The organism is Citrobacter braakii (genome assembly GCF_002075345.1).
Classification (GTDB): domain Bacteria; phylum Pseudomonadota; class Gammaproteobacteria; order Enterobacterales; family Enterobacteriaceae; genus Citrobacter; species Citrobacter braakii.
Map to the genome: position 1 here is coordinate 1 of NZ_NAEW01000002.1, position 56954 is coordinate 56954.

Sequence of the window (56954 nt, forward strand, 5' to 3'; positions counted from 1 at the left end):
GGCCACCACCGGAAGATCGAACAACAGCACCCATTAAAACCTCCAATTCAATAGGTAAAAACTTCCGGAAAAAAGTTTCTTATTTTGGGCGCGTAAAAATTTGACGAGGCGGGCGGTCCCGGACAGCCAGGGCTACAGAGATTTGACCCGCCCCTCCCCTTTGTTAGTGATAATAATTATCATCTTGTACGGTCGCGCGCCGTCTTCGCTTTATGGCAAGGCCAGCACAGACTTTGCAGGTTGTTATCTGCATCAGTGCCACCGTGAGCTTTAGGAATGATGTGGTCGACGGTTTTGGCCTCACGCACCACACCACCACGCAGGCACAGCTGGCACAATCCTTTATCGCGTTTCAGGATACGGGCGCGGATAACAGTCCACTTCGAGCCATAGCCACGCTGGTGGCGGCTCAGTCCGCGTTGATGCTGTGCCCATCCTTCACCACGATGTTTTTTGCAGTAACCCGAGGTGTCTGTCGTTGAGCCTGCACAACCATGCTTACGGCATGCGCGGGGAATTCGTGATGGCATAGAACTTCACTCTCCTGATGCTAAAATAGCTACCCCATGAAAAACCAATACGGAGAAAACATGAAAAACACTATTTCGAAAGGATTTCACCGGACAGGTATTCTGTTTGCTACCCCAATATTCATCTTTGGCCTTTTATTTTTATCAGCAGATACACCGGAGATGGGAATGTTAATTTCTCTGATATGCGCACTGTTTGTATACGGCGCGCTAAGACTTGTCGGATGGACTATCAACGGTTTCATTAAAGGCTACTGAAAATATTGTTGCAGCCCATCATGAAGGGCTGCTGTAATACCAATGTTCGATATCTGAATCGTGAAAACTGAAATCAGCATTACTTATTCGAAAACACCGCATGCAGCAGAATTTTTTGTTTTCCGGACACGCTGGTCCATGTCATTTTTCAGCAAAATATTCTGCCTGTGCGGGTGATCAGTTCTGCGTACATTGCCGCACGCTATTAATAAGCTGGCAGATCTGAGAAGCTGCATCGAAAAGATGACGCGCTTTTTCCAGGCTGACACAGCCCACCAACAAAAAGGGCACCAGTATCGCTACCAGTGCCCATCTTGCCGCCACGCGTGGCGTTCGGTGTGTCCAGTGTCTTCGTTTCATATCACCACCAACACACTAACGCTTTAACTGAAAGTGAGGCCCGTCCTTCAGCGTGCGCCAGTCTCCACCCCATTCAATGGGTGTTTCAAGCTCTGATGCAGCCTGCTTAAATGCCCTGGCAATTTTCTCGTACAAAGGCCACTCCCATGACACCTGGCTGCCAACGTAGGCCACAACATCAACCGCATCGCCGGTCAGATGGCGACTGTTCATCGTCTGGCTTTTGCCTGCGGCGACCAGTTGTTTCTGACGGTATTTACTGCGCAGACCTTCGGTGATACCAAAATCAACTTCCGTCAGTTCCAGAGCGCGACGCACTACCGCCACCAGTTGCGGCTTAACGCCTTCCAGATTCTTTTCACTGCGACGACTGAATCTGAATTTTCCCGACATACTTACCTCAGTAATGAAAGGATTTTTGACACATTCCCGCGCGCCCATATCACCAGCACGCAGAACAACAGATTAGCCAGCACCACCACCCAGTTACCGGGAAGAGGACGACCGCACAGATAACTGAGCGGCGCAACCGCATAGACAAGCATCAGCAGCCAGGCCAGCCACGACACCAGCGGTTTATGTGTGGCACCTTTTCGACGGTAGAAAAAAAGCGCCAGCACGATAACCGTACATAGCGCCACATTCAGCAAACCGGGAAGATTACCCACCATTACCACCTCCTCCGCCCCGCAGACGAGAGAACAGCCCAGATATCAGCAATGAAATCTCCTGCTGGTGGATGAACGACAGAATCTTCACTGACACCACAGACACCAGCACCGCACACAATGCATCTATCGAGGCGCTGTCATATCCGGCCTTATCAGCCAGGAATGAAGCCAGCACTTCTGCCCCCAGCACGCCGATGATGAAAGACACCACAAAGTGGCCCACAATCCTCCAGGCTGAAAGCGCCTGTGGCATCGTGGCCACAAACAGCGCCCCGGCAAATGCGCCAAACACAATCCCAAAATCCGTACCGGTGAACACGCCATATGCAGTCGCCCCACCAAGCGCTGCAGCAGTGCCCGTCCCGGAGACGGGTTCTGTAGCCATAATTTCTCCTGTAAATAAAAAAGGGCCACCAGCGGCCCGTAAAAAACAACACCCAGTCAAAGGCACCCGCAGATGCCTTTTGTATGGTGCTATTCAACCTTACGGATTAACGGCCAGAGCAGTGCAACCACTCCGACCACCAGCACACCATCCGCCAGCATCGACATCAGGTGCCCGGTAAAATCCACCGCCACTACCAGAAACAGCAGGACGGCAGCCAGCACAAGGCGCGCACTTTTCACAGGTACTGGTCCAGCGGCAGTTGCAACGCCTGTGCAATTTTCTTGAGCTGGGCTTCTTCCTGTTCACCGATGCCGTCCTGGTCAGCGATATCCAGACACAGACACAACACATCAACCGCTTCAGCTGTTCCAGCCACATCAGCCAGTTCACGCAATGCCTGAGCATTCGCGCTACGCGGTGATGCTTCGTAACGGGCACGAATATTCGCGCTCATCTGGGCAATCTCACCAGAGAACGGCGCAAAAGCCGGAAGTGCCGCAATGGTTTTCTCCAGCACCGCGATTTCTTTTGCATCACAGGTACCGTCAGCGTATGCAATGGAATATGCGCCCCAGACGGTCGCCTCCACCGCGTCGCGGTTCTCCATCTTCTTCACTTCAACAATTGCCTTGCGGGTTTTCTTTTTGAAAATACCAAACATCGTGACTTTTCCTTTAAGTGGGTGAGCCTGCGCCCAGGAGTGACCAGCCCACAGAGAAAGTCACACTGACCATCCCGTAAGCTCACCCCTGAAAGGCTCTGTGGTTTTTGATGTGCGCCGGGCGTGGCGCGGATATGAAAAAGGCCCGCCGTAGCGAGCCTGTCAACACAAGTTGTTACAACTGATAAAAAGTGTGATTTTCATCCCTGAACATGCACCTGAATGTTATTTCTGTTGGCCTCAGGAGCAAGTTCATTATAAGCCTTCACCAATTTCACTAATTTTTCGTTGGCATACATAAAGGCTTCAAAAGTGGCTTTCATTTTTTCGGAATTAACAATTTTAACATCGTCATCACAATAGCGGTCCGGAGTGCAATATAAAACTGAGAGCAGACTAAATGCCTGAGCGCGCTCAGCATAAACATTGTCGATTTGTTTTTTTAGATACTCACAGCGTTCTGATGCTTCTGGAACTGGATTAATCATATTATCCCTTCAAAGCACGAAGTAATATGCTAACAACCCCTGTAAAACAAAAAAAACCACCTCACGGGAGATGGCGGTCAAAAAATTGCATGAGATATATTTTATTATAATTCATACACCTGTTGCAGGTTATATGCGTGACAGAATCAGGATTTCTGTGTCTCAGAATATTAATGCAGTGCCGGGTTCTTCCTCCCGGAGGGTCTTGCGCCAGCATCAAGACCCGTAACGCATTGAATAAACGCAGACCTGTGCTGACTTACCTCAGTTAATCTGAGTTTCACTGCATTCAGATAGAACTTTATTGTTTTCCCGGTCCCAACAACTATAAAAAGTACTATTTGAATACATTAAAAATGTGTGACACGAGGTCTGCAACTGGTTTATACCACAGACCGAGGAGTGTGACAGAGTGGCGATGCAACGCCAAATTTTAAACCATCCCCATAAACTCTCGCCTACTCGCGCCACAAATAAGCCACCAACGATAGATAGGAAACCTTAATAATAAATGCGCCTTCGTAAGCTTATATAGTACAGTTAAAATTATTTTTTTTCAACCCAAAGCAATGCCACTTTCTATAGATCAGTTCTAATTATCCATTAAATCCAAAAAAACAAATCAGTAAAATTTATTTAATTAGCTCGCATTTCCATTAAAAATGCCCACACAATGGCGGCATAAAAAAAGATGCTGCATTGGCATTTTTACATAACAAATTCGGATGGGCCATCCCCGAACGATTTCCCCATGTCTACCTCAGCCACTCTCTCGGAAATGACCCATTCGAATTCTATGTGATTAAATTGAGTTGTAAGGTATGGCTTAAACTCCATGTAATTGAAATACCCAACCCTCAGAATAAGGCCGCCAGCGCTATCAGCGATATTCCTGTATAAATAGCAGCTTCGGCTACTCGGGTTTTTATATGCTTATCGGCCAGATGAGCGATAAAGAAGCAAAGCATTCCACCTAAAACAAACCATACTCCCATCGATATCCCCTTTCTCCACAAACGCCCTTTTACTGGCTTATAGTCGCAACCAGCACAACATCTGAACAAACTCTTATTTGTTCAGAATCCCTTGTCTGTTGTCACAATTCAAAAGTGAATGCCCTAAAATCCTGAGATCCAAGCTTATAGGAGCCTAATTGCACGTGATAACCATCGCCACGTACCTGTAGTTCTTTTCTTGCCATATATTCAGTTGCAAAAACACCCACAAGATGCCACGGAGCAGGACGAATTACAGCCCAGCCAATCACTCTTTCATGGTCTGTCGGATCGTGCGGTAATCCATGAACTACAAACATATATCATCTACCTACTCGGTTGCCCTTCTTCCTCCGCAATTTTCTTGAATTTTGCCAGGAAGTTATACATTGGCCTTATACATGGATAGGGATAACCATCACGCATAAAAACAACACGCCTCTCCTCAACACTGATTATTGTTACCAATGTGCCTCGATCATCTTTATAACTTTGACGGGGGCACGGATAATCATTCATGTCAAACATACAACACAATATACATTTGATAAAAAAAACCACCTCACAGGAAGTGGATGGCAATAGGCACGTGATAAATCATGTAGTTATTATTGGTACTATCGTTTATTGCATGCCGGACGTAGCATTTCCCATGAGGCATCGAGTGGTTCCCTACTCCCAAAACAAACCCACGACCTTTGACGTGATATTACCCGGTCGTTCCACAGCTGGGAGCTCCTCAATATTAAATGCAGCGCCGGTTATACCCGGAGAATCCTCAGTCAGCCACTGGGATTCGCAACGATTTGATCAAACGCAGACGAGGATGCTGTTTTGCCCCACATTGCGTGGGTATCACTGCATTAAAATGGTGTCTCACCACCATGTCAGTCCCGTTCATCACAACAACAAATAACGGCAAGACACCATTTGAATGCAAAAAACATGGCACACAGCCCCCTATGCAGCTGAGAAGCGAAATTACCCACTATTTCTGCCCCGCTTCGACTAACTTTCGTTAATCTGTGCCATTGACTCATAAGCCAAATTTGTCAGTCTAAGTTTGAGAGCCATTCCTGTTCTGCACGGGGATGTAGGCAGTACTGAACTCTCATTTTCCCTTTCAGACACTCTACTCACCTGAAAGGAAATCGGAGCGGGTAGCGGGAGTTGAACCCACATCATCAGCTAGGAAGGCTAAAGTAGCCGAGGTAATAATCATTATACGATACCCGCAAATGGTGCCGACTACCGGAATCGAACTGGTGACCTACTGATTACAAGTCAGTTGCTCTACCTACTGAGCTAAGTCGGCATTAAGTTGGTTCTTCAGGGACATCCATGACCGAGCAATATAAAGTCACCCATCAGAACCGCTGCAAATAATACGGATAGAGCATTTGTATTCAACAAAATCAATGTCAAAAAATGTAAAGTTTTATTATCCATTCATTAAATAGAACTATTAGATAAAAAAATAAAAGAATACCAATGCTGTTTTATTTTTGAATATGCATTTATTTTCGTTTTGAAATAAAAACCGCGAGATTCGGGTTTCATAAAAAGTTCATGCCCTTCAATTCACCTCACAATACAGTTTTGCGAAGCGTATTTGTTACCGGTTACTCGCATTGCAGCCCCACGAATAGCATCGACACCGATCAGCCCAACGCCATCACCGCCATCACCGCCAAAATAGGCAATGCGCAAACCAGCTGTAACGATCAACATAATAACTGCACCCAGCGGGGTATCTCCACACAACCTGCTCTGGAACAACTCCAGCCAGTCCGGCCAAGTATTTGAGTTATGAGGCATTTGTAGTTATCTCTCACCTCGCTGATACAGCAAGTACAAATTGAGGGAATACCACGTACCGCACATCAGAAGCGGAAACGTCAAAGAAGCCGAGCCAGAGGATAACTGCGGGATAGACCAAGCCAACGCACACCCAGGCCCAGAAACAACAAAACCCGCTCAATGGCGGGTTTAAGCTGTGTGGCGAAGTAACCACTCTTAACAGATTACGATAAAATTTGCGGACCGCGGTAATTTTTTTTGCTAAATTAAAGCCATATAAAAAATAAGACTTACAAGAAATTATTAGGATGCTAAGATTTAGCATGACTACTATTGCGCAATCATAGAAACAAAAAAAACTTAAAATTGGTTTTTACACCAGTAGTTCTGGGACTATCCGCAGCCATTCAGTTGCTAAGCAGGCAATTGAAAATCTGTATAATACTTGCGTAACCGTTACGAATAATCATTTTGATACCATTTATAGAAATAAAAAGTTAAAAATAGCTTTTATAAATAAAGATACAAAAGCTAAATATTTCTTCGGCTACATGTCATGCTCACGAGAAGAATATCTCCTTCCTTATATTGGTGATGAACACTGGAATGAGCACAACATACCACTAGATGATAAAAAATACATAGTCGAAAGAACCTATTTTTTATATTATTACGATAGTGATATTTTAATATTAACTCAAAATCATCTTGGGCCGAAAGAATCAGATTTAGCTTATCTGCTTTACAGCCAGAGTGGTAACCCTGGAAATAACTTTTCATTCCAAGCCATCTGGAAAAAAGAGAGCGTCAAAGAGCTACTTGAAACAGGTAGTACTTTGAGAAGTTGTGATATTGTCCTGGCTGCTCCCAGGAACTTTGATGCAACAAATTACCAGCTAAATAGTTCATTTTCTAAGGAACTGGTAAATATGATGGTAGGTCTGGGTGGAACACGTCTCAAGTTAAATCTAAGGGGGCGTGCATCAGGGAGATTAAAAGTTAAAGGTTATTTATCAGATCTCGTGAAGGATGGTATTAAAGAACTCCTTGAAAAAATGCCGGGAATTGTAAAAAAAGCGGCAGTAACACAGCCCAAAAATACCGTTGAACAAAGTCTTCTTGATCAGGTACTCATTTCAGAAAAAAACATATATACCGTTAATGGTTATGGCACTGATAGTGATGTTCTGCAAGCCATGATTTCTGCTAAAATTGATAACAATGAATACCTTAAGCAATACGATATCAGCAAAAAGAAGGTATAGGATATGTTATTGAAATACTTAAGAAACCTGATTGCAAGTGTTTTTTGCACATTGTTCCTACTGAGGTATATCCCTCAGATGGGGCATACTGACATACTTACAGCCTCCGGGGTTATTTCAACTGTATCCGGTATTTTATTTGGTTTTATTTTAGCCACGATCTCAATTTTTAGTGCAGCTAGCGAAAACTCAAACGGAATAATAAAAGCTTCAAAAAACAATAAAATACTTCAAGTTATTATTGTAAACCTATTAACCGCAGGTGCAACTTTAATTACGGCATGCGTTATTGCTTTGATAGCAATGTTTGCCAATGAAAAGACATTGTTACATGGAGAAAAAATAGAATTCATTTTAATTATCGAATCTTTATATCTTCTTATCATTTCAGTAATAACTTTTGCCTTTACATGGAGAAAAGTAAACTGGATACTCCCCCACATTTAAAAAGGGCAGAAATGCCTTTTTTTCTACTCCATTTCAAGTTTAACACCCAGCATAGAAAGACAGCCATCTATAAAGCCCTCTGCCATCTGGATCTCTATTCGTATCAATTTTTCATCTTTTTTGCGAACCTTTGCGATCTTCCGTTTCGGGATGCCATACAGGTAATGAGCCACAATCAGAGAGTGCTCATACGGTTTTCTCTTCTTAAGAAGAGCAAGGCAACCTTCAATGATTAATGCATCACTATCTGAACAAGCCATACGCGTCTTGCCGGTATATGGCAGAAGCCCCTTAAAACCAGCAGCTATCGGTGAATAGTCAACACCTGAACTATCACTCGCAGCCCAGGCTCCCCATAAATCTAAAACCTTCTGTATATCACGCATTATTCTTCCCCACTTACGCAAGAACGCCAATTGCCAGCGCGCGATCGATAAAACGAAATATCAACTCCAACTGGGAGCCATACTTTTCTTCAAATGCCACGGTGTCCACATGTAGCTCGTCGTGATGCCTTCTGCACAAAGGCAACACAAAGAGGTCATGAGCTTTTGTCCCCATTCCACCCTGACCGTGGCCAATCAGGTGATGCGGATCATCAGCGGGCTTTCCACAACATGCACACGGCTGCGTCTTAACCCAGCGCGTATACCTTTCGTTAACCCAGCGGCGACGTTTGGGACGTAACATAAAAGATTCCGGCGACTCCGGATCCACTTTTAGCGCCAGCACCTTTTTGGCTTTATCCTGGATGATGCTGGTGGCCGGAACCGAAGGTACAAGGTCACTCTCACGGGTTACCGATTGAACTACTGGCTCCGGCAATCTCAGGACCTTACAGGCTGCGCTTTCCGGCAGAACATCAGCCAGTTCATAGCGAACCAGCCACCAGCACAGTTCCGGTACCCACACGAATTTTCATCGCTTTGACCATCAGCTCCATGCTCATGCTGCACCTCCGATGCGCCTCATGTTTTTACCGGAACGGAATGCAATAAGCGGCATGTTGACACGGTAATTACGGCCCAGCGGCTCACACACGACTTTCTGGCATTCGAGATCAACCAGGCTTACACGTAGAACATGTCCTTTGGGTGTCGTGTACCACTGCCCTGGACGAGGGCAGCAGGAAGTCTGGTTGATAAGACGTTTGAAGATATTCCGGATCATTTGCGCCCCCTTACCTCTGAAGGGTTCAGTGTCATATTGATGAGACTGGCAAGCGCCGCAGCGTCATTGATGCGGTCATAAAGGCTTACAGCCAGCGGAGATTCCATTTTGGCCAGCATGGGATAGAGTTGTTGCAGCCAGACTTTGTGAATTACCGACAGATGGGAGTAAAGAACGCTGGCGTTCTGCGCTACGTCGTTCAGTGAAGAAGGCTTTGAAAGCTGTTTCTCCATCTGGTTAAAGGCATTGATGTATGCCTCTTTAAACCGGGCTGCACGTTTGCCAGTGAAGCCCATAGCAAGGAATGCGAAGCCATCGCGGGTGATTTGATAGCAAGGAAGTTTGCGGCCTGTGCAATCGGTGTATTCGCTTGGCTGAAAATTCAGCTCAGCAAATTCAACCGAGCACTCAAGCGTCTGGATTTTTTGAATAACGTTTTTATGTTGCTTGCAGAAATATTCGGCGACTGCCAAAGAAGAGGTAACGACCTTACCGTGGATAACATCGATTTTTGGGTGAGTTTGGGTAGGGGTGGTTGCCATAGTGACATCCTCATGTGCGAATTTTGAAAACTCACCACATAAGACGCCAATCATAGAGGTGGTGAGACGTACAGGGTTGGCGTAACCGGTCGCACATGACCCCGGCGCATCTTTCGATGCCCCTGCACGCCCCACCATAATTTGGATGTGAGGAAACGTGCGCAAAAAAACCGCTGAAGCGCGGTTATGCGCATGTGCGAATTTCAGGACGCCAATCCCGGCACCCGCTTTATAAGGTGCCTGAACAGTGTAACGTCCAGAAATTGCAGAATCAATATCAACGCCCTGTTGGTGCTTCACACTCAACAAAGTCACGCCTGAATTTCCACAAAGGACTAAAACACTCATGCGGGTATCCTTCGCGCAGGTAGATAACTCGCTTGGTTTCTGGCTCCCACCTAATGACATGAACATAAAACCCTCTCCTGTCACGAAACCAGCGGTTAAGTTCCTGCACGACTCATCCCCCACAGTCAGGTAATGTTCTCTGTGGTTACTTACGACCAGGCCATTTGATAATCTGCACTCATGTCGTAACGGCTGGCGCTCATAAGCCTCTGGCGCCACCTGTTGCGACAAACGGTTATTTGCCGTTAAACTGTTCATGCGTTAGTTTCTCCACAGACACAAAACGCCACGGCGCCCGGAGCTGCACACTCGCGGGCGTCACTCTTTTCTGGGGCGCAAAAAATTTTGTAGACCAGTGCTGCATGTTCCTGGAGCTTCGAAATTGACAGATACAACTCGTCGTTAATGGCTGTTCGCTCGTGAGGTTCCACCACCCCATCTTCAATTGCTGAACGAATCTGTTTTGAATAACTGCCGATCTGCTCAATAACCTCCAGCAGACGCTGGTTAATATCAGCGTTCTCCACGTCCTCAACTTCCGGAAGCGATACAAACACCCCATTAGCAGACTGTGCGACAGCATCAGCGATGTAGTGAGTACCACTTGCTCGCTGTAACACCATTGCCCAGCCAAGCGGGAAAATCTGATCGCCATCTGCACGAAGGCGGTTGAATAATGCGTTCTCAGTTACATCCAGCCACTCAGTTGCTTCGGCATAACCCCCCGGCAACGCCGCAATAGTTTTCCTGACAGCCTTCACATACCACTCAGGCTGTTTTTCTACCTTCCAGTGACACTTACCCACGGCTCACCTCCTGTTCCTGTGGTTTCAGCTCGCTCTGGTTTTGGCTAGATTGAAAACGAGCCGGGTAGAGAATCTGCATTTCGCTAATTTCACCCTTGAAAAATTTGGCGAGACGTTCCGCGAGATCGATGGATGGAACCTGCTCCAGTCTCTCAATACGGCTTAACGTCGCCTGATTGACCTGAACACACTCAGCTACATGCTGTAATGTAAAACCATGCGCCTTACGCACATTTCGTAATGGTGATTGCATACACCCTCCAATTATTGCGTCATGTGCATGTTATTTGACGCAAGTAAATTGCGCAAGTTGATTTGCTTAACTCGCAATAAAGAAATGTAATAAACGCATGAGCATAGGAAACCGAGTTAGACAGCTTCGCCAAGCGAAGAACATGAAAATTGCCGACCTAGCTGAAGCCATTGGTGTGGATTCGGCGAATATCTCACGCCTTGAAACAGGTAAGCAGAAGCAATTTACCGAGCAAGCCCTGGGCAATATAGCCAAGAGCTTAGACGTTGAAATTGCTGATCTCTTTACCTCTGAACTCAAAAATAATACTGTATATAAAAACAGTATTAGTGAGGGTGATGTGCAGGTGAAGGATGTATTCCGTATTGAATTGCTGGATGTCAGTGCCAGTGCGGGAAATGGCCTTATCCAGGGTGGTGATGTCATTGATGTGATTCATGCTATCGAATACAGAACTGATAATGCTTTATCGATGTTTGGCGGCCGACCTGCCAATCACATAAAAGTCATCAACGTTCGTGGGGACAGTATGTGTCCAACCATTGAGCCTGGAGATCTAATCTTCGTTGATATCAGCATCAATCAGTTCGATGGTGATGGTATCTATGTCTTTGGTTTTGACGACAAAATATACGTTAAACGACTGCAAATGATCCCAGACAAACTGTTGGTAATTTCTGATAACCAGATTTACCGTGAATGGGGAATCACCAGCGAAAACGAACACCGATTCATGGTCTTTGGAAAGGTCTTAATCAGTCAGTCGCAAACCCTTAAGCGACACAATTAAGCCAGCATACTCTTCATCGGCCACCACTAGGTGGCTTTTTTTTACTCTATGGGTTGCATATCTCGCAATAAAAATACTTGCACACTACGCAATTTCATTTTATCTTTCCCCACAGACAAACGAACAGGCGAAACACCAAAGAAACTTTGGTTGTAACACGGCGTATGGCACATGCGTCGTTAGCGGTCTGGCAACGTTAAAGGGGCAAACCTCCCCTAGCTCGGCGAACAAGTCAGGTAGCCGGAATGTGCAAGCCAATGAGGGTACGTATAGGGCGCCTAACCAGCGTGGCGATTCGGTTTGACGCCTGGGAAGAGACCAGGATGCAACGATGAGAGCATTTATGGATCCGCAACAAATGTGGTGTCTTAACTGGCTAAGTGCTCTCAGCGTTGTGGTAATCCGCGAAATGGCGCGGCGGTAAGTATGGCCGGGTTACGCTTTCCCGAGTTGAGGACACCGGATTGTCAGGTTGACCATACGCCTGAGTGGCAATCCCGCCACAACTCCCATTGCTTTGGCGGTACCAGTTTTTTCCTTAGTCCTTTCTGGTACCGACCTTTTTACAAAACAGAGAAAAGTATCCCCGGATGACGGGGTCATAACCCGATCCATCCTGATAGTTGTGGCCACTGATGCTCTTATCTGTTTTGTGGAGAAACTAACCGACCTTACAGGGTCGATATGCAGAGACTGAACAGTTAGTGAAGTAACAAGGTGATCGCATATGCTTCAAATGTTAACTCTTGAAGAATGGGCCTCTGAAAAATACAGAAGTAATCCTCCAAGTGTGTCCACATTGCGTCGTTATGCTAAGCAGAATTTATTTTGCCCACCGGCCATGAAACAAGGTCGGTTATGGCGAGTGCGTGAGGACGCCGAATTAGTTGGGGAGTTGGTAACACCAGTAATCAAGAAAAATGACTCATTACTTTTGCAACGGATTTTGAGTGATGGCAGCCAGACCGCGTAAGAATAATGTTTCAGTCCCTAACTTATATCCGCTTTATAGTCGGAAGGTAAATAAAGTCTATTGGCGGTATAAGCATCCAATAACAGGGAAATTCCATGCTTTGGGAACAAACGAAGCTGAAGCCATCGCTATTGCCACTGAAGCCAATACACGCCTGGCTGAGCAAAGAACTCGGCAGATTCTGGCTATCAGTGACAGGATCGCAACCAGCAAAGGGAAAGCAATCACAACGTCAACCTGGTTAGATCGCTACCAAGCGATCCAGGATGACAGACTGAAAAGTGGTGATATAAGACTCAACACCTATAAGCAGAAAGCTAAACCAGTATCCTTGCTTAGGGAACGAGCAGGAATGAAGTTGATCTCAGCCGTTGATGTCAGAGATATAGCACAATTGCTTGAAGAGTATATCTCTGCTGGACAACCTAGAATGGCCCAAGTCGTAAGGTCTGTATTGATCGATGTGTTTAAGGAAGCACAGCATTATGGCGAAGTTCCACCAGGGTATAACCCTGCTCTTGCGACGAAGCAACCCAGAAGGAAAATTACCCGTCAACGCCTCAGCCTGGAAGAATGGCAAAAAATATTCGATATCGCAGACGCCAGTCATCGTTACATGGGAAATGCAATGTTGTTAGCGCTGGTTACCGGTCAACGTTTGGGGGATATATCTAAAATGAAATTCAGCGATATTTGGGATGACCATCTTCATGTCATTCAGGAAAAAACCGGGAGCAAAATCGCTATCCCCCTTTCTCTTCGCCTCAATGCGATTAACTGGAGTTTACGCGATGTAATAGCCCGCTGCCGTGATTATGCAGTCAGTCCATACTTAGTTCATTTTTTCCGCTCAACATCACAGGCAGAACGTGGGGCGCAGGTTAAATCCAATACATTAACGATGAATTTTAGTAAAGCGAGAGATTTAGCAGGAATTGACTGGGGAGAAGGTTCACCTGCCACATTCCATGAGCAAAGGTCTTTATCTGAACGTCTGTACAAAGAACAGGGGTTAGATACACAAAAACTACTTGGTCATAAAACGCAGCGACAGACAGATCGATATCATGACGACCGAGGCAAAGGATGGATCAAAGTAGCGTTGTGAAAATTTGAACTTCTCAGCGTCACCTTTAAATTTTTATCCATAAATGAATAAAGAGAAACATTCTGTATTAACTAGAGTTAGGAAACTACAATATAAATTAATTATGAATAATAGATATTAAGACTGAAAAATGCCAGATTGAATTTTCACCCTGGCACAACAAAATTATAAAAATAACTCAATGATAAGTTTCTTATTTAAACTTACAATGAGTAGTTAAGAATGAATATATAGGGCTAACCGTCTGGTATTTAGAAATTCTATTGTCGTATCCATTATTTACTCTGTGCTCTCTATGCTTTGCTGTTGTAATTATAATTTTCTCCTTCGCTCTGGATAATGCAACATAGATGGCGCAATCATTTTCAAACTTAGATTTATTATAGTTCCAAAATGCCTGATCCTCTAAGCCGATAAAAATAACTACTTTATATTCTAAACCCTTACATTTATGCACATTCATGACATGCACTGAGTTCTCAGCCTGAAACATTAAGGCTGCCTCAGAGAAAGTTTTCGTTACATCTATTGTGTAGCGTAAATGAAGTTCAAGACTGCGCCAAATCTGTCCCCAATATTCAGTAGACTTATACTGACTCCAGCGCCCAATCATTCTACTTTTGCCAAAAAAACTAATAATATCTTTAATACAAAAAATCAATAAACCAGGATTAAATTCGTCCTCTAAAATTCTTTTTTTTGACGCAATATTATCCGACAGTGATTTAATAAGAGCATCTTCTTTCTCATTACCGCGCTCAACCCTGTGTACACTAAGATATAAATCACAAAGCTTAGTATAGCTTGATAACGAACGTGATGTAAAAACCTTAAACAGTGCAGAAAATATTTGCCCTAATGGTTCTTTTAAAACATCCTGCAACTCCGACATTTCAAGATTGTTAATCCCTTTTGTCGTAAGCTTATCGCGTAGTTTTTTCGAATATTGTTCTGACTGCTGTTTAGACAATACGCAAATCTCACTTTCTTTAATGCCAGATGCGATAAAGAATTCTATTTTATCAGCAATATCGTTTGCCTCATAAATCTCATTATCATAGTGATGAATGGTACAATTATTGACAGGTCTTGTTATCGGTAAAAAATTAGTACTACCTTGTACAAAGTTAACAAAACACCTCAATACTTCCTGAATTTCATCACTGGCTCTAAAATTTTGAACTAACAATTTCCTGATAGTATCAAATTCTTTTTCATAGTCTTCAAATACTGTTTTCCTAGCACCAGCCCAAAGCATGATGCTCTGGTTAATATCGCCAACAGCTAGCAATTGTACTCCTTTATCTTTAAAAAGAAGTTTAATCAACTCATACTGATCGGAGCGCGTATCTTGAAACTCGTCAATGAAAACATGTGAGTACGTTAAAGAAAACAGATCAACAATATCTGCTCTAGCTCTTAAAATATCTAAAGCCAGACGTCTTATGAGATCAAATGACAACTTATCCTTACCGTTGCATTGCTTAGCGTTAAAAACTAAATCATAGCTATTATAAGGCCTTTGAGCCACAGGCAAGATATCTTTAAATCGGTCAACAATGCTCTTACAAAAAGCGTCAAAAGTATATGAATCAAAGCGATCGCTTTTTTGCCCACACCTTTTTATAACTCGCTCTTTTATATTCTCTTGCGCCTCTTTTTTATAAGAAAGACATAGTATGTGTTTAGGCCACATGCACTTACCCGTCTGTAATAAATAATTAGATTTCTGAGCCAAAAGTTCTGTTTTCCCCGCCCCGGCACCAGCGAGAACAGAAACAGATTGGTCACATAAGATAATATCCATCAATTCATTTGTCGGTGTAATACCTTCAGAAGGACTCCATTGATTTATCATTCAATAATCTCCGCTAGCATTTTTACTGTTTTTTCGGAAACCCTAATTAGCACAGGAGGTAATTTTTCTTTAATTTCATCCGAAGTGTATTTTTTTTCAATTTTTGTGAACATTCTGACATGAGATGCCGGTTTGCTTTTATTCGATAAAAAACGATAGCGATACCACAGAAAATATTTGAGATAATCAGCGGAAAATCCGTAACGAACCCCGGAGTTACCTTTTTTCAACACTGCTTTTATTAATTCTTTTTGTGCTCTGAGATTATCTTGCTCTCCTTGTTCACCCTCCTCAACGTCTCCTTTCTCGATACTTCTAGGGCCAATTTCACCATACATTATATCTTTTTCACAGAAGATATCTGGAAATGCTTCAATCATTGCATAGTCAATATCTAAAGGAGAAGAAAAATATACATTGCATTTCTCTAGTTCATCAACAATATTTATTGTCGCACCATCTTCATAATGAATAGTGAATTTTGTAGGATCTTGTTTATTATCCCATGATGGTATCGATTCAACTATATTTTTATTGATGTAAATGCTTCCACGCTCCTCAAACTCAGCTAATTGTTCAACAGCATATTTAATTCTTCCAAATCCACCACCATTTCTATCGATATCAAAATCTAGCAAAGTAATAAACGGTATCTGTAGTGATCTTAAAAGACGCCAAAAATGATTCACATGACGTCCACCAAGTGGAACAACTGATATAGAATGGCTGTCAATTTCTGTTGAATGCAGTTTAAGCACTTTAGGTATTATAACTTCCTCACTATCTCCCTCACCAAATATAACTAGTTTTGAAAAATAAATTTCTGGATAAGCTTTAACCGCCTCTTTGATAAACTTGGAAAGTTCATCATCTTTTTTAGGTAGGGATAATTCACTCACCACGGTACTTTTCAAATAATGATCTAGCCTGAAATGACGTATTTGTTCAGGCTCTACTCGACTTAATATAGAGGATGAGTGGGATGAAATTATAACTTGGCACAACTCATTACGACCATAGTCTTTAACTAATTTAATTATTCTACCTAAGTAATGAGGTGAAAGATGATTTTCTGGTTCCTCTAAAGAAATCATGCTGAATATAGGCAATCTCATTTTTTCAGGATTAAAATTAGAAGTCTCTCCTGATGAAATAAATTTCCTTGTGTTTTTATCAATATCAAACATCGCTTTAATGAGAGAGAAATAAACCAGTGATTTTTGCCCATCGCTTAATCGGTCTACATTAACTGTATTTCCCACCTCATCTGGATTAAACTGAAGTTGAATCAACTTAAGAATTTCATCAATATTAGCAACTGGAAAGTTAAGCGACGCTTGTGACAAATATCGTCCTTTGTAGATACTTCCCCAACTTTCGTTGATTGCTACTGCAATCTCCGTAAGTGCAGAATTTTGCCTCGTTAATGCATTTAATTTGGATGCTTGCTCTTCTATTATTTTCTGACTTCCTCCTGCCCATTCTATAGCCTTTAGCAGGCGACCAAGAACAGCTTTAGATGAATATTTTAATTGTAACGAAGGATCCCTATTAGCTGGAACATAATTAACTTGGATTGCATTTCTTACTGCAGCAGATAATCTTTGCTTACTGCTCTCCTCAACCACATCATCACTAGTACTAACTACCCAAGTATCTTCGTCAATATCTCCAATTGGATTTACTTCAAATGAAAGTTTGCCCTCGAGCCTTACTCTAAAAAGAATGCCCCCATCAGACTTATCAATAGTGAGATGTTCAATTAAAGGAGGAATTGAAATTTTTCCTTCCTTTGGCTTTGGGAAGCTAAACCAAGCTTCTATAATTAAGTTTCTATCCTTTTCCTCTTTTACTACATCCGCATTGTGAAAATCATTTATTGACAAACTACGTAATGAATGATCCACTGAGAACAATTTATTAAGTGCTTCCATCGCTGAACTTTTACCAGTTCCGTTATGACCGATGAACGTTGTTAATTCATGTTCAAAATGAATCGTTTGAGGATTTTCGTTGGAAATACTTTTAAAACCGGAGATAAAAATTTTCTTAAGTTGCATACATCATTCCTTTTTATACAAACACTCAATCCTGAAACACATTATTTCATCATATTGTTTTTATTTTTAGTTGCAATAATTGAATACAACTAGTGAACAAAAAAGGAAAAATTCTAAACGCTCATCACATAAAATTTCAACGAAGTGTTGCCTACAATCTCTCTATGCAACCCATTCATCCCACATAGTGGACTGAGCGACGATATAAATAATTTTTAAAGTATAGGGGTAATGTAAGATTAACTAGAATAAGTGACCGATTTAGCATTGATCAGACATAAATATTAGTAAACGTTCAGCAATAATAACCATAAACAGCTGAGGTATGCCTGATTGTAACCTGGTAATAGAACTGCCATTTGACCGACCAGCCTCCCCCAAACTACCAGGGGGTTTTGATAACTTGTTTTGATAAAATTTTGATAACCGTTAGCAGACTAACAAAAAACAACGGGCGTGTTATACGCCCGTTACAGTTTTTAACACATGTGGAAATTACATGTTTTCGATGATCGCGTCACCAAACTCTGAACATTTCAGCAGCTTAGCGCCGTCCATCAGACGTTCGAAATCATAGGTTACGGTCTTGGCGTTGATTGCGCCTTCCATACCTTTAACAATCAGGTCAGCCGCTTCAACCCAACCCATGTGGCGCAGCATCATTTCAGCGGACAGAATAATGGAACCTGGGTTCACTTTATCCTGACCTGCATACTTCGGTGCAGTACCGTGGGTTGCTTCGAACAGCGCACATTCGTCACCGATGTTCGCGCCCGGTGCGATACCAATACCACCAACCTGTGCGGCCAGCGCATCGGAGATGTAGTCGCCGTTCAGGTTCATACAGGCAATCACATCATATTCAGCCGGACGCAGCAGGATCTGTTGCAGGAACGCATCGGCGATAACATCCTTAACCACGATCTCTTTACCGGTTTTCGGGTTCTTGATTTTCACCCATGGACCGCCGTCGATCAGTTCACCACCGAATTCTTCACGCGCTAACTGGTAGCCCCAGTCTTTGAACGCGCCTTCGGTGAATTTCATGATGTTACCTTTGTGTACCAGGGTAACAGAATCACGATCGTTAGCGATGGCGTATTCGATCGCCGCACGAACCAGACGTTTAGTCCCTTCTTCAGAACACGGTTTGATACCAATACCGCAATGCTCCGGGAAGCGGATTTTCTTCACGCCCATCTCTTCGCGCAGGAATTTAATCACTTTCTCGGCATCTGCAGAGTCCGCTTTCCATTCGATACCTGCGTAGATATCTTCGGAGTTTTCACGGAAGATGACCATGTCGGTCAGTTCAGGGTGCTTAACCGGGCTAGGCGTGCCCTGGTAATAACGCACCGGGCGCAGGCAGACATACAGGTCAAGTTCCTGACGCAGGGCAACGTTCAGAGAGCGAATACCGCCGCCAACTGGGGTGGTCAGTGGGCCTTTGATGGCAACACGATATTCACGAATCAGATCAAGGGTTTCAGCAGGCAGCCAGACGTCCTGGCCATAAACCTGAGTGGATTTCTCGCCGGTGTAGATTTCCATCCAGGAGATTTTACGCTCGCCTTTATAGGCTTTCTCGACAGCAGCATCGACAACTTTGATCATCGGTGGGGTTACATCAACGCCGATACCGTCGCCTTCAATGAACGGGATAATCGGATTTTCAGGAACGTTGAGTTTGCCGTTTTGCAGGGTGATCTTCTTACCTTCCGCCGGAACAACTACTTTGCTTTCCATTCACCTCTCCTTCGAGCGCTTCTGGTTCTGCTCGTCTGTCATCGCGCTGCATGTGCGTTTGCGTCCTGCTGCACGAATGCGTTAGAGCAATTTTTTGTTAATGTTTTGTAATGAGCATGTCAATACTACCCTAATGTTCGTCGCCATGAAAGACACTCGTTCTTAGGCTATAATGCGGCAATTGATATAATCTGAAAATACCATGCAAAAAACTTCTTTTAGAAATCACCGGGTTGAGCGATTCAGCTCACGACAAGTCACCAGGCAGCGTAAAGAAAACCAGCCAAAACGCGTGGTTTTGTTCAATAAACCCTACGATGTTTTGCCACAATTTACTGACGAGGCGGGCAGAAGCACGTTAAAAGATTTTATTCCCGTGCCGGGAATCTATGCTGCGGGCCGACTCGACCGGGACAGCGAAGGACTTTTGGTGCTGACCAATGACGGCGCGCTGCAGGCGCGGTTAACGCAACCCGGCAAGCGCACGGGGAAAATCTATTACGTCCAGGTCGAAGGCGAGCCGACAGCAGAAGCGCTGGATGCGCTGCGTACCGGGGTGACGCTCAATGATGGTCCCACGCTACCCGCAGGTATTGAAATAGTAGAGGAACCCACCTGGCTGTGGCAGAGAAACCCGCCTATTCGGGAACGGAAAAATATCCCCACCCGTTGGCTGAAAGTAACTTTATATGAAGGCCGTAACCGCCAGGTTCGTCGTATGACAGCGCATGTTGGCTTCCCGACGCTGCGCCTCATCCGCTATGCCATGGGAGATTACACGCTGGAAAATCTCGCCAACGGTCAATGGCGGGATGCAACTAACTGAATAAGGAACAGGTATGTTCAAACCGCACGTCACGGTCGCCTGCATTGTGCATGCAGAAGATAAGTTCTTAGTCGTTGAGGAAACAATCAATGGCAAAGCCCTGTGGAATCAACCTGCAGGACATCTGGAAGCGGATGAAACCCTGGTGCAAGCCGCCGCTCGCGAACTGTGGGAAGAGACGGGCATCAAAGCGCAGCCGCAGCACTTCATCCGGATGCATCAATGGATTGCGCCGGACAAAACGCCCTTTTTACGTTTTCTGTTTTCTATCGAGCTTGCCAATATGTGCGCTACTGAACCTCATGACAGCGATATAGATTGCTGTCGCTGGGTCAGCGCAGAAGAGGTTCTCTCAGCGCCAAATCTGCGTTCACCGTTGGTTGCGGAGAGTATTCGTTGCTATCAGAGCGGACATCGCTACCCGCTGGCGATGATCGGCGAATTTAACTGGCCGTTTACAGAGGGTGTCAAGTAAGGGGCTGCGTGCTAGAATATGCCGCCTTGAAGTTCAATGTCGTGAGTATTCCTATGTCTGAAAGCCCAAAAAAAGTGATCGTCGGCATGTCCGGCGGTGTCGATTCCTCCGTTTCTGCCTGGCTGTTGCAACAACAGGGTTATCAGGTAGAAGGCCTGTTCATGAAGAACTGGGAAGAGGACGATGGCGAGGAATATTGCACAGCGGCCGCCGATCTTGCAGATGCGCAGGCTGTCTGTGACAAACTCGGCATTGAACTGCATACCGTCAACTTTGCTGCAGAATACTGGGACAACGTCTTTGAACTGTTCCTTGAAGAGTACAAAGCGGGCCGTACGCCAAACCCCGATATTCTGTGCAATAAAGAAATCAAGTTTAAAGCCTTCCTCGAGTTTGCCGCCGAAGATTTAGGTGCCGATTATATCGCCACCGGTCACTACGTGCGCCGCGCCGACGTCGACGGCAAAAGCCGCCTGCTGCGTGGACTTGATGGCAATAAAGACCAGAGCTATTTCCTCTACACGCTCGGTCACGAACAAATCGCGCAAAGCCTGTTCCCGGTCGGCGAACTGGAAAAACCGCAGGTGCGTAAAATTGCCGAAGATCTCGGTCTGATTACGGCCAAGAAAAAAGATTCAACCGGTATCTGCTTCATCGGCGAACGTAAGTTCCGCGAGTTTCTCGGTCGTTACCTGCCCGCTCAGCCTGGCAAAATCATCACCGTTGATGGCGAAGAGATTGGCCAGCATCAGGGGCTGATGTACCACACGCTGGGTCAGCGTAAAGGTCTGGGCATTGGCGGGACGAAAGAAGGCACGGAAGATCCGTGGTACGTGGTGGATAAAGATGTCGAGAACAACATTCTGGTTGTTGCTCAGGGTCATGAACACCCGCGTCTGATGTCCGTTGGCCTGGTGGCGCAACAGCTGCACTGGGTCGATCGCGAACCGTTCACCGGCACAATGCGCTGCACGGTGAAAACCCGCTATCGTCAGACCGACATTCCGTGCACCGTTAAGGCGCTGGATGCTGAACGTATTGAAGTCATTTTCGACGAGCCAGTCGCGGCGGTAACGCCGGGTCAGTCGGCTGTCTTTTACAATGGCGAAGTGTGCCTCGGCGGCGGCATTATCGAACAACGATTGCCTCTGCCGGTATAATTACTTACACATCTAATACAAGGAAGCAGTGAACGTGGCAAAGAATTATTATGACATCACCCTCGCTCTGGCAGGCATTTGTCAGTCGGCACGCCTGGTGCAGGAACTGGCGCACCAGGGGCATTGTGATGCCGATGCATTGCACGTTTCACTGAACAGTGTCATCGACATGAATCCCAGCTCTACGCTGGGCGTGTTTGGCGGTAGCGAGGCCAACCTGCGTTTAGGTCTGGAAACGATGCTCGGCGTGCTCAACGCCAGCAGTCGTCAGGGGCTGAACGCGGAACTCACCCGCTACACGTTAAGCCTGATGGTGCTGGAGCGTAAGCTGTCAGCCGCTAAAGGCGCTATGGACACGCTGGGAGACCGCATCAACGGCTTGCAGCGCCAACTGGACCATTTTGATTTGCAGTCAGAAACGTTGATGAGTGCGATGGCAGGCATTTATGTTGACGTCATCAGCCCACTCGGCCCACGTATTCAGGTTACGGGCTCCCCGGCCATCCTTCAGAGCCCACAGGTTCAGGCTAAAGTACGCGCTTCCCTGCTGGCTGGCATTCGCGCTGCCGTGCTCTGGCATCAGGTTGGTGGAGGCCGTCTGCAACTCATGTTTTCTCGTAATCGCCTGACGACTCAGGCTAAACAAATTCTTGCTCATTTAACCCCGGAGTTGTGATCTATGGAATTATCCTCACTGACCGCCGTTTCCCCTGTCGATGGACGCTACGGCGATAAAGTCAGCGCGCTGCGCGGGATTTTCAGCGAATACGGTTTGCTGAAATTCCGTGTACAAGTTGAAGTACGCTGGCTGCAAAAACTGGCCGCGCACGCAGCGATCAAGGAAGTTCCTGCTTTTGCTGCCGACGCAATCGGTTTCCTTGATGCGATTGTCGCTAACTTCAATGAAGAAGATGCTGCGCGTATTAAAACCATTGAGCGTACGACCAACCATGACGTGAAGGCAGTTGAGTATTTCCTGAAAGAGAAAGTGGCGGATATCCCGGAACTGCACGCTGTTTCCGAGTTCATCCACTTCGCGTGTACCTCAGAAGACATCAACAACCTGTCTCACGCGCTGATGCTGAAAACCGCCCGTGACGAAGTTGTTCTGCCGTACTGGCGCAAGCTTATCGACGCGGTGAAAGATTTGTCCGTACAGTATCGCGATATTCCTCTGCTCTCCCGTACCCACGGTCAGCCAGCAACCCCGTCTACGCTGGGCAAAGAAATGGCTAACGTGGCTTACCGTATGGAGCGTCAGTACCGCCAGCTCAATCAGGTCGAAATTCTCGGCAAAATCAACGGTGCAGTCGGTAACTATAACGCCCACATCGCCGCTTATCCGGAAGTGGACTGGCATCAGTTCAGCGAAGAATTTGTCACCTCGCTGGGCATCCAGTGGAATCCGTACACCACGCAGATTGAGCCGCACGACTACATTGCCGAGCTGTTTGATTGCATCGCCCGTTTCAACACTATCCTGATCGACTTCGACCGCGATGTCTGGGGTTACGTGGCGCTGAACCATTTCAAACAGAAAACCATCGCGGGTGAAATTGGCTCCTCCACCATGCCGCACAAGGTGAACCCAATCGATTTCGAAAACTCCGAGGGTAACCTGGGCCTGTCTAACGCGGTTCTGCAGCATCTGGCGAGCAAACTGCCGGTCTCCCGCTGGCAGCGCGATCTGACGGACTCTACCGTTCTGCGTAACCTGGGCGTGGGGATTGGCTATGCACTGATCGCTTATCAGTCCACGCTGAAAGGTGTGAGCAAACTGGAAGTGAACCGCGATCATCTTCTGGATGAACTGGATCATAACTGGGAAGTGCTGGCAGAGCCGATCCAGACCGTGATGCGTCGCTATGGCATTGAAAAACCATACGAGAAGCTGAAGGAACTGACCCGCGGCAAACGCGTTGACGCCGAAGGTATGAAGCAGTTTATCGACGGTCTGGCGCTGCCTGAAGACGAGAAAACACGCCTGAAAGCAATGACGCCGGCCAATTACATTGGTCGCGCCGTCACCATGGTTGATGAACTGAAGTAATCTGTTTTACGCCTGTCAGGCCTGCATCATATCGTAGGCCTGCCAGGCGTAGCGCCATTAGGGATTATTGGATCTTATGGCATTTCCGGCGGTGTAATGCCAAAGTGGTTCCACGCCCGCACCGTTGCCATACGTCCGCGCGGAGTTCGCTGCAGAAAACCTTGCTGAATCAGATACGGCTCCAGCACGTCCTCAATGGTTTCACGCTCTTCCCCAATCGCCGCCGCCAGGTTATCCAGTCCTACCGGTCCGCCGAAGAATTTATCGATAACCGCCAGCAGCAGCTTACGGTCCATATAATCGAATCCTTCCGCATCCACATTGAGCATATCCAGTGCCTGAGCGGCGATATCTGCTGAAATTGTGCCGTCATGCTTCACTTCGGAGAAGTCGCGTACCCGGCGTAATAAACGGTTGGCGATACGCGGCGTACCACGGGCGCGGCGTGCCACTTCCAATGCGCCTTCATCGCTCATTTCCAGTCCCATAAAGCGGGCGCTGCGTCCAACAATGTGCTGCAGGTCTGCCACCTGATAGAATTCCAGGCGCTGTACAATACCGAAGCGGTCACGCAGCGGAGACGTTAACGAACCGGCGCGCGTCGTCGCCCCGATCAGGGTAAACGGCGGCAGATCGATCTTAATCGAACGTGCGGCTGGTCCTTCGCCAATCATGATATCCAGCTGATAATCTTCCATCGCCGGATACAGCACCTCTTCCACCACCGGTGACAGGCGATGGATTTCATCGATAAACAGCACATCGTGCGGTTCAAGGTTGGTGAGCATTGCCGCCAGATCGCCCGCTTTTTCCAGTACCGGACCGGAAGTGGTGCGCAGATTAACGCCCATTTCATTGGCAACAATATTGGCAAGCGTGGTTTTACCGAGACCTGGAGGACCGAAAATCAGCAGGTGATCGAGGGCTTCACCGCGCAGCTTCGCCGCCTGGATAAAAATCTCCATTTGCGAACGCACCTGAGGCTGGCCAATATACTCTTCCAGCAATTTGGGGCGGATCGCGCGATCCACCAGATCTTCAGGGGTCGTGCTGACAGCCGAAATCAGGCGATCTGCTTCAATCATCCTTTACCTCACAATGCCGCGCGAAGCGCTTCACGAATCAGGGTTTCACTGCTGGCATCAGGGCGAGCAATTTTGCTCACCATGCGGCTGGCTTCCTGTGGTTTATAGCCTAACGCCACCAGCGCAGCAACCGCTTCCTGCTCGGCGTCATCCGTTGCAGGACTGGCTGGAGAGGTCAGGACCAGGTCCGCCGCCGGCGTGAAGAGATCGCCATGCAGGCCTTTAAAGCGGTCTTTCATTTCCACAATCAAACGCTCTGCGGTTTTCTTACCTATGCCCGGTAATTTCACCAGCGCGCCAAGCTCTTCGCGCTCAACGGCATTAACGAACTGCTGTGCAGACATACCGGAGAGGATCGCCAGCGCCAGCTTCGGCCCCACGCCATTGGTTTTGATTAACTCTTTAAACAGCGTGCGTTCTTGTTTGTTGTTAAAACCATATAGCAGTTGAGCGTCTTCACGCACCACAAAATGGGTGAAGATAATCGCTTCCTGCCCGGCTTCCGGCAACTCGTAGAAACAGGTCATCGGCATATGGACTTCATAGCCTACTCCGCCGGTTTCCAGAAGGACCAGCGGGGGTTGTTTTTCAAGAATGATGCCTCTGAGTCTGCCTATCACGTGACGCTCCTGCGTTAAGGGCTAAAAGGTAATGCGCTATCATAAAAAAAGGCTGGATAGATATCCAGCCTCATTTATCACTAACGTAACCGACCTCGCGCCAGATTCAGCCGCGACTCGCTCATTTGCATGGCGTTCTGGCTGACGTGGCAATGGGTAATAGCAATCGCCAGCGCATCCGCGGCATCCGCCTGCGGATTTGCCGGGAGTTTTAGCAGCGTGCGCACCATATGCTGAACCTGGCTTTTTTCCGCGCTGCCGATACCTACCACGGTCTGTTTTACCTGGCGGGCCGCGTATTCAAAAACCGGAAGATCCTGATTGGTAGCCGCAACGATCGCCACGCCGCGCGCCTGCCCCAGCTTTAGCGCCGAGTCGGCATTCTTCGCCATAAAGACCTGCTCAATGGCAAAATAGTCGGGCTGGAACTGGGTGATGATTTCCGTCACGCCCGCATAAATCAACTTCAGACGTGATGGAAGATCGTCGACTTTGGTGCGAATGCAGCCGCTACCGAGGTAGGTCAGCTGTCTGCCGACCTGACGGATTACGCCATAACCGGTGATGCGCGACCCCGGGTCAATGCCGAGAATGATAGACATCACGCATCTCCTGTTAGTTTATGGCTTAACCACATCATTCGAGCGTTGCAGCAACCTCATCGGAGATTTCGCCGTTGTGGTAAACTTCCTGCACGTCGTCGCAGTCTTCCAGCATATCGATCAGACGCATCAGCTTCGGTGCCGTTTCTGCATCCATATCCGCTTTGGTGGAGGGGATCATAGACACTTCAGCCGCGTCCGCTTTCAGACCAGCCGCTTCCAGCGCATCACGCACTTTGCCCATCTCTTCCCACGCGGTGTAAACGTCAATCGCGCCATCGTCGAAGGTCACAACGTCTTCAGCGCCCGCTTCCAGTGCCGCTTCCATAATGGCGTCTTCGTCGCCTTGTTCAAAAGAGATCACGCCTTTTTTGCTGAACAGGTAAGCTACGGAACCGTCGGTACCGAGGTTGCCGCCCGTTTTAGTGAATGCGTGACGCACTTCCGCAACGGTACGGTTACGGTTGTCAGACAGACACTCAATCATAACGGCTGTTCCGCCAGGACCGTAACCTTCATAGATGATGGTTTCCATGTTCGCATCATCGTCGCCACCAACACCACGCGCGATTGCACGGTTCAGGGTGTCACGGGTCATGTTATTTGCCAGCGCTTTATCAACCGCGGCGCGCAGACGTGGGTTAGCATCCGGATCGCCGCCGCCCAGTTTGGCTGCCGTCACCAGCTCACGAATGATTTTGGTGAAAATTTTACCGCGTTTAGCATCCTGCGCTGCTTTACGATGTCTGGTGTTGGCCCATTTACTATGACCTGCCATAAATAATCTCTCCAAAAAGCGCGCCTTTTCAGGCGACGTTAATTACAAACTCTTCAATCGCCTGCCGGTTACTCCACGACTTGGTTAACTGCGCGGCTTCGTGCGCATTAACCCAACGGTAGGTCAGATGTTCGGTGAACACGATCTCTCGTTCAGAGGGAAGTGCCAGGCAAAACCAGGATTCAGTATTACGCTCAATTCCCGGCGCATAGCGATGACGTAAATGGCTAAAAATCTCAAACTCCACCGTGCGCTGACAGTCAATTAAGGTCAGTTGCTCAGTCGCAACATCAATGGCGACCTCTTCCTTTACTTCGCGCATCGCGGCTTGCGACGCGGTTTCACCCTCTTCAAGGCTGCCGGTGACCGACTGCCAGAAATCAGGATCGTCGCGTCGCTGTAACATCAGCACTCTCCCGGTGTCCTTTGCATAAATCACGACTAACACCGAGACAGGCTGTTTGTATCTCATATCAGTTATTCTCAGCCTTCTTAACAACCTGAATGCTCAGTTCCGCCAGCGCGGCTTCGTTGGCAAAGCTTGGCGCTTCAGTCATCAGACACGCTGCAGCGGTGGTTTTCGGGAAGGCAATAACGTCACGAATGTTGTCAGTACCGGTCAGCAGCATCGTCAAGCGATCCAGACCAAACGCCAGGCCCGCATGCGGCGGTGTACCGTATTTTAGCGCATCCAGCAGGAAGCCGAATTTCTCGCGCTGTTCTTGCTCGTTAATGCCCAGAATACCGAATACGGTCTGCTGCATATCACCGTTGTGAATACGCACGGAACCACCGCCCACTTCATAGCCGTTGATGACCATATCGTACGCGTTGGCAACCGCGTCTTCCGGCGCAGCTTTCAGCTCAGCGGCAGTCATGTCTTTTGGCGCGGTGAACGGGTGGTGCATCGCGGTCAGCCCGCCTTCACCATCGTCTTCAAACATCGGGAAGTCGATAACCCACAGCGGCGCCCATTTGGCTTCGTCGGTAATGTTCAGGTCTTTGCCCAGTTTCAGACGCAGCGCGCCCATCGCGTCGGCCACCACTTTCTTGTTGTCGGCACCGAAGAAAATCATGTCGCCGTCTTGCGCACCGGTACGCTCCAGAATCGCGTCTACGATTTCTGCGTTCAGGAACTTAGCAACCGGGCTGGTGATGCCTTCCAGGCCTTTCGCACGCTCGGTGACTTTGATGTAAGCCAGACCTTTCGCGCCGTAAATCTTAATAAAGTTACCGTAATCGTCGATCTGCTTACGGCTTAAGCTCGCACCGCCCGGTACACGCAGGGCAGCCACGCGGCCTTTCGCATCGTTCGCCGGACCAGAGAACACGGCGAACTCAACGCCTTTCACCAGATCGGCAACGTCAACCAGTTCCATCGGGTTACGCAGGTCTGGTTTATCAGAACCGTAACGACGCTCGGCTTCGGCAAAGGTCATGATCGGGAAATCACCCAGATCCACACCTTTAACTTCCAGCCACAGGTTACGCACCAGCGCTTCCATCACTTCACGCACCTGCGGCGCGGTCATGAAGGAAGTCTCAACGTCGATCTGAGTAAATTCAGGCTGACGGTCAGCACGTAAGTCTTCATCACGGAAGCATTTTACGATCTGATAGTAGCGGTCAAAACCGGACATCATCAGCAGCTGTTTAAACAGCTGAGGAGACTGCGGCAGCGCGTAGAACTTACCTTTATGAACACGAGAAGGAACCAGGTAATCGCGCGCGCCTTCCGGCGTAGCTTTGGTCAGCATCGGAGTTTCGATGTCGAGGAAGCCGTGATCGTCCATAAAACGACGCACCAGGCTGGTAATTTTGGCACGCGTTTTCAGGCGCTGCGCCATTTCAGGGCGACGCAGATCCAGGTAGCGATACTTCAGTCGCGCTTCTTCGGTGTTTACATGGTTAGAGTCCAGCGGCAGCGAGTCTGAACGGTTGATGATGGTCAGATCGGAGGCCAGCACTTCAATTTCGCCAGTCGCCATATCGGCGTTGACGTTTTTCGCGTCACGCGCACGCACGGTGCCCGTAACCTGGATACAGAACTCATTACGCAGTTCGGAGGCCAGCTTTAACGCATCCGCACGGTCCGGATCGAAAAATACCTGCACGATACCTTCGCGGTCGCGCATATCGATAAAGATCAGGCTACCAAGATCACGACGACGGTTGACCCAACCACACAGAGTCACCTGCTGCCCCTCGTGGGACAGACGTAGCTGTCCGCAATATTCTGTACGCATGAGATATCCCTTAACTTTGCCGCAGGCGGATTGTCACCTGTCTCGCAGGTGACGAAGTCGCAGCTTTAGCTGAATGTCACAACTGAATGAAAAAAGGCGGCTATTATACTGGAAATTCTGCCGCACGATAAGTCCGGTACTGACTGTACGCCTGTTTCCTGGACGGGCATTGCGTAATCTCACAAAAAATAACAAAAATTGTCGTCCCTTTCACACTGATTCGCGATTAAGGTGTAACGGAATTCTTTTTTTACTGGAGTGATCATGCTGGAACTGAACGCAAAAACAACCGCTCTTGTTGTTATTGATCTACAGGAAGGTATCCTGCCTTTCGCTGGCGGCCCATACTCGGCAAACGACGTGGTTGCCCGCGCCGCGCAGTTGGCGGAAAAATTCCGTGCCCACGGTTCCCCGGTGGTAATGGTGCGCGTCGGCTGGTCTGACGATTATGCCGAAGCGCTGAAACAGCCAGTTGATGCTCACGCTCCGGCCAAAGCGTTACCCGAAAACTGGTGGAATTACCCGGGCGCTCTGGGTAAATGCGCCAGCGACCTCGAAGTGACCAAACGCCAGTGGGGAGCTTTCTACGGCACCGATCTGGAATTACAACTGCGTCGTCGGGGCATCGAGACCATCGTCCTGTGCGGCATTTCCACAAATATTGGCGTGGAGTCAACGGCGCGAAATGCGTGGGAGCTGGGTTTTAATCTGATCGTTGCAGAAAACGCCTGTAGTGCCGCCAGCGCTGAGCAACATCAGGGCAGCATGACGCATATTTTCCCGCGTATCGCACGCGTACGCAGCGTGGACGAGATCCTGCAAGCGCTATGATTTATATCGGTTTACCCCAGTGGGCGCATCCCAAATGGGTGCGTCTGGGGATCACCAGCCTTGAAGAGTATGCCCGCCACTTTAACTGTGTGGAGGGCAATACCACGCTGTACGCGCTGCCAAAAGCCGACATTGTGGCCCGCTGGCATGCGCAGACTACCGATGCGTTTCGATTTTGTTTTAAGTTTCCGGCCACCATTTCGCATCAGGCCGCGCTGCGTAATTGCGATGACCTGGTACACGAGTTTTTCACGCGCATGTCGCCACTTGAATCACGCATTGGGCAATACTGGCTGCAATTACCCGCAACTTTTGGCCCGCACGACCTGCCAGCCTTGTGGCAGTTTCTCGATGCGCTCCCCAAATCCTTTACCTACGGTGTGGAAGTTCGCCATCCGGACTTCTTTGCCAAAGGCGAAACAGAGCAACGATTCAATCGAGGCCTACATGAGCGCAGGGTAAATCGGGTGATTCTGGACAGTCGACCGGTACATGCCGCAATACCACATACTGAAGCGATACGTGACGCCCAGCGCAAGAAGCCAAAGGTTCCGGTGCATGCAGTGGTGACGGCAAACCATCCGATGGTACGCTTTATCGGCAGCGATAATATGGCACAAAACAGCGCGCTTTTTGCCGTCTGGCTGACCAAGCTGTCGCAATGGCAACAAACCACAACGCCGTATCTGTTTTTACATACCCCGGATATTGCGCAGGCCCCGGAGCTTGTCGATACGCTATGGGCAAATTTACGCAGCGCCCTGCCAGAGATCGGATCAGCGCCGTCTATTCCACAGCAATCTTCTCTTTTCTGAAAATGCCACCTATCATAGTCAATGCCATCAGCCATTTTAAAAGGGAGTTTGTATGGTAAGCGCGCTTTATGCCGTATTGGGTGCGTTATTGTTAATTAAGTTCTCCTTTGACGTCGTTCGCCTGCGCATGCAATACCGCGTTGCATATGGTGACGGAGGTTTTAGCGAACTACAAAGCGCTATCCGCATTCACGGTAATGCGGTGGAATATATTCCCGTCGCATTGGTGCTGCTGTTATTTATGGAAATGAACGGCGCAGAAACGTGGATGGTGCATATTTGCGGGCTGATTTTGATTGCCGGACGATTGATGCATTATTACGGATTCCATCACCGGCTTTTCCGCTGGCGCCGTTCAGGCATGAGCGCGACCTGGTGTTCGCTGTTGCTAATGGTGCTGGCGAATCTTTGGTATATGCCCTGGGAGTTGGTTTTCTCCCTGCATTAGCGCACAATACGCCACTTTATTTTTCCCGGATTTTTACGTTATGTCTCACCGCGACACGCTTTTTTCTGCGCCTATCGCCAGTCTGGGTGACTGGACCTTTGATGAACGGGTAGCTGAAGTCTTCCCGGATATGATCCAACGATCCGTTCCTGGCTATTCCAATATCATTTCTATGATTGGGATGTTGGCCGAACGTTTCGTACAGCCCAACACACAGGTCTACGATCTGGGCTGTTCTCTGGGCGCGGCGACGCTCTCGGTGCGTCGCAATATTCATCACGAGAATTGCAAAATTATTGCCGTTGATAACTCCCCGGCCATGGTTGAGCGCTGCCGCCGTCATATTGACGCCTATAAAGCGCCGACACCGGTTGACGTTGTCGAAGGCGATATTCGCAACATTACTATCGAAAACGCCTCGATGGTGGTGCTGAATTTTACCCTGCAATTCCTTGAGCCACCTGAGCGCCAGGCATTGTTGGATAAGATTTATCAGGGGCTGAACCCCGGCGGCGCGCTGGTACTGTCTGAAAAATTCAGTTTCGAAGACGCTAACGTTGGCGAGCTGCTGTTCAACATGCACCACGATTTCAAACGGGCAAATGGCTATAGCGAGCTGGAAATCAGCCAAAAGCGCAGCATGCTGGAGAACGTGATGCTGACCGATTCGGTCGAAACGCACAAAGCGAGACTGCATCAGGCGGGCTTTGAACACAGCGAATTGTGGTTCCAGTGCTTTAACTTTGGTTCTCTGGTGGCACTGAAAGCTGAGGTTAGCGCATGATCGACTTTGGTAACTTTTATCAACTGATTGCCAAAAATCACCTTTCCCATTGGCTGGAAACGCTCCCGGCGCAAATCGCGACCTGGCAGCGCGATCAGCACGGCTTGTTTAAGCAGTGGTCAAATGCGGTCGAGTTTCTGCCCGAGCTGACGCCGCATCGCCTGGACTTACTGCATAGCGTTACCGCCGAAAGCGATGAGCCGCTCAGCGACGGTCAGCTCAAACGTATCGACACCCTGATGCGTAACCTGATGCCATGGCGTAAAGGGCCGTACTCGTTGTACGGCGTCAATATAGATACCGAGTGGCGCTCGGACTGGAAATGGGATCGCGTTCTGCCGCACTTGTCTGACCTCACCGGGCGCACCATTCTTGATGTCGGCTGCGGGAGTGGATATCACATGTGGCGCATGATTGGCGCGGGGGCGCATCTGGCGGTTGGCATCGATCCTACCCAGCTGTTTCTGTGCCAGTTCGAGGCAGTGCGTAAACTGCTGGGCAATGACCAACGCGCTCACCTGCTGCCGCTGGGTATTGAGCAGCTTCCGGCGCTCAACGCCTTTGATACCGTATTCTCCATGGGAGTGCTTTATCACCGCCGTTCACCGCTGGAACACCTGTGGCAGTTGAAGGATCAGTTGGTGAAAGATGGCGAACTGGTACTGGAAACGCTGGTCGTCGAAGGTGATGAAAATACCGTACTGGTGCCGGGCGATCGCTACGCGCAGATGCGTAACGTTTACTTTATTCCTTCTGCGCTGGCGTTAAAAAACTGGCTGGAAAAAAGTGGGTTTGTTGATGTGCGCATTGCTGATGTCTGCGTCACCACCACCGAAGAGCAGCGCCGCACCGAGTGGATGATAACCGAATCACTGGCCGACTTCCTCGACCCGAACGATCACAGCAAAACGGTGGAAGGCTACCCGGCCCCATTACGCGCGGTATTGATTGCACGTAAGCCGTAATCATTTTTGCCTGATAGCACTCTTTCTGCAAAATAGTTCAACTTGCAGCAAGGCAGACAGCTCCGTTGCGGCTTGAAATATGCAGGATAAAAAAAGGCCCCTGTTGAAATTGCAGGGGCCTGGTACGAGCAAGCATCATATTGGGCGACATGATGCAACGGTAAAAATCAGCTGGCCTGGTGGTGTGCAATGATTGCTTTCATTTCCGCAACCGCCGCCCCGTCTACTGCATAGCGTGAATACTCATCCGCCTGTGCATCCGAAGACATCGACAACCCCGAATTGCGATAACGCATGGGGGAAGCCAGCCATACTCCGGCAGAACTGTGGACTTCCTGCACTCCAGCATCAAGGAACAGGGACAAATTCGAGGCGCGAACCCCCGCTCCGGCCATAATGATTGGAGCATCCCCCTGCGCAATAAGTTCCATAATTTTTGTTAAACCTTGCGCCGCATCTGATTTTTGCCCGGAAGTCAGCACTCTGGCGATGCCCAAATCAGCTAATTTTTTTAGCGCATTGAGTGGGTTAGCGCACATGTCAAAGGCCCGATGAAAAGTGACGTGCAGCGGTCCCGCCGCGATCATTATTTTCTCCATGCGCGGCATATCGACATCACCCTCTGCATCTAAAATGCCGGTTACCAACCCTGAGAACCCCAGATCTCTTACCATTGCAATATCATCCAGCATTGCAGCGAATTCACCGTCGGTGTAACAAAAGTCGCCCCCGCGTGGGCGAATAATGGGATTGACCGGAATCGAGATATGCTGGCGAACCGAACGCAAGACGCCCAGGGACGGCGTTAAGCCCCCCTCTTTGGGCGCCGAGCAAAGCTCAATGCGATCCGCGCCGTTTTGCTGCGCCGTGCGCGCGCACTCCATGCTGTAACAGCAGATTTCCAGTAATGCCATACTCACTCCTGACGTTCGCTTGCCACAATGGCTTCAATCGACCACGGATGGAATTTTATCGTCACACTGCCATCGCTGACCGCCAGCGTTGGATTCGGTAAACGCTCACGCTCGCCTTTTGGCGAACTGGTTTTTACAAATATGCCCGGCTGGCTCAGCCCGTGATCTGAAAGCAGCGCCAGCGCTCGTGCATTCAGCGTCTCCACCTCACCCGGCAGAACAATTTCAACATGCTCCCAGCCTTCATGCGGATAACGCTTTTCGCCCGGCCACGGCAGTTCTACGATAGTAAATTGCCAGTGTTGCACACAAACTGGCTCATCGAGTTTGAACAAGCAAATCGGTCGGCCATTGATGATATTTTCTGACATCAATTCGCCGCACTGTTCAAACCCACGACGCCAGCGCTCTGCGGTGGTATTTTGATGACAACGCAGAGAAATGTGATCGGCTTCAAGCGATGAGACATCCAGCCCAAGGCGAGTGGAAAGATCCATTAACGCCTGAATGAAATGCGGTAAATCTGCGGAAATATCATGCAGTTCTGCAACTGTTTGCCAGTTCGCCATAATGAAAGCTCATATCCATATTCAAAGCCGCTAATTTACCCTGTTGCGCAGCCCCAACCAACTGCTGATTTTCTTAAGCGCAATATGAATAATTATACGTAATGACAATGTTTATATTTCAGGCTGCTGGCGATACTCGCAATGCTGACGGCAACGGGCATTTGCAGTATACTCCCGCCCTTAATTCTTAAACTGGTGCGGTGCATTTTAAGCCGCTTCATAAATGTAAGGTATTCCGGTGAATATTCAGGCTCTTCTCTCAGAAAAAGTCAGTCAGGCCATGATTGCTGCAGGCGCGCCTGCAGATTGCGAACCGCAGGTTCGTCAGTCAGCAAAAGTACAGTTCGGCGACTATCAGGCTAACGGTATGATGGCTGTCGCTAAAAAACTGGGTATGGCGCCGCGACAACTGGCTGAGCAGGTGCTGACTCATTTGGATCTCAACGGGATCGCCAGCAAAGTTGAAATTGCAGGCCCGGGCTTTATCAATATTTTTCTCGATCCGGCATTTCTGGCGCAGCACGTTCAGCAGGCGCTGGCTTCCGATCGTCTGGGCGTCACCCAACCGGCTAAACAAACCGTTGTGGTTGATTACTCCGCACCTAACGTAGCGAAAGAGATGCACGTTGGTCACCTGCGTTCCACCATCATCGGTGACGCTGCGGTGCGTACGCTGGAGTTCCTCGGTCACAATGTTATCCGCGCCAACCACGTCGGCGACTGGGGTACTCAGTTCGGTATGCTCATCGCATGGCTGGAAAAACAGCAGCAGGAAAATGCTGGCGAGATGGCGCTGGCTGACCTTGAAGGTTTCTACCGTGATGCGAAAAAACATTACGACGAAGATGAAGCCTTCGCGGAACGTGCCCGGAGTTATGTCGTGAAGCTGCAAGGCGGCGACGAGTACTTCCGTGAGATGTGGCGCAAACTGGTCGACATCACCATGTCGCAAAACCAGTTAACCTACGATCGCCTGAACGTCACCCTGACCCGTGACGACGTCATGGGTGAAAGCCTGTACAACCCGATGCTGCCTGGCATCGTGGCCGATCTCAAAGCTAAAGGCCTGGCTGTTGAAAGCGAAGGCGCTACCGTCGTATTCCTTGATGAGTATAAGAACAAGGAAGGTGAACCGATGGGCGTAATCATTCAGAAGAAAGATGGCGGCTATCTCTACACCACGACCGACATCGCCTGCGCCAAGTACCGTTATGAAACGCTGCATGCCGACCGCGTACTTTATTACATCGACTCCCGTCAGCATCAGCACTTAATGCAGGCCTGGACCATCGTGCGTAAAGCCGGTTATGTGCCGGACTCTGTGCCGCTGGAACACCACATGTTCGGTATGATGCTGGGTAAAGACGGCAAGCCGTTCAAAACCCGCGCGGGCGGCACGGTTAAACTGGCCGATCTGCTGGATGAAGCGCTGGAACGCGCACGCCGTCTGGTAGCGGAGAAGAACCCGGACATGCCTGCCGACGAGCTGGAAAAACTGGCTAATGCGGTCGGTATCGGCGCGGTGAAATATGCCGATCTGTCCAAAAACCGTACCACCGACTACATCTTCGACTGGGACAATATGCTGGCGTTCGAAGGGAATACTGCGCCGTATATGCAGTACGCTTACACCCGCGTACTGTCCGTGTTCCGTAAAGCGGATATCGACGAAAGCGCGCTGGCAAATGCGCAGGTGATTATCAGTGAAGATCGCGAGGCTCAGCTGGCAGCGCGTCTGCTGCAGTTTGAAGAAACGCTGACCGTTGTTGCACGTGAAGGTACGCCGCACGTGATGTGTGCTTACCTGTACGACGTTGCCGGTCTGTTCTCCGGCTTCTACGAGCACTGCCCTATCCTCAGCGCTGAAAACGAAGAGATTCGTAACAGCCGCCTGAAACTGGCACAGTTGACGGCGAAAACCCTGAAGCTGGGTCTGGATACGCTGGGTATCGAAACCGTAGAACGTATGTAAATCAGCTCATCTATCAGGCCTGACTCCGAAATTCGGACTCAGGCCTTTTTTATTTCTGTAACAGGCCATCTGTAACAACTCACAAGGAATGACACATTTCCGTAGAGATATGGAACATTTTTTGCCTGTCATCCCGTTTAAGCCTCCGTATCATGAGGCGGCGAATTAATCGGGTACGGGTCAATGACATTCAGAGATTTTGAGGCGGAGGAAAAACTCTTCCAGCGGCGTGTATTGGTGGCCTTTGGCCTGGTGGTCATCTGCTTTGGCATCCTGATTTACAATCTCTACAACTTACAAATCTGTCAGCACCAGTATTACACCACCCGCTCGAATGCAAACGACATCAAAATGCTGCCCGTGGCCCCGACGCGTGGCATGATTTACGATCGCAACGGCATCCCGCTGGTGCGCAACGTAACCTGGTACGACATTTCCGTTACGCCTTATAAAATCAGTGATATGAATGCCCTGATCAGGCAGCTCACGCCTATCATTGACCTCACTCCTGATGACATTGACCAGTTTCGCCATGCGCTGAAAGCCAGCAGCCGCTATCGCCCGGTCGTGCTAAAAAATGCGCTGACCGATGTGGAAATCGCCCGCTTCTCGGTTAACCAGTTTCATTTCAGCGGCGTCAATATCAATAGCTATGAAGACCGCCAGTACCCTTATGGCGCAGCGCTGGCGCATGTCCTTGGCTATGTGTCAAAAATCAATGACAACGACCTGAAAGCGCTGGATCAAAAAGGCCTGACAGAGAACTACGCCGCCGATCACAACATCGGTAAGCAGGGTATTGAGCACTACTATGAAAATGAACTGCATGGGAAAACCGGTTATCAGGAGGTCGAAGTTGATAACCACGGACGCATCGTACGCCTGATCAAAGATGTGCCGCCCGTTGCCGGAAAAGATATCCACCTGACGCTGGACCTCCATTTACAGCAATATATTGAGAGTCTGTTAGTGGGCCAGCGGGCCGCCGTTTTGGTTGAGGATCCGCATGACGGTTCCGTGCTGGCAATGGTTTCGAACCCCAGCTATGACCCCAATCCATTTGTCAAAGGTATCAGCTATCAGGACTATAACAAGCTGCTTCAGGATAAGGACCTGCCGTTAATCAACCGCGTCACGCAGGGGTTGTATCCTCCTGCCTCCACGGTCAAACCGTATATGGCGATGTCAGCATTACTGGACGGCGTGATCACGCCGCAGACCCGTTTCTTCGGCGCCCCCACCTGGACGCTCCCCGGCACTGAGCGACATTACCGTGACTGGAAAAAAACGGGCCACGGTATGCTGGATGTCACCAAAGCAATTGAAGAATCTGCCGACACGTTCTTTTATCAGGTGGCATATATGATGGGGATTGACCGTATTAACAGCATGCTCAGCCAGTTTGGCTATGGCAAGCCGACCGGCATCGATCTTGGTGAGGAGTATAACGGCCTGCTCCCGAGCCGCGAATGGAAGCAGAAAGTGCATAAAAAAGCCTGGTATCAGGGAGATACCATTTCGGTTGGCATCGGCCAGGGCTACTGGATTGCCACGCCGATCCAGATGGTTAAAGCCATGGTCGCGCTGATTAACAACGGCAAGGTTATCGCCCCTCACCTGCTACGTGATGAAGAGAGCGGAAAAGTCATCACGCCGTACCAGGCTCCCGAAGCACCGTCACAAATTGCCTCTGCTTCGTCCCCCTACTGGGGGCTGGTGCGTCAAGCGATGTTCGGCATGGCGAATGAGCCAAACGGTACCGGTTATAAGTTCTTTCACACCGCGCCTTACGGCATTGCAGCGAAAAGTGGCACATCACAGGTCTTTAGCCTGAAAGAAAATCAGACCTACGATGCGAAAATGATCCCCGTGCGTCTGCGCGACCACGTGTTCTATACCGCATTTGCGCCATATAAGAACCCGAAAGTCGCCATAGCGTTAATTCTGGAAAACGGCGGCAGCGATGGCGTCACCGCCGCACCAGTCATGCGTCAAATCATGGATCATCTGTTTGCTGCGCAGGGCGACGATGCTCAAGCGGGTCCGATAGCCGCAACGCCATCGGACACCGATATCAAAAATACTTACGCAAGTATTCGGTAAGGCACAGCATCGCCATCGCCTGACCGTAAGGCATGGAGGTCCGTGGGATGTTGCGGTAGAAATCGAGATTGTGGCCCATCCCGGTACCAAACGAGGTATGCAGCAATTCACCTTCCGGCGAAATATGTTGCACAATGCCTCTGATCGCTTTTTCGGCTACAGCCGCATAGTCTTGTCCGACATAGCGTTTACGTACCGCTTTGAGGATCCCATAGGCAAATCCGGCGGTTGCCGAGGCTTCCAGATACGACTGCGGGTCGTCCAGCAAGGTGTGCCACAGTCCGCTTTCATCCTGGCACTTCGCCAACGCCGCGATTTGCGCGTTCAAAACCTGCACCAGATAGCGGTGCACTGCATTGTTTTCCGGCAAATCAAGTAATTCGAGGAAATCCGGGATGACTATAGTTAACCAGCTGTTGCCACGCGCCCAGCGAGCGTTGGCGAAGTTATGCTGTCCTTCATAGCTCCAGCCGTGGAACCACAGCCCCGTTTCTTTATCCATCAGGTTTTGCACGTGCAGCAGGAACTGATAGGTTGCCTCTTCAATATACTCGGGACGGTTGAGCAACTTGCCAATCTTCGCCAGCGGTAAGACCGTCATCATCAACGTGTCATCCCACATCTGCTGGTGATTTTCTTCCGCCAGCGTAATGTGCTGCATACCGCCGAATTGGGTACGCGGCATATCATGCATTGCCCACTCAGCCCAGCTGTCGAGCCACGGCAGATACGCGGGATTACGCGTCTCTTCATAGCGATATGCCAGCGTTAAAAACGGCGCCATGGTGTTAACGTTTTTGGTCGTTGCACCTTCCGCAAAGCGATCGGCAAACCAGTTGTCGATAATATCGCGCATCGTGGCATCGCCGGTTTGCTGATAATACTGATACATCCCGTACAAGCCGATGCCGTGCGTCCACTCCCATCCCGCCCAGCCTTTGGTATCAATAACGCGTCCGTCATCCAGACGTAGCAAGAACTCGCCGGTCTCGTCATGAATATTGACCAGGTTATGCGTCACCTTTTTGATCAACGCTTTTAATTCATCCCTGGCAATAAAATGTTCTGGCTGGCGCAACAATGGGCTATGTTTAACCGGATAAACAATCATTTACTTAACCTCTGTCAATGTCGAATTCAATACAGCACCCTTTTCCAGTTTCGGTGCCGCTGGTTTATTACGATTCAGGTAACCAATATTGTTGTTACCCCAAAGTGATTCATAAGGCATGCCCGATAGCATCTCTACGGTCGCGCGTCCTTTAGCGGAAAGTCCTTCCAGCACGGGTTGCCCGGACTCACGCATTTTTGCTGTCTCTTCACGCAGGGTGCTGTGCGTTTGCAGGTTCAGTTTGAAGCGCAAGGAAACCAGGAAACCCATCGCCAGAACAATCAGCGTTCCGCAGCTCAGAATTAACAGGATGGTATGACTGACCGCCGCGGGTTGTGCGCTCTGACCGGAGACAAAACCAGACAACTGCATCACAATCCCCACCAGCATCACCGCTCCCGCCTGCGACGCTTTACGCGTTAACGTCATAATGCCGGCGAAGATCCCTTCCCGACGCTGACCGGTGATCACTTCGTCAACGTCGGCAATATAGGTGTAGATATTCCAGGGAACGTAGTTGATACCACCGCGTCCCAAACCCGCAACGGCGGAAACCAATAGCAACAGAGAATAAACATCGCTTAATCCGGCGTAATACAGCCCCGCATAGGAGAGTGAACTGAGGCCAAACAGGACGACCACCATGCGATAAGACGGCGCAGGTCCGAAACGGATGCACAATGGGATCATGGCGATAACGGCAATAAACTGGAAGATAGCCATCGTACCCAGCAGGTTTGACGCCATCGATGCTTCCTGCATCAGCACAAACACCACATAGTAAGTAAAGACGGCGTTAAAGACGTCCTGGGCAATATAGCCGCCAAGATACATTCCTAAATGCTGGCGAAAGATACGGATGCGCAGTGTTGAACTCAGTTCCACAAATAAACGGTTCATACTCTGGCTCAAGGTCAGACTTTTCTTCTCTTCTTCGGCTCGCAGCGCCGCCTCAGTCCACTCTTCCCGTGGGCGTTCCCAGGTAAAGAACCAGACGAAGGTCAGCATCAGTGCACACAGCACAGAAAACACCAGGCTGGCGTAGAAAAAAGAGACGGGGTTGTCCTTGCCAAACAGCGTCAGCAGAACGCCGGGTAAGAATGAGGCCAGAATGGCAGACATTTGCGCCATCGAAATGCGCGCGCCGGAGAATTTAGTTTTCTGTTTAAAGTCATCGGTCATTTCGGGTACCAGCGTTTCGTATGGCACCAGAATCATGGTGTAGACCACGTCAAAAATCAGATAGGTGAGCAGGTAGTACCAGAACCCCATATCACCCACCCACATTAGTGAGTAGCTAAAGACACAGGGTATCCCCAACAGAATAAAAAACTTGCGTCGCCCAAAGCGTTTGCCGAGCCAGGTGGAGCCAAAGTTATCGGTTAAAAAACCCATTAATGGGCTAACAACAGCATCCAACACCCTGGCGGTAGCGAAGATAAAGGTTGCTTCGATTGGCGTCAGGCCACAGAACGTCGTGTAAAAATAGAGTAGCCAGGCCGCGGTTAACGCCGTGGTGCCTGCGCCTAAAAAATCCCCCGAACCGTAGGCAAAATAGTTAACCAACCCAATTTTACGTGTATTCATTGCCGTTACCCCTGCACATTATTGGGAGGCCCCGCAATCCTCGCTTTGACATTGGGCCTCCTTACAGGGCCACAGTAAAAGCTAACAGCAAGTGAAACCTTTCTATTTTTGCCAGGGGTATTCGTGAAATGGCAACAGCACAAAGAGTCCGGCAACGTATGTCACCTATTTTATAAAACAGTGTTTCTATTTAATCAAAGAGGCGGACTAGAATTGCGAAGCAGCCAGCAGTTTCTGCTGCTGGCCGGTATGAAGGGAGGCGTTAACGATAGTTCACAATCACCTGATTGCTCTGAACTTGCAAGGCGGGGATCAGGCGACCGCCACCGGGTACTTCCCAGACAAAATGCATCGGTTCGATGGCGGGAACATTATTGAATCCGTTGGTGGTCCCGCTTTGCCCGTCCAGCTCAACACAGCGGGACTGGGAACATAAACGTACCCGTAAACCCGCAGGCGTTGGGCCATTGAGCTCATAGCGCCAGGCCACCAGCGTCATCAACCCCGAGACCGGCTGGCTGGGCGTCAGAGGTGAAGACGAGGCTGACTGGCCGCGGTGATTTAAAGTAATCCCCATACCGCTGGCCTGCCAGGCGCCTTCTCCGGCAGCCTGCGCTACCAGAGGAAAAAACAACAACCACAGTAATTTACGCATTACTTACCTCCAATAGTCGCCGTCATACGGATATGGCGGTTGTCAGACAGCTCCATGTTCGATAACACCACCAGTTGCGGAATGCTGCGACGTAAAAAGCGTGCCAGTAATGGACGCAACGCGTGGTTAACCAACAAGACCGGCGGCGCACCCAACATTTCCTGACGGGACAGCGCTTCCTGAGTCTGGGCCAGCAGTCGGTCTGCAAGACCCGGCTCCAGACCGCCGCCGCCCTGCAGCGCCTGCAGAAGCAAACGTTCGAGCGGGGTATCAAGGCCGATAACCTGAACCTCTTCATTACCCGGGAACCACTGCTGAGTGATGGCGCGTCCCAACGCAACACGTACCACCGCGGTAAGCTCATGCGGATCGTTTTGCAGCGGTGCATGTTCAGCCAGCGTTTCGAGAATGGTGCGCATATCGCGAATCGGTACTTTCTCATCCAGTAAGTTCTGCAGCACTTTATGCAGCGTAGTGAGCGTCACGACGCCCGGAACCAGGTCTTCTGTCAGTTTTGGCATCTCCTGCGAAACGCGGTCCAGTAGCTGTTGCGCCTCCTGACGGCCAAACAGCTCAGCAGCGAACTGCCCAATCAGGTGATTAAGGTGCGTGGCGACAACGGTACTGGCTTCAACAACCGTAAAGCCCTGAATCTGCGCCTGTTCCTTCAATGCGCTTTCAATCCAGATAGCGTCCAGACCAAAAGCCGGATCGACCGTTTTCTCGCCCGGCAGTGACCCGGCGGCAGTACCAGGGTTAATGGCCAGCCAGCGTCCCGGGTAGGCGTCACCGCTGCCAATTTCCACCCCTTTCATCAAAATACGATAGCGGGCCGGCTGCAGATCCATATTGTCGCGAATATGTACCACCGGCGGCAGAAAGCCCATATCCTGGGCAAATTTCTTACGAATACTGCGAATTCGCCCCAGCAACTCGCCATCTTGCTGAAAGTCCACCATTGGGATCAGGCGGTAGCCTACCTCCATCCCCAGGGAATCCTCCAGCTGTACGTCATTCCATGTTGCTTCCACCACGGAGTTGTTTTCCGGCATTTTCACCGGCTGCGGCTCATCCGGGGCTTTTTGCTCACGACCACGCATCCACCAGGCCAGACCCAGTAACGCGGCGGTAAACATCAAAAACACCAGGTTCGGCATGCCCGGAACCAGACCCAAAAGACCAAGCACCGCCGCACTAAGCAGCATGACACTAGGATTACTGAACAGTTGGGTCACCATCTGTTCGCCTACATCCTGGTCGGTACTCACGCGGGTCACGATAACCCCCGCCGCGGTGGAGATTACCAGCGCAGGAATTTGCGCCACCAGCCCGTCACCGATGGTCAGCAGGGTATAACTTTCCGCTGCGCTACCCATGCTCATACCATGCTGCAACACCCCGACTAACAGACCGCCGACCACGTTGATCACCATGATCAAAATACCGGCGATGGCATCTCCACGAACGAATTTACTCGCACCGTCCATAGAGCCGTAGAAATCCGCTTCCTGCGTCACCTCCGAGCGTCGTTTTTTGGCTTCATCTTCGCCAATCAGACCCGCATTCAAATCCGCATCAATCGCCATCTGCTTGCCGGGCATACCATCCAGCACGAAGCGCGCGCCAACCTCGGCGATACGTCCGGCACCTTTGGTGATAACCATAAAGTTGATAATGACGAGAATAACGAAGACCACGATACCGATCGCAAAGTTACCGCCCACCAGGAAGTGACCAAAAGCTTCAACCACCTTTCCCGCCGCCGCCGCGCCGGTATGCCCTTCCATTAAAATGATACGCGTCGACGCAACGTTCAGGGCGAGGCGTAATAATGTGGTAAACAACAAAATCGTCGGGAATGCGGCAAACTCCAGCGTACGCTGGGTGAACATCGCCACCAGCAGCACCATGATCGACAGCGCAATGTTAAACGTGAACAGCAAATCGAGGACGAAAGCCGGCAACGGCAACACCATCATCGACAGGATCAGCAGGATAAGGATCGGTCCGGCAAGGATTTGCAGTTGCGTGGATTTCAGGTTGCTGGGCAAACGCAACATCGCGACCAGATTAGCCATCAGTATTCTTCTCGTTCATGAAATCCAGTGCTTCAGGCACCGGAAGGTTTTCAGGTTGTGGTGGACGCTTGCCGCCGGCGAGACGCCAGCGTTTTAGCTGCCATACCCATGCAAGCACTTCGGCAACGGCGGCATATAATTGACCCGGTATTTGTTGACCAATTTCAGCATGACGGTATAGCGCACGCGCCAGCGGCGGCGCTTCTAACGTAGGGACTCGATGTTCAGCGCCAATCTCACGAATGCGCAGCGCCACCAGCCCCGCGCCTTTGGCAACAACTTTCGGCGCGCTCATTTTGTTCTCGTCATACTTCAACGCCACCGAATAGTGCGTGGGGTTGGTAACAATCACGTCCGCTTTCGGCACATCCGCCATCATGCGACGCTGCGCGGCCGCGCGCTGCATTTGGCGTATTTTGCCCTTAACGTGCGGGTCGCCTTCGCTTTGCTTAAATTCGTCACGGATATCCTGACGCGACATGCGCAGCTTTTTCAGATGGCTGTAAATCTGGAAAAAAACGTCGAACCCCACCATCGGAATAACGCCAAGCACCACCAACAGCGCGCACATACCAACTAAATCCAGGGCGTTGCCCATCGCCGTAATCGGCGATTCCGCCATCAGACGCATCATCGCCGGCCAGTTATGCCAGAGATAAAATCCGGCCACGCTCCCCACCAGCGTGGATTTCAGTATCGCTTTGAGCAGTTCCGCCCCGGTTTGCGCTGAAAACATGCGTTTAATGCCCGGCAACGGATTCAGCTTAGAGAACTTGGGCTGCAGAGATTTACCGCTGAAAATCAAGCCGCCAAGCATCACCGGGGAGATTAATGCCACCAGAACGACGCCGGTAATCAACGGTAACAGCGCAATCATCGCGTCTTTAATCAGCAGGATGATTTGGCTGAGGATCAGGTTAGGGTCATTGACCATACTGTGGTCAAAACGTAATCCGGCCGACAGCATACCGGCCAGTCTGCGGGCAAGCGACTCCCCGCCAATCCAGATAATGCACACGCCCACCAGCAAAATAAGCAGTGAGGTCAGTTCTTTGGATCGGGGGACCTGCCCTTCTTCCCGTGCTTTTTCAAGTCGGTGGGGTGTGGGGGCTTCTGTTTTGTCGTCGTCGCTTTCTTCTGCCACGGCATTACTCTCGTCGTCACGGTCACGAGTATTATCGCGACCGCAACCATTGCCAATGCGTCGAATAGCGAAACGAAAACAGAGGAATTCGAGCGTTCGTTTGCCACGACAGCGCGAACGCTGCCGTGACAACCACGCGGTTAGCGCTGCCAGATAACGCGATAATGGCCCGATCCCACCTGCGCGCTATAGCCGCCGTCTACTGGCGCGAAGTCGAGGCCATCGGTATCGAGCAGCGTTTGTGCGCCATCGAGGATCACCATTGAGTGGGTATTCGGCGGAATATCTACCTCAAGGGTGATGGACTGTAAGCCATCGCGCGCCGGTTCCTGCGTCCAGTGGACGGCAATATCACCATATACCGAGCCGTATCGCGCTTTCAGCCATGTCAGGCCACCGCCCGGAATAGGCCGCAGTACCGAAGATTTAAATCCCGGCGCGTGTTCTTCGGTATTTATTCCCGCCGCCACGCGATACAGCCATTCACCGATCGCCCCGTAGGCATAATGGTTGAAGGAGTTCATGTCCGGGCTCCACATTGTGCCATCAGGTTTCACGCCATCCCAGTGTTCCCAAATCGTCGTCGCCCCAGCTTTTACCTGATACAACCAGCTTGGGAAGTCCTCTTTCATCAGTAATTGCCACGCCGCGTCGGCCTGCCCGTTTTCGCTCAATGCGTGACAGAAATAGGGGGTGCCGACAAACCCCGTCACCAGATGACCGTCATTTTCCGCCAGCAGTTCCAGCAGCGTTTGCACGGTGCGCTCGCGGTGCGCGTCCGGCACTAACTGGAAGTAAAGCGCCAGAATATGCGCCGTTTGCGTGCGCGCCGCCAGCCGCCCGGTGGCGGTAAAAAACTCATTGCGGAAGCTTTCGACAATCGCGGTATGCAGCGCCTGATAATGAGTGTGGTCAACGTCATTTCCCAGTGCTTTGGCTGATTTCGCCAGCAGCAGCGTGGACAACGCATAGTAGGCCATGCAGGTCAGTTCATTCGGCGTTGCGCCAAAATAGCTGCCCTCTTTGGCATCCAGCGCAACCCAATCGCCAAACTGCAGTTTCCACGACCACTGGTTCTCAACAGCGTTGTCATGCATAAACTCCACCCAGGCTTTCATGCTGTCGTACTGGCGGGCCAGCGTCTGTTTATCGCCGTACATCAGGTACAGCGTCCACGGGTTAATCACCGCCGCATCGGCCCAGGCTGCGGCGGAATGGGTGCGCCCGTGGGATAAAAAGCGGTCGTTGTCGCATTTGCCGGTGAGGATATCGGGGATGACGTGCGGCACACCGCCCTCCGGCGTTTGGTCATGCTGAAGATCGGTCAGCCATTTGGCAAAAAAAGTGCGCGTCTGCATCAGATAACTGGCGGTGCGGCAGAAAATTTGCGCATCGCCCGTCCATCCCAGACGTTCATCGCGCTGCGGGCAGTCGGTTGGGATATCGACGAAATTGCCCTTAAGCCCCCACATGATGTTGTGATGCAGTTGGTTGAGATCCGCGTTTGAGGTTTCAATGTGACCCGTCGGCGTCATCGCGGAATGCAGCACGACCGCGACAAAATCATCCCGCGTCGGCGTGCCAGGCCAACGTTCAATCAGCACATAACGGAAACCCTGAAAGGTAAAATGCGGGTGATAACATTCTTCACCCTCGCCACGTAAGGTGTAATCAATGCACTGTTTGGCGGTGCGCAGGTTCGCCAGATAAACATTGCCTTCGGCATCCAGCACTTCAAAATGGCGCAGCACCACGCGCTCACCTGCCGCACCGCGCACCCGAAACTCCACCCAGCCGCTGAGGTTCTGGCCAAAATCAAGCACCGTCTCGCCTTTTGGCGTCGTGATGATTGAGCACGGCGCAAGCCGTTCTATTTCTTGTACCGGGCAGGCCGTTTGCGGTTGCAGCACCGAAGTCTCTGCCGCAAGCGTCGTCACCGCACGCCAATGCCCGGCGCTAAACGCAGGCTCGCTCCAGCCGCGCTGCTCCCGACGTGCGTCATACACTTCGCCATCATAAATTTCAGCAAACAAAATCGCGTCATCGCAGCCCTGCCACTGTGCATCCGTGGCGATTACCCGCTGGCTACCATCGCGGTGCGTCACCACCATATGGCAAATAAACCCCGTCTGCTGGCCGTAATAGTTGCGATAGCGGTTGAAGCTCATATCCCCTTTATACCAACCCGCCCCCACCATCGCGCCAATCACGTTTTCGCCTTCTCGCAGGTGCTCGGTCACATCCCAGGTTTGATACAACAGATGGTGGTGGTAGCTCGTCCAGCCGGGCGATAACTCATCACGCCCGACTTTTTCGCCGTTGATCCACAGTTGGTACAACCCCAGCGCGCTGGCATGTACCACCGCCGAAACAATGTCATCACCGTCGGACAAACTGAACGCATGGCGCAACAACGTGCCTTTCGAGTTGTCTTTATCCTGCGGCGTTTCAGCCGAGATAAACACCCCTTGCCACGCTTGCGCTGGCAGGCCGGTAATAAACGTTGCCGCCGGGCTCCAGCCGCTCTCTTCACCGTGGTTGTCGGTAATATGCACCCGCACAAAATAGCGCGTCGAGTGCTGGCAGGCGACGTCGGGCAATTCGATATTACTGGAGCGGTCATCGTGCATTTCGCCGCTGTCAAACAGGCATTGGGCAAAATCTTCTTGCGCCGACAGCTGCAAACGCCAGCTACGCTGCTGTACATCGCGCAAGGAACTGGTGATTATCCAGCCGAAAACCGGCAGCGTTTCGCAGCCCGTCAGCGTGGTTTCATAGTTGAGCGTAATCTTTTCTACTGCCAACATAATTTTTCCCTCAGTGGCTCATATTCAGGCTTTGGCCCGCAAAGTATCGTGCGATGCCTGTCCGTTATCAGGCGTCGCCACCATTTCTGTTTCTGCATTAAATTCATTACGTTGCTTGCCGTGGAAGCACAGCCAGCCGATAACCATGCCTATCGCCACAATCGCCGTCAGCAGGCAATAAAGAACCACCGGCCCCGCGCTCAACAGCACAGGAGTGACGAACGCCAACAAGCCGCAGGTCAGACGGGCGACACCGACAATCACTCCTTGCGCGGTGGCGCGTAGCATGGTGGGGAATGACTCTTGCGCCCACACTTTCATGATGCCTTCGAAGGCAAATCCTGTGCCGATATTGGTAAACAGCAGGCAGCAGAACCAGGAGAGTGGCGAGAAATTAAACAGCACCGGCACGAAATAACCACCGGACATCATCACCGCGCCAAAAATAAAGAATGGAACCCGTTTTGAGGTATCAACGACGCGCATAAACATCAACCCAGACGCCACGCTCACTGGCAGAATCAACAGCCCCCACAGCGAGTGCGTGCTGACCGAAATGCCCACCACATTTACCGCTACATAAGCCCCAAACTGCCCGCCGGTATTGGCCGCCAGATTGGTGAAGGTATAAAAGATACACAGCGAGATAAACGGCCACAGGTATTTGCCTTCGAGCAGATCGCGCCAGCCGGTTTTCTGTGCCCGAACGGTGGCGATGCCACGACGCAGTTCATCCTTTGCCGCCAACCACAGCGGCGACTCAGGGATAGACCAACGCAGGATCATCAGCACAACCGCCACCAGCCCAACGTGCATATACATGATTTGCGCGCCAATCAGCCCCCAGTCGCCGACGATAGCGGAGATCCCCATCGTGGCGCCAATTCCCACCAGCCAGAGTAAATTGGACAAGCCGATAATCTTGCCGCGGTTTTCATCGTTCGCCGCTTCGGAGATAGTCGCCAGAGAGACGGGTAAATCAGCCCCTGTCGCCAGCCCCACCAAGAGTGTGCCCAGCACCAGGAACGGGAAGTTCAAACCAAAGGCCAGCGCCAGCGTGCCGATAAAAATCATCGCCATCGTAATAATAAAAACATTACGACGACCAATACGGTCTCCAAGACGACCGCCACCAAAAGCCCCAGCGGCAATACTCAGCGTTAATAATCCAGATAAAATGCCAATTTGTAGTGCAGTAATACCCATTGTTTTTTGATAAATGACTAAGGCTGTACCACTGGAAACAATAGCCGCCGAATCAATATATGATGCCATTCCAGACACCACCCCAATATACCAGGGGTTAGGTGTTTTATTTTTTGACATAACGATTCCCTTAAATTTACAGACAGTAAGGCGAGAAATAAGCGTATGGCCTACCCCCGTCATGATGGATAGTAGTAATAATTTTTTATTGTTATTAACCTAACAATTAAATCGCTATTAAAACTCGTGAATGAAGTTCACGTTCATGGCTTGGAGGATAATGAAAATACCGTCGATACGATTCAGTCAACCTGATCGCATTCATAAAACCACAACGTGCCGCAATTTCACTGATGGTTTTATCCGTAGTGCGCAGTAATTCTTGAGCTTTTAATACACGATACAACATCTGGAATTTAACCGGAGTATAACCGGTCACTCGCTTAATTAAGCGATACATCGTGCGCCTGGCGACACCGTTATCATCACTCAACACATTCCAGTCCAAATGACGCAAGCTACTGGTCTTGAGCATACGGATCAGGTTGGCTCGCCCTCGCTCATCAGGGCTAAGCGCCTCAGTTTGGCGGTCGCACTGGCAAAGCGTGTTGATGATGTTCAGCAAAGCGACTTCACACAATGAAAAATAGAGCACGTCATAGTTACTCTCGTTACGTGAGATTATCTCCTGGCTCAATACCTCAATACGCGCCAGCGCTCCCTGAGTTAGCGCCAGCGCGGTAGGCTGTAGAAGTTTTTCTTTTATACAATCGAGCAAATTATCAATGTGCTGTAAAAAATGAAAACTGCGCGGGCGACGAATCAATATATTAATAACCGACAGATTATTAGTTGAAACATAACTATGGGTATCGTTAGCGGTCACTAAAAAAAAGTCACCCTGGCAGATAAAACGAACCAGGTCATTAATAATATGAAACCCGCTACCGCTACGGACAATCACCAGTTCATCAAAATCATGCCCGTGCACACCTTCCATTAATTGGTTATTCATCGAAAAAAGACAAAACGCATGTTGCTCTGAATGAAAAAAATCATTCTCACGTAAAATTCGCATATCTCCCCCGCCGCTATTCGAGTAAAAACACTCGGGATATCGATAAATAACCTACTGACATAATATATTGCCTTGCACCGATAACCATTTAACTGCAATTATTATGACAAGTCTATATATCGCACTGTCACTCAGGCGTAACCTGCTGTGACCTCAGCATCATTTCGGCAAATAACCGCCAAGTTATGGCATAAAAAAGAGGATATACGCCGTGCAGATGAACCCACGTCATCCAGGCATTCAACCGGGTACGAATTATAGTGCAGGGCACATTGTCCCGACTGGCGGCCCAATAACCCTGCGGGATCCACAGAAGCGCAGCGCTTGGTATGCAGCGAGCGAACCCGTTCTGGCAACGTCACCGTAAAAATGGATAGTAAGTAAAGAGAACGATAGGTATCTGTAGGCCGGATAACGCGCAAGCCGTTATCGGTTAGAATGCCCGGCGGCGAGCGCCTGCCGGGCCAGCAAATAAAAACGCTACGGATTAGAACCCGAGGCTATCCAGCAGGTCGTCAACCTGATCCTGACTTGCCACGACGCCGGCTTTTGAGGTGTCAACCTGCGGGCCGTTAAGCAAGCTTTCGTTTTCACGTTTTGGACGAGCGCCCTGCTCTGGAATGTTTTCCAGCAGAACCATCAGCAGCTGACGTTCAATCTCCTGGATAACATCCATCATGCGCTTGATGACCTGACCAGTGAGGTCCTGGAAATCCTGCGCCATCATGATGTCCAGCAGTTGAGCGTTAGTAAAGCTGGTATGCCCTGGCACATCACCCAGGAACTGGCGGGTATCGGTGACCAGTTCACGGGCGTCAGACAGCTCGATCGGATTTTCGAACCATTCATCCCAGCGTTTGGTCAGGTCTTTGGCCCCTTTTTCCATCGCGTCCTGGTGCGGCTGCGAAGCTTCCACACTGTTCAGCGCGCGCTCTGCCGCCTGTGCGGTCATCTGCACAACGTAATCAAGACGATCGCGGGCATCGGGAATCGCTTCTGCCGCTTCGGCAATAGCCTGATCCAGCCCCAGTTCACGCAGGCTGTCGCGCAGCATTCGGGTCAAACTGCCGATGCGCGCGATGATGTCCCCGGCTGAATGTTCGTCAGCAGGTTTAATTTGTGGTTGCATCATCATTATCACACCCTCACATGCCCAGTTTCTCAAAGATTTTATTGAGTTTCTCTTCTAGCGTCGCCGCCGTGAACGGTTTCACGACATAACCACTGGCGCCAGCCTGTGCCGCCGCAATGATATTCTCTTTCTTCGCTTCTGCCGTAACCATCAGCACCGGCAGGGCCGACATTCCGCCATCAGCACGAATGGTTTTCAGCAGTTCCAGGCCATCCATGTTCGGCATATTCCAGTCGGAAATGACAAAACCAAATCCCCCAGCCTGCAGCTTATTCAGCGCGTCCACGCCGTCTTCGGCCTCTTCAACATTGTTGAAACCCAGTTCTTTGAGAAGGTTACGCACGATGCGACGCATGGTGGAAAAGTCATCCACAACCAAAAACTTAAGCTCTTTATCCGCCATAAAAAATAAACTCCTGATTCAAATACGTATTGCCTGTCCGGCACTGATTTTCGCCAGCATTTGCTGGCTTACCTGGCTAAGATCGACCACTTCGCTTACGCCACCCATATTGATGGCCTCGCGCGGCATGCCGAACACCACACAACTTGCTTCGTTTTGCGCAATGGTCCAGGCACCCGCCTGGTTCATCGCTAACATTCCGGCGGCGCCATCGTTGCCCATACCCGTCAGGATCACTCCCACGGCATTACGCCCCGCATGTTTTGCCACCGAATGGAACAGCACATCCACTGAAGGCCGATGCCGGTTAACCGGTGGACCATCATGAATTTTGATCTGGTAGTTCGCCCCGCTGCGCGCCAGTTCCATATGCTTGTCACCAGGGGCGATATACGCATGCCCTGGGAGCACGCGCTCCCCGTCCTCAGCCTCTTTCACGGTGATCTGACACAGTTTGTTCAGACGCTCGGCGAATGAGCGGGTAAATCCTGGCGGCATATGCTGGGTAATAAGAATACCGGGACTTGAAAGCGGCAATGGCTGGAGTACATGGCGAATTGCCTCTGTTCCTCCGGTTGAGGCGCCAATCGCCAGCAGTTTTTCAGAACTGAGTAACGGCCCCGCTTTCAAGGTCACCTGTGCCGTCATGGGTTTGTGGGCCGCCAGTTTTGCCCGCGACGCGGTGCGGATCTTCTCAGCGATCATTTCGCTGTAGGCCAACATCCCTTCACGGATCCCCAACTGTGGTTTGGTGACAAAATCAATCGCCCCCAACTCCAGCGCCCGCAGCGTGACCTCAGAACCTTTACCGGTCAGCGAAGAGACCATAACCACTGGCATCGGACGCAGACGCATCAGTTTCTCAAGAAAGTCGAGGCCGTCCATGCGCGGCATTTCCACATCCAGCGTCAGGACGTCGGGATTGAATTTTTTGATTAAATCCCGGGCAACCAACGGATCCGGCGCCGTCGCCACCATTTCCATATCACTGTGGCTGTTAATAATTTCGGTCATGATTTGACGCATCAGTGCAGAATCATCAACCGATAAAACCCTGATTTTACTCATGCTTTATCCTTACCTGGCGCATGCGCATACACCGTCTGTCCACGCAAGCTAAACTCGCGCACGAGGTTGCTAAAGTTTTCTGAATGACCTGCAAACAGCAGCCCATCTGGTTTAAGAAGTGGAACAAAACGGTGCAAAATGTCCTGCTGCGTCGTTTTATCAAAATAGATCATCACGTTACGGCAAAATATGGCATCGAAGGGGCCTGGCACGTTGTACTGCTTATCCAGTAAATTCACGCTGGAAAATTCAACATGCCCCGCCAGTTCCTGCCGAACGCGTACCAGTCCTTCATGCGGTCCGGTGCCACGCATGAAATAACGCTGTAGCTGCTGCGGTGACAGCGTCTTTAGCTCATCAAGGCGGTAGATGCCGCTTCTGGCTTTTTCCAGCACTTCGGTATCAATGTCGCTGGCAAAAACACGCCAGCGGCCCGGAGCCATACCTAAGGTATCGGCGAGCGTAATCGCAATGCTGTACGGCTCTTCTCCGGTTGACGCCGCCGCGCTCCAGACACGGTATTCACCGCTGCGCCGACGAGCATGATCTGACAGCACTGGAAAATGATGCCCTTCGCGAAAAAACGCGGTCAGATTGGTAGTCAGGGAGTTAATAAAAGCCTGCCACTCAGCACTGTTCTGGTTAGCTTCCAGCATGCTGAGATAGCGACCAAAGTCATCCAGTCCCAGGGTTCGCAGACGGCGGACCAGGCGGTTATAAACCATGTCCCGCTTATGGTCGGCCAGTACGATCCCCGCACGCTGGTAGATTAATTGACATATCCGACGAAAATGCGCGTCAGACAGCGCGAGGCGCTGTGTCATCTGTAACAATAATGACGTTTGCCCAGGGGGCAGAGATGATGTCATAGCGCCTTCTCAATCACATTCAGGATACAACGGGCACAACCTGCGGCTGCGCCAATTCTTGTTTTGCTACGGTTTGCTCTTCAAGCTTAAAAAATGCGACACAGGCAGAAAGATTATCGGCCTGCATGGCAAGTTGTCCGGTGGCGGATGCGGCTTCTTCCACCAGCCCGGCGTTTTGCTGCGTCACGGAGTCCATCTGGCTGACGGCCTGCGCCACCTGCTCGATGCCTCTGCGCTGTTCATCAGAAGCAGAAGCAATCTCGCCCATGATGTCGTTAACCCGGGTAACCGAGCTGACAATTTCCGTCATGGTGCGCGCTGCCATATCAACCAACTGCGAGCCCTGATGCACTCGGGTGACAGACTCCTCAATGAGACCCTTAATTTCTTTCGCCGCCTGTGCGCTACGGCTTGCCAGATTGCGCACTTCACCTGCAACCACGGCAAAACCACGCCCCTGCTCACCCGCGCGAGCGGCCTCAACCGCAGCATTCAGCGCGAGGATATTGGTCTGAAAGGCAATGCTGTCAATCACGCCGATGATGTCGCCAATTTTCTGCGAGCTCGCGGAAATCTCATGCATTGTGCTGGCGACCCGGGACGTCTGTTCGCCGCCTTTATGCGCTGTATCTGCCGCACTTTTGGCAATTCCTGACGCCTGGCGCGCGTTATCCGCATTCTGTCCTACGGTGGCGGTCAGTTGTTCCATGCTGGCTGCCGTTTGCGCCAGCGCGGCCGCCTGCTGTTCAGTGCGCGAAGACAAATCGTTATTGCCCATCGCGATTTCTGAAATACCGCTATGCATGGCTGAGCTGCCCTGGCGTACTTCGCTTACCGTTTCACGCAGTGCCTGCTGCATCTTCTTCAGACTGGCAAAAATGGCTGAGATCTCATTGCGCCCATAAACCGCTACCGGCCGGGCCAGATTACCCGCGGCAATGCTGTCGAAATGACTGCCCACGATAGCCAGCGGCTGGACAATCATCTTGCGCGACCAGTACAGCGCACCGCTGGTGAGCAGTGCCGCCAGTACCACCATGGTGGCGAAAATCACCCCCGACATATGGTAATTTCGCTGGCTCTGCTCTCCTGCCGTTTGCAACACGCGATCGATGTTGCTCTGCCACGCATTCACATTTGCATCAAAAGCATCCTGAGCAGCCTGCACCGGCGCGGTCAGAAAATCTGACAACTGATTGTTTTCAAGCCAGGTGGCCTGATGCGCGAGAGCGCTGTGCCACTGGCTGAAACTTTTCTCCGTTGCGCCAAATAGCGCCTTCCCTTGTGCCGTCGTATCCGATGTCGCCATAAAGCGTTTAAACATCAATTCAGACTGCGCCAGGCTATCACGTGCGAGGGTCATCAGCGTGTTGATATCCTCTGGCGGATAGCTCAGGGCGGTCAGCGTCCCTGCCTTATTAAGGGCCGTACTGGCCTGTAATAACACAGCGCGGGTTTGGGCCAGCGCAGCGCGTTGCTGATTACTTCGTTCGACCTGATTCAGGTTCTGAAAACCGTCCCGAAATGCCCAGAAGGACAAGCCATTACTGCCAATCTGCAAAACACCGCAGAGGATTAAAATCAAAAACAGCGTGGTCGAAATTCGAATACGATTAAACATCAACGCTCCCATTGGGCGGCACTGGCCGCGGTTTAACTATCAGTCAAAATGTTTCCCAATTCGTATCTTGTTCATTGTTCTGGCGCGGATAGGATGCGGCCGCCGTTGCAGGTAATCGTGTATCGCGCGGCTTAGCCGACGCCGGACGTGACGCAAGGCGGAAAGTCGACACCGACTGCGTCAGGCGGCTGGCCTGTTCTTCAAGAGCAGCGGCAGCGGCAGCCGATTCCTGTACCAACGAGGCGTTCTGCTGCGTAACGCGATCCATCTCGGATACCGCGAGCGCCACCTGATCAATCCCCCGGCTTTGCTCGTCGGAGGCCGAGGCAATCTCACCCATAATGTCGGTCACCCGCGTTACGGCATTTACGATGTCGTTCATCGTTTCGCCTGCGCTTTCTACCAATACGGACCCGGTATCCACTCGGGAAACCGAATCCTCAATCAACGCTTTGATCTCTTTCGCCGCCTGCGCACTGCGACTTGCCAGATTACGCACTTCGCCCGCAACCACAGCAAAGCCACGGCCTTGTTCACCGGCACGCGCCGCTTCAACCGCCGCATTCAGTGCGAGAATGTTGGTCTGGAAAGCAATACCATCAATAACGCTGATGATGTCGGCGATTTTCTTCGAGCTATCGGCGATTTCGTGCATGGTGTTCACCACGCTATCAACCACTTTGCCGCCATGCTGTGCGGTATCGGAGGCGCTTTTCGCCAGTTGCGAGGCCTGACGCGCGTTGTCCGCATTTTGCTTCACGGTTGCGGTCAACTGTTCCATGCTGGCTGCGGTCTCTTCCAGCGCAGAGGCTTGCTGTTCAGTACGAGATGACAGGTCGGTGTTCCCGCTGGCAATTTCGCTGGTCCCGGAATAAATCGCATCAGAACCTTCACGCACCAGGGTGACGGTTTCCGTCAGCGAGCGCTGCATATGATCAACCGTACTGGCCAGCTCGCCGATTTCATTACGACCGCTGACGGCCAGGGTCGCGGTCAGGTTACCGCTGGCGATTTCCCGAATATGGGCAATGACGCGAGACAGAGGATTAAGCAGGGTATGGCGGATGCCGTACCACACCACCACCAGAATCAGCACCAGCACTACGGCCAGCACGCCAAGCTGCCATTGGGCGAAATGGTAATCCCGCGCACTTTTATCGAATGCCTGAGCGTAAAGCTTTTCGCTAACGCTGGCGTACTTGCCCAGCGCCTCACCGAGCGCGTTTTGCATTCCCTGAGTCGGTTGCGCGAAATAGGCGTCCATATTGCCGTTCTCCAGAAACTGAACCAGTTCTGTTAAAGCCGCATGGTACTGCTGATATTTCTCCTCAACGTTACCGCTGGCTTCTGCCATCTCGGGTAACGGTGTGATGTTTTTAAATTTTGCGTAATGTGTTTCGGCCTGCGCCAACGATGCTTTCGCATTCTTCAGCAG

59 protein-coding genes, 2 tRNA genes and 2 pseudogenes (1 of these 63 running past the window's edge) are annotated in these 56954 nt (G+C 50.2%); 19 read left to right on the forward strand and 44 right to left on the reverse strand.

All coding sequences use genetic code 11. From position 1 onward, the window contains the following. Nucleotides 1-179: 179 nt before the first annotated feature. Complete coding sequence (locus BZK42_RS04315; protein WP_079938463.1) at nt 180-530, reverse strand: HNH endonuclease; 351 nt, start codon at nt 528-530, stop codon at nt 180-182. A 60-nt stretch (nt 531-590) separates the two neighbouring features. On the opposite strand from BZK42_RS04315, the gene BZK42_RS04320 reads away from it, so the two are divergent. After that, nucleotides 591-788 carry a hypothetical protein gene (locus tag BZK42_RS04320; RefSeq protein ID WP_079938462.1) on the forward strand — a complete coding sequence of 66 codons (198 nt, stop codon included), beginning with the start codon at nt 591-593 and terminating at the stop codon, nt 786-788. 177 nt (nt 789-965) lie between these two features. Here the strand turns inward: BZK42_RS04320 and BZK42_RS04325 are convergent, their stop codons facing one another. From BZK42_RS04325 to BZK42_RS04375, 12 genes are all read right to left on the reverse strand, one after another. Then, nucleotides 966-1148, reverse strand: coding sequence for a hypothetical protein (locus tag BZK42_RS04325; protein ID WP_079938461.1), 183 nt, complete (start codon nt 1146-1148; stop codon nt 966-968). 15 nt (nt 1149-1163) lie between these two features. Then, nucleotides 1164-1541 carry a M15 family metallopeptidase gene (locus BZK42_RS04330; RefSeq protein ID WP_079938460.1) on the reverse strand — a complete coding sequence of 126 codons (378 nt, stop codon included), beginning with the start codon at nt 1539-1541 and terminating at the stop codon, nt 1164-1166. A 2-nt stretch (nt 1542-1543) separates the two neighbouring features. Further along, entirely contained in the window at nt 1544-1819 is a 276-nt protein-coding gene (locus tag BZK42_RS04335; RefSeq protein WP_079938459.1) for a phage holin family protein, read from the reverse strand. Further along, complete coding sequence (locus BZK42_RS04340; protein ID WP_079938458.1) at nt 1809-2204, reverse strand: putative holin; 396 nt, start codon at nt 2202-2204, stop codon at nt 1809-1811. The genes BZK42_RS04335 and BZK42_RS04340 overlap by 11 nt, the downstream gene beginning before the upstream one ends. 89 nt (nt 2205-2293) lie before the next feature. Further along, a complete protein-coding gene (locus BZK42_RS04345) occupies nt 2294-2446 on the reverse strand; it encodes a DUF3927 family protein (protein ID WP_079938457.1) in 153 nt (50 codons plus the stop codon). Beyond that, entirely contained in the window at nt 2443-2868 is a 426-nt protein-coding gene (locus tag BZK42_RS04350; RefSeq protein WP_079938456.1) for a tellurite resistance TerB family protein, read from the reverse strand. Before BZK42_RS04350 ends, BZK42_RS04345 begins: the two co-directional genes overlap by 4 nt. A 200-nt stretch (nt 2869-3068) precedes the next feature. Further along, nucleotides 3069-3356 (reverse strand): hypothetical protein, encoded by a 288-nt coding sequence (locus tag BZK42_RS04355; protein ID WP_079938455.1) that lies wholly within the window; start codon nt 3354-3356, stop codon nt 3069-3071. An 857-nt stretch (nt 3357-4213) separates the two neighbouring features. Next, nucleotides 4214-4351 (reverse strand): hypothetical protein, encoded by a 138-nt coding sequence (locus tag BZK42_RS28715; RefSeq protein ID WP_158083350.1) that lies wholly within the window; start codon nt 4349-4351, stop codon nt 4214-4216. Between the two features lie 327 nt (nt 4352-4678). Continuing rightward, nucleotides 4679-4879: a DUF4222 domain-containing protein gene (locus tag BZK42_RS04365; RefSeq protein ID WP_079938453.1), complete on the reverse strand. Its 201-nt coding sequence runs from the start codon at nt 4877-4879 to the stop codon at nt 4679-4681. Nucleotides 4880-5506: 627 nt separating this feature from the next. Next, nucleotides 5507-5587: transfer RNA gene (locus BZK42_RS28720), tRNA-Gly, on the reverse strand. Between the two features lie 3 nt (nt 5588-5590). Continuing rightward, a tRNA-Thr gene (locus BZK42_RS04370) sits at nt 5591-5666 on the reverse strand. A 266-nt stretch (nt 5667-5932) separates the two neighbouring features. Further along, entirely contained in the window at nt 5933-6169 is a 237-nt protein-coding gene (locus BZK42_RS04375; RefSeq protein ID WP_079938452.1) for a hypothetical protein, read from the reverse strand. Between the two features lie 416 nt (nt 6170-6585). Between BZK42_RS04375 and BZK42_RS04380 the strand changes: the two genes are divergently transcribed. Beyond that, the gene (locus tag BZK42_RS04380; protein ID WP_346190199.1) at nt 6586-7416 is read left to right on the forward strand and encodes a DUF6731 family protein; all 831 of its coding nucleotides are present in this window, start codon (nt 6586-6588) and stop codon (nt 7414-7416) included. A gap of 3 nt (nt 7417-7419) precedes the next feature. Beyond that, entirely contained in the window at nt 7420-7863 is a 444-nt protein-coding gene (locus BZK42_RS04385) for a hypothetical protein (RefSeq protein ID WP_079938450.1), read from the forward strand. A gap of 23 nt (nt 7864-7886) precedes the next feature. Here BZK42_RS04385 and BZK42_RS04390 read toward each other — a convergent pair whose 3' ends face one another. From BZK42_RS04390 to BZK42_RS04415, 6 genes and pseudogenes are all read right to left on the reverse strand, one after another. Then, on the reverse strand, nt 7887-8252 hold the full coding sequence (locus BZK42_RS04390; RefSeq protein WP_211280438.1) for an antiterminator Q family protein: 366 nt from the start codon (nt 8250-8252) through the stop codon (nt 7887-7889). Between the two features lie 10 nt (nt 8253-8262). Then, a pseudogene (locus BZK42_RS04395) lies at nt 8263-8775 on the reverse strand (DUF968 domain-containing protein); the annotation flags it as partial. A gap of 33 nt (nt 8776-8808) precedes the next feature. Further along, nucleotides 8809-9033: a hypothetical protein gene (locus tag BZK42_RS29045; RefSeq protein ID WP_079938443.1), complete on the reverse strand. Its 225-nt coding sequence runs from the start codon at nt 9031-9033 to the stop codon at nt 8809-8811. Then, nucleotides 9030-10181: a Rha family phage regulatory protein gene (locus BZK42_RS04405; protein WP_079938442.1), complete on the reverse strand. Its 1152-nt coding sequence runs from the start codon at nt 10179-10181 to the stop codon at nt 9030-9032. The genes BZK42_RS29045 and BZK42_RS04405 overlap by 4 nt, the downstream gene beginning before the upstream one ends. Further along, a complete protein-coding gene (ymfL, locus tag BZK42_RS04410; RefSeq protein WP_079938441.1) occupies nt 10178-10729 on the reverse strand; it encodes a protein YmfL in 552 nt (183 codons plus the stop codon). The genes BZK42_RS04405 and ymfL overlap by 4 nt, the downstream gene beginning before the upstream one ends. Beyond that, nucleotides 10722-10982: a helix-turn-helix transcriptional regulator gene (locus BZK42_RS04415; RefSeq protein WP_079938440.1), complete on the reverse strand. Its 261-nt coding sequence runs from the start codon at nt 10980-10982 to the stop codon at nt 10722-10724. The genes ymfL and BZK42_RS04415 overlap by 8 nt, the downstream gene beginning before the upstream one ends. Before the next feature lie 97 nt (nt 10983-11079). Between BZK42_RS04415 and BZK42_RS04420 the strand changes: the two genes are divergently transcribed. The 4 genes and pseudogenes from BZK42_RS04420 (at nt 11080) to BZK42_RS04440 (ending at nt 13853) form a co-directional block, all read left to right on the forward strand. Beyond that, nucleotides 11080-11772: an XRE family transcriptional regulator gene (locus BZK42_RS04420; protein ID WP_079938439.1), complete on the forward strand. Its 693-nt coding sequence runs from the start codon at nt 11080-11082 to the stop codon at nt 11770-11772. A gap of 511 nt (nt 11773-12283) precedes the next feature. Continuing rightward, nucleotides 12284-12469, forward strand: a pseudogene (locus tag BZK42_RS04430) (hypothetical protein); the annotation flags it as partial. A gap of 30 nt (nt 12470-12499) precedes the next feature. Continuing rightward, nucleotides 12500-12745 (forward strand): excisionase-like protein from lambdoid prophage 14, encoded by a 246-nt coding sequence (locus BZK42_RS04435; RefSeq protein ID WP_000939946.1) that lies wholly within the window; start codon nt 12500-12502, stop codon nt 12743-12745. Then, nucleotides 12726-13853: a site-specific integrase gene (locus BZK42_RS04440; protein ID WP_079938438.1), complete on the forward strand. Its 1128-nt coding sequence runs from the start codon at nt 12726-12728 to the stop codon at nt 13851-13853. Before BZK42_RS04435 ends, BZK42_RS04440 begins: the two co-directional genes overlap by 20 nt. Before the next feature lie 193 nt (nt 13854-14046). On the opposite strand, the gene BZK42_RS04445 is transcribed toward BZK42_RS04440, so the two are convergent. The 3 genes from BZK42_RS04445 to icd all read right to left on the reverse strand — a co-directional run bounded on the left by BZK42_RS04445 (nt 14047) and on the right by icd (nt 19517). Then, on the reverse strand, nt 14047-15711 hold the full coding sequence (locus tag BZK42_RS04445; protein WP_079938437.1) for a UvrD-helicase domain-containing protein: 1665 nt from the start codon (nt 15709-15711) through the stop codon (nt 14047-14049). Continuing rightward, nucleotides 15708-17771: an ATP-dependent nuclease gene (locus BZK42_RS04450; RefSeq protein ID WP_079938436.1), complete on the reverse strand. Its 2064-nt coding sequence runs from the start codon at nt 17769-17771 to the stop codon at nt 15708-15710. Before BZK42_RS04450 ends, BZK42_RS04445 begins: the two co-directional genes overlap by 4 nt. 495 nt (nt 17772-18266) lie before the next feature. Then, the gene (icd, locus tag BZK42_RS04455; RefSeq protein ID WP_003030769.1) at nt 18267-19517 is read right to left on the reverse strand and encodes an NADP-dependent isocitrate dehydrogenase; all 1251 of its coding nucleotides are present in this window, start codon (nt 19515-19517) and stop codon (nt 18267-18269) included. Between the two features lie 202 nt (nt 19518-19719). Here icd and rluE point away from each other — a divergent pair, with 202 nt between their 5' ends. From rluE to purB, 5 genes are read left to right on the forward strand one after another with little or no spacing between them, the layout of a single operon-like run. Then, the gene (gene rluE, locus BZK42_RS04465) at nt 19720-20343 is read left to right on the forward strand and encodes a 23S rRNA pseudouridine(2457) synthase RluE (protein ID WP_080858815.1); all 624 of its coding nucleotides are present in this window, start codon (nt 19720-19722) and stop codon (nt 20341-20343) included. 13 nt (nt 20344-20356) lie between these two features. Beyond that, nucleotides 20357-20818, forward strand: coding sequence for an NUDIX hydrolase (locus tag BZK42_RS04470; RefSeq protein WP_080858816.1), 462 nt, complete (start codon nt 20357-20359; stop codon nt 20816-20818). A 53-nt stretch (nt 20819-20871) separates the two neighbouring features. Continuing rightward, the gene (gene mnmA / locus BZK42_RS04475; protein ID WP_003832402.1) at nt 20872-21978 is read left to right on the forward strand and encodes a tRNA 2-thiouridine(34) synthase MnmA; all 1107 of its coding nucleotides are present in this window, start codon (nt 20872-20874) and stop codon (nt 21976-21978) included. A gap of 34 nt (nt 21979-22012) precedes the next feature. Next, nucleotides 22013-22654, forward strand: coding sequence for a high frequency lysogenization protein HflD (hflD, locus tag BZK42_RS04480; RefSeq protein ID WP_016153409.1), 642 nt, complete (start codon nt 22013-22015; stop codon nt 22652-22654). A 3-nt stretch (nt 22655-22657) separates the two neighbouring features. Then, complete coding sequence (purB, locus tag BZK42_RS04485) at nt 22658-24028, forward strand: adenylosuccinate lyase (RefSeq protein ID WP_016153410.1); 1371 nt, start codon at nt 22658-22660, stop codon at nt 24026-24028. 74 nt (nt 24029-24102) lie between these two features. Here purB and ruvB read toward each other — a convergent pair whose 3' ends face one another. From ruvB to aspS, 6 genes are all read right to left on the reverse strand, one after another. Then, entirely contained in the window at nt 24103-25113 is a 1011-nt protein-coding gene (gene ruvB / locus BZK42_RS04490; protein ID WP_016153411.1) for a Holliday junction branch migration DNA helicase RuvB, read from the reverse strand. A gap of 8 nt (nt 25114-25121) precedes the next feature. Then, nucleotides 25122-25733: a Holliday junction branch migration protein RuvA gene (gene ruvA / locus BZK42_RS04495; RefSeq protein WP_016153412.1), complete on the reverse strand. Its 612-nt coding sequence runs from the start codon at nt 25731-25733 to the stop codon at nt 25122-25124. An 80-nt stretch (nt 25734-25813) separates the two neighbouring features. After that, complete coding sequence (gene ruvC, locus BZK42_RS04500) at nt 25814-26335, reverse strand: crossover junction endodeoxyribonuclease RuvC (protein ID WP_003034867.1); 522 nt, start codon at nt 26333-26335, stop codon at nt 25814-25816. A gap of 34 nt (nt 26336-26369) precedes the next feature. Continuing rightward, entirely contained in the window at nt 26370-27113 is a 744-nt protein-coding gene (locus tag BZK42_RS04505; protein WP_016153413.1) for a YebC/PmpR family DNA-binding transcriptional regulator, read from the reverse strand. 28 nt (nt 27114-27141) lie between these two features. After that, on the reverse strand, nt 27142-27585 hold the full coding sequence (gene nudB / locus BZK42_RS04510; protein ID WP_016153414.1) for a dihydroneopterin triphosphate diphosphatase: 444 nt from the start codon (nt 27583-27585) through the stop codon (nt 27142-27144). A 1-nt stretch (nt 27586) separates the two neighbouring features. Then, nucleotides 27587-29359 carry an aspartate--tRNA ligase gene (gene aspS / locus BZK42_RS04515; protein ID WP_016153415.1) on the reverse strand — a complete coding sequence of 591 codons (1773 nt, stop codon included), beginning with the start codon at nt 29357-29359 and terminating at the stop codon, nt 27587-27589. 264 nt (nt 29360-29623) lie between these two features. On the opposite strand from aspS, the gene BZK42_RS04520 reads away from it, so the two are divergent. From BZK42_RS04520 to cmoB, 5 genes are read left to right on the forward strand one after another with little or no spacing between them, the layout of a single operon-like run. After that, a complete protein-coding gene (locus BZK42_RS04520) occupies nt 29624-30190 on the forward strand; it encodes a hydrolase (RefSeq protein WP_016153416.1) in 567 nt (188 codons plus the stop codon). Further along, nucleotides 30187-31005, forward strand: a complete 819-nt coding sequence (locus BZK42_RS04525) for a DUF72 domain-containing protein (protein ID WP_080858817.1) — start codon at nt 30187-30189, stop codon at nt 31003-31005. The genes BZK42_RS04520 and BZK42_RS04525 overlap by 4 nt, the downstream gene beginning before the upstream one ends. Nucleotides 31006-31057: 52 nt before the next feature. Next, entirely contained in the window at nt 31058-31453 is a 396-nt protein-coding gene (locus tag BZK42_RS04530; RefSeq protein WP_016153418.1) for an MAPEG family protein, read from the forward strand. 40 nt (nt 31454-31493) lie between these two features. Continuing rightward, nucleotides 31494-32237 (forward strand): carboxy-S-adenosyl-L-methionine synthase CmoA, encoded by a 744-nt coding sequence (gene cmoA, locus BZK42_RS04535; RefSeq protein WP_016153419.1) that lies wholly within the window; start codon nt 31494-31496, stop codon nt 32235-32237. Continuing rightward, on the forward strand, nt 32234-33202 hold the full coding sequence (cmoB, locus tag BZK42_RS04540) for a tRNA 5-methoxyuridine(34)/uridine 5-oxyacetic acid(34) synthase CmoB (RefSeq protein WP_080858818.1): 969 nt from the start codon (nt 32234-32236) through the stop codon (nt 33200-33202). The genes cmoA and cmoB overlap by 4 nt, the downstream gene beginning before the upstream one ends. A 167-nt stretch (nt 33203-33369) precedes the next feature. On the opposite strand, the gene cutC is transcribed toward cmoB, so the two are convergent. Both cutC and BZK42_RS04550 read right to left on the reverse strand, forming a co-directional pair. Further along, complete coding sequence (cutC, locus tag BZK42_RS04545) at nt 33370-34116, reverse strand: copper homeostasis protein CutC (protein ID WP_080858819.1); 747 nt, start codon at nt 34114-34116, stop codon at nt 33370-33372. Between the two features lie 2 nt (nt 34117-34118). Then, nucleotides 34119-34685, reverse strand: a complete 567-nt coding sequence (locus BZK42_RS04550; RefSeq protein ID WP_080858820.1) for a VOC family protein — start codon at nt 34683-34685, stop codon at nt 34119-34121. Between the two features lie 238 nt (nt 34686-34923). On the opposite strand from BZK42_RS04550, the gene argS reads away from it, so the two are divergent. Further along, nucleotides 34924-36657, forward strand: a complete 1734-nt coding sequence (gene argS, locus BZK42_RS04555; RefSeq protein ID WP_016153423.1) for an arginine--tRNA ligase — start codon at nt 34924-34926, stop codon at nt 36655-36657. A gap of 183 nt (nt 36658-36840) precedes the next feature. Then, nucleotides 36841-38760, forward strand: a complete 1920-nt coding sequence (mrdA, locus tag BZK42_RS04560) for a penicillin-binding protein 2 (RefSeq protein WP_080858821.1) — start codon at nt 36841-36843, stop codon at nt 38758-38760. Here mrdA and bglB read toward each other — a convergent pair. From bglB to tar, 14 genes are all read right to left on the reverse strand, one after another. Continuing rightward, a complete protein-coding gene (bglB, locus tag BZK42_RS04565; protein ID WP_049283059.1) occupies nt 38732-39871 on the reverse strand; it encodes a beta-galactosidase BglB in 1140 nt (379 codons plus the stop codon). The two genes, mrdA and bglB, sit on opposite strands and share 29 nt — an antisense overlap. Beyond that, nucleotides 39872-41458 (reverse strand): MFS transporter, encoded by a 1587-nt coding sequence (locus tag BZK42_RS04570; RefSeq protein WP_016156807.1) that lies wholly within the window; start codon nt 41456-41458, stop codon nt 39872-39874. A 262-nt stretch (nt 41459-41720) separates the two neighbouring features. Further along, the gene (gene flhE, locus BZK42_RS04575; protein WP_016153427.1) at nt 41721-42113 is read right to left on the reverse strand and encodes a flagellar protein FlhE; all 393 of its coding nucleotides are present in this window, start codon (nt 42111-42113) and stop codon (nt 41721-41723) included. Further along, nucleotides 42113-44191 carry a flagellar biosynthesis protein FlhA gene (gene flhA, locus BZK42_RS04580; protein WP_016153428.1) on the reverse strand — a complete coding sequence of 693 codons (2079 nt, stop codon included), beginning with the start codon at nt 44189-44191 and terminating at the stop codon, nt 42113-42115. The genes flhE and flhA overlap by 1 nt, the downstream gene beginning before the upstream one ends. After that, a complete protein-coding gene (flhB, locus tag BZK42_RS04585) occupies nt 44184-45335 on the reverse strand; it encodes a flagellar biosynthesis protein FlhB (RefSeq protein ID WP_016153429.1) in 1152 nt (383 codons plus the stop codon). The genes flhA and flhB overlap by 8 nt, the downstream gene beginning before the upstream one ends. A 140-nt stretch (nt 45336-45475) precedes the next feature. Then, the gene (locus BZK42_RS04590; protein ID WP_080858822.1) at nt 45476-48142 is read right to left on the reverse strand and encodes an alpha-L-rhamnosidase; all 2667 of its coding nucleotides are present in this window, start codon (nt 48140-48142) and stop codon (nt 45476-45478) included. 24 nt (nt 48143-48166) lie between these two features. Beyond that, the gene (locus BZK42_RS04595; protein WP_016156809.1) at nt 48167-49468 is read right to left on the reverse strand and encodes an MFS transporter; all 1302 of its coding nucleotides are present in this window, start codon (nt 49466-49468) and stop codon (nt 48167-48169) included. A gap of 106 nt (nt 49469-49574) precedes the next feature. Beyond that, entirely contained in the window at nt 49575-50426 is an 852-nt protein-coding gene (locus tag BZK42_RS04600; protein WP_016153432.1) for a helix-turn-helix domain-containing protein, read from the reverse strand. 487 nt (nt 50427-50913) lie between these two features. Next, nucleotides 50914-51558: a protein phosphatase CheZ gene (gene cheZ, locus BZK42_RS04605; protein ID WP_029139578.1), complete on the reverse strand. Its 645-nt coding sequence runs from the start codon at nt 51556-51558 to the stop codon at nt 50914-50916. A gap of 13 nt (nt 51559-51571) precedes the next feature. Continuing rightward, the gene (gene cheY, locus BZK42_RS04610) at nt 51572-51961 is read right to left on the reverse strand and encodes a chemotaxis response regulator CheY (protein WP_016153434.1); all 390 of its coding nucleotides are present in this window, start codon (nt 51959-51961) and stop codon (nt 51572-51574) included. A gap of 18 nt (nt 51962-51979) precedes the next feature. Next, nucleotides 51980-53029 carry a protein-glutamate methylesterase/protein-glutamine glutaminase gene (locus tag BZK42_RS04615; RefSeq protein WP_016153435.1) on the reverse strand — a complete coding sequence of 350 codons (1050 nt, stop codon included), beginning with the start codon at nt 53027-53029 and terminating at the stop codon, nt 51980-51982. Further along, nucleotides 53026-53898, reverse strand: a complete 873-nt coding sequence (cheR, locus tag BZK42_RS04620; protein WP_016153436.1) for a protein-glutamate O-methyltransferase CheR — start codon at nt 53896-53898, stop codon at nt 53026-53028. The genes BZK42_RS04615 and cheR overlap by 4 nt, the downstream gene beginning before the upstream one ends. 19 nt (nt 53899-53917) lie before the next feature. Beyond that, complete coding sequence (gene tap, locus BZK42_RS04625; RefSeq protein ID WP_046275661.1) at nt 53918-55519, reverse strand: methyl-accepting chemotaxis protein IV; 1602 nt, start codon at nt 55517-55519, stop codon at nt 53918-53920. Between the two features lie 43 nt (nt 55520-55562). Further along, nucleotides 55563-56954, reverse strand: partial view of a methyl-accepting chemotaxis protein II gene (gene tar, locus BZK42_RS04630; RefSeq protein ID WP_080858823.1) — the 3' portion only. The gene runs 264 nt beyond the window's last position; the window shows 1392 of its 1656 coding nt (coding positions 265-1656); its start codon lies beyond the right edge, outside the window — the gene reads right to left on this strand; it ends in the stop codon at nt 55563-55565.

Excerpts from the sequence above, each read along its gene's own strand:
- BZK42_RS04590 (WP_080858822.1), bottom strand. The coding sequence starts at position 48,142 with ATGTTGGCAGTAGAAAAGATTACGCTCAACTATGAAACCACGCTGACG.
- BZK42_RS04445 (WP_079938437.1), bottom strand. The coding sequence starts at position 15,711 with ATGATAAATCAATGGAGTCCTTCTGAAGGTATTACACCGACAAATGAA.
- BZK42_RS04385 (WP_079938450.1), top strand. The coding sequence starts at position 7,420 with ATGTTATTGAAATACTTAAGAAACCTGATTGCAAGTGTTTTTTGCACA.
- nudB (WP_016153414.1), bottom strand. The coding sequence starts at position 27,585 with ATGAGATACAAACAGCCTGTCTCGGTGTTAGTCGTGATTTATGCAAAG.
- BZK42_RS04600 (WP_016153432.1), bottom strand. The coding sequence starts at position 50,426 with ATGCGAATTTTACGTGAGAATGATTTTTTTCATTCAGAGCAACATGCG.
- cheZ (WP_029139578.1), bottom strand. The coding sequence starts at position 51,558 with ATGATGCAACCACAAATTAAACCTGCTGACGAACATTCAGCCGGGGAC.
- BZK42_RS04525 (WP_080858817.1), top strand. The coding sequence starts at position 30,187 with ATGATTTATATCGGTTTACCCCAGTGGGCGCATCCCAAATGGGTGCGT.
- icd (WP_003030769.1), bottom strand. The coding sequence starts at position 19,517 with ATGGAAAGCAAAGTAGTTGTTCCGGCGGAAGGTAAGAAGATCACCCTG.
- BZK42_RS04315 (WP_079938463.1), bottom strand. The coding sequence starts at position 530 with ATGCCATCACGAATTCCCCGCGCATGCCGTAAGCATGGTTGTGCAGGC.
- BZK42_RS04335 (WP_079938459.1), bottom strand. The coding sequence starts at position 1,819 with ATGGTGGGTAATCTTCCCGGTTTGCTGAATGTGGCGCTATGTACGGTT.
- BZK42_RS04505 (WP_016153413.1), bottom strand. The coding sequence starts at position 27,113 with ATGGCAGGTCATAGTAAATGGGCCAACACCAGACATCGTAAAGCAGCG.
- BZK42_RS04330 (WP_079938460.1), bottom strand. The coding sequence starts at position 1,541 with ATGTCGGGAAAATTCAGATTCAGTCGTCGCAGTGAAAAGAATCTGGAA.
- BZK42_RS04435 (WP_000939946.1), top strand. The coding sequence starts at position 12,500 with ATGCTTCAAATGTTAACTCTTGAAGAATGGGCCTCTGAAAAATACAGA.
- BZK42_RS28715 (WP_158083350.1), bottom strand. The coding sequence starts at position 4,351 with ATGGGAGTATGGTTTGTTTTAGGTGGAATGCTTTGCTTCTTTATCGCT.
- ruvB (WP_016153411.1), bottom strand. The coding sequence starts at position 25,113 with ATGATTGAAGCAGATCGCCTGATTTCGGCTGTCAGCACGACCCCTGAA.
- BZK42_RS04325 (WP_079938461.1), bottom strand. The coding sequence starts at position 1,148 with ATGAAACGAAGACACTGGACACACCGAACGCCACGCGTGGCGGCAAGA.
- cheY (WP_016153434.1), bottom strand. The coding sequence starts at position 51,961 with ATGGCGGATAAAGAGCTTAAGTTTTTGGTTGTGGATGACTTTTCCACC.
- bglB (WP_049283059.1), bottom strand. The coding sequence starts at position 39,871 with ATGATTGTTTATCCGGTTAAACATAGCCCATTGTTGCGCCAGCCAGAA.
- cutC (WP_080858819.1), bottom strand. The coding sequence starts at position 34,116 with ATGGCATTACTGGAAATCTGCTGTTACAGCATGGAGTGCGCGCGCACG.
- tap (WP_046275661.1), bottom strand. The coding sequence starts at position 55,519 with ATGTTTAATCGTATTCGAATTTCGACCACGCTGTTTTTGATTTTAATC.
- BZK42_RS04405 (WP_079938442.1), bottom strand. The coding sequence starts at position 10,181 with ATGAACAGTTTAACGGCAAATAACCGTTTGTCGCAACAGGTGGCGCCA.
- mnmA (WP_003832402.1), top strand. The coding sequence starts at position 20,872 with ATGTCTGAAAGCCCAAAAAAAGTGATCGTCGGCATGTCCGGCGGTGTC.
- BZK42_RS04570 (WP_016156807.1), bottom strand. The coding sequence starts at position 41,458 with ATGAATACACGTAAAATTGGGTTGGTTAACTATTTTGCCTACGGTTCG.
- BZK42_RS04415 (WP_079938440.1), bottom strand. The coding sequence starts at position 10,982 with ATGCAATCACCATTACGAAATGTGCGTAAGGCGCATGGTTTTACATTA.
- BZK42_RS04375 (WP_079938452.1), bottom strand. The coding sequence starts at position 6,169 with ATGCCTCATAACTCAAATACTTGGCCGGACTGGCTGGAGTTGTTCCAG.
- flhA (WP_016153428.1), bottom strand. The coding sequence starts at position 44,191 with ATGGCTAATCTGGTCGCGATGTTGCGTTTGCCCAGCAACCTGAAATCC.
- BZK42_RS04530 (WP_016153418.1), top strand. The coding sequence starts at position 31,058 with ATGGTAAGCGCGCTTTATGCCGTATTGGGTGCGTTATTGTTAATTAAG.
- BZK42_RS04365 (WP_079938453.1), bottom strand. The coding sequence starts at position 4,879 with ATGTTTGACATGAATGATTATCCGTGCCCCCGTCAAAGTTATAAAGAT.
- cmoA (WP_016153419.1), top strand. The coding sequence starts at position 31,494 with ATGTCTCACCGCGACACGCTTTTTTCTGCGCCTATCGCCAGTCTGGGT.
- cheR (WP_016153436.1), bottom strand. The coding sequence starts at position 53,898 with ATGACATCATCTCTGCCCCCTGGGCAAACGTCATTATTGTTACAGATG.
- flhE (WP_016153427.1), bottom strand. The coding sequence starts at position 42,113 with ATGCGTAAATTACTGTGGTTGTTGTTTTTTCCTCTGGTAGCGCAGGCT.
- BZK42_RS04520 (WP_016153416.1), top strand. The coding sequence starts at position 29,624 with ATGCTGGAACTGAACGCAAAAACAACCGCTCTTGTTGTTATTGATCTA.
- BZK42_RS04355 (WP_079938455.1), bottom strand. The coding sequence starts at position 3,356 with ATGATTAATCCAGTTCCAGAAGCATCAGAACGCTGTGAGTATCTAAAA.
- BZK42_RS04320 (WP_079938462.1), top strand. The coding sequence starts at position 591 with ATGAAAAACACTATTTCGAAAGGATTTCACCGGACAGGTATTCTGTTT.
- ruvC (WP_003034867.1), bottom strand. The coding sequence starts at position 26,335 with ATGTCTATCATTCTCGGCATTGACCCGGGGTCGCGCATCACCGGTTAT.
- BZK42_RS04615 (WP_016153435.1), bottom strand. The coding sequence starts at position 53,029 with ATGAGTAAAATCAGGGTTTTATCGGTTGATGATTCTGCACTGATGCGT.
- BZK42_RS04595 (WP_016156809.1), bottom strand. The coding sequence starts at position 49,468 with ATGTCAAAAAATAAAACACCTAACCCCTGGTATATTGGGGTGGTGTCT.
- BZK42_RS04420 (WP_079938439.1), top strand. The coding sequence starts at position 11,080 with ATGAGCATAGGAAACCGAGTTAGACAGCTTCGCCAAGCGAAGAACATG.
- BZK42_RS04550 (WP_080858820.1), bottom strand. The coding sequence starts at position 34,685 with ATGGCGAACTGGCAAACAGTTGCAGAACTGCATGATATTTCCGCAGAT.
- BZK42_RS29045 (WP_079938443.1), bottom strand. The coding sequence starts at position 9,033 with ATGATCCGGAATATCTTCAAACGTCTTATCAACCAGACTTCCTGCTGC.
- BZK42_RS04470 (WP_080858816.1), top strand. The coding sequence starts at position 20,357 with ATGTTCAAACCGCACGTCACGGTCGCCTGCATTGTGCATGCAGAAGAT.
- BZK42_RS04440 (WP_079938438.1), top strand. The coding sequence starts at position 12,726 with ATGGCAGCCAGACCGCGTAAGAATAATGTTTCAGTCCCTAACTTATAT.
- BZK42_RS04450 (WP_079938436.1), bottom strand. The coding sequence starts at position 17,771 with ATGCAACTTAAGAAAATTTTTATCTCCGGTTTTAAAAGTATTTCCAAC.
- BZK42_RS04340 (WP_079938458.1), bottom strand. The coding sequence starts at position 2,204 with ATGGCTACAGAACCCGTCTCCGGGACGGGCACTGCTGCAGCGCTTGGT.
- rluE (WP_080858815.1), top strand. The coding sequence starts at position 19,720 with ATGCAAAAAACTTCTTTTAGAAATCACCGGGTTGAGCGATTCAGCTCA.
- purB (WP_016153410.1), top strand. The coding sequence starts at position 22,658 with ATGGAATTATCCTCACTGACCGCCGTTTCCCCTGTCGATGGACGCTAC.
- BZK42_RS04350 (WP_079938456.1), bottom strand. The coding sequence starts at position 2,868 with ATGTTTGGTATTTTCAAAAAGAAAACCCGCAAGGCAATTGTTGAAGTG.
- cmoB (WP_080858818.1), top strand. The coding sequence starts at position 32,234 with ATGATCGACTTTGGTAACTTTTATCAACTGATTGCCAAAAATCACCTT.
- mrdA (WP_080858821.1), top strand. The coding sequence starts at position 36,841 with ATGACATTCAGAGATTTTGAGGCGGAGGAAAAACTCTTCCAGCGGCGT.
- aspS (WP_016153415.1), bottom strand. The coding sequence starts at position 29,359 with ATGCGTACAGAATATTGCGGACAGCTACGTCTGTCCCACGAGGGGCAG.